This window comes from Brevibacillus sp. NSP2.1 (assembly GCF_000470975.2).
In the GTDB taxonomy this organism is placed as follows: Bacteria; Bacillota; Bacilli; order Brevibacillales; family Brevibacillaceae; genus Brevibacillus; species Brevibacillus agri.
Window position 1 is genome coordinate 5,570,001 of the sequence record NZ_CP048274.1, and the last position, 52,500, is coordinate 5,622,500.

59 protein-coding genes, 1 rRNA gene and 1 pseudogene (2 of these 61 running past the window's edge) are annotated in these 52,500 nt (G+C 48.7%); 4 read left to right on the forward strand and 57 right to left on the reverse strand.

Annotated elements, in window-relative coordinates; genetic code table 11:
- From lysS to M655_RS27550, 11 genes and pseudogenes are all read right to left on the reverse strand, one after another.
- Window positions 1-776 carry the 5' portion of a lysine--tRNA ligase gene (gene lysS, locus M655_RS27500; RefSeq protein ID WP_005836197.1) on the reverse strand. It extends 745 nt beyond the left edge of the window, so the window shows 776 of its 1,521 coding nt (coding positions 1-776); its start codon is at window positions 774-776; the stop codon falls past the left edge of the window.
- 103 nt (window positions 777-879) lie between these two features.
- On the reverse strand, window positions 880-1,356 hold the full coding sequence (gene greA, locus M655_RS27505) for a transcription elongation factor GreA (protein WP_005836199.1): 477 nt from the start codon (window positions 1,354-1,356) through the stop codon (window positions 880-882).
- 216 nt (window positions 1,357-1,572) lie between these two features.
- Entirely contained in the window at window positions 1,573-2,601 is a 1,029-nt protein-coding gene (gene dusB / locus M655_RS27510; RefSeq protein WP_005836201.1) for a tRNA dihydrouridine synthase DusB, read from the reverse strand.
- Window positions 2,602-2,667: 66 nt separating this feature from the next.
- Window positions 2,668-2,877 carry a helix-turn-helix domain-containing protein gene (locus tag M655_RS27515; RefSeq protein ID WP_005836203.1) on the reverse strand — a complete coding sequence of 70 codons (210 nt, stop codon included), beginning with the start codon at window positions 2,875-2,877 and terminating at the stop codon, window positions 2,668-2,670.
- Complete coding sequence (folK, locus tag M655_RS27520; protein ID WP_005836204.1) at window positions 2,829-3,359, reverse strand: 2-amino-4-hydroxy-6-hydroxymethyldihydropteridine diphosphokinase; 531 nt, start codon at window positions 3,357-3,359, stop codon at window positions 2,829-2,831. Before folK ends, M655_RS27515 begins: the two co-directional genes overlap by 49 nt.
- Window positions 3,356-3,727, reverse strand: coding sequence for a dihydroneopterin aldolase (gene folB / locus M655_RS27525; protein WP_005836206.1), 372 nt, complete (start codon window positions 3,725-3,727; stop codon window positions 3,356-3,358). The genes folK and folB overlap by 4 nt, the downstream gene beginning before the upstream one ends.
- Before the next feature lie 2 nt (window positions 3,728-3,729).
- A complete protein-coding gene (folP, locus tag M655_RS27530; protein ID WP_286085945.1) occupies window positions 3,730-4,917 on the reverse strand; it encodes a dihydropteroate synthase in 1,188 nt (395 codons plus the stop codon).
- A gap of 52 nt (window positions 4,918-4,969) precedes the next feature.
- A complete protein-coding gene (gene pabC, locus M655_RS27535) occupies window positions 4,970-5,815 on the reverse strand; it encodes an aminodeoxychorismate lyase (protein WP_007787239.1) in 846 nt (281 codons plus the stop codon).
- A 33-nt stretch (window positions 5,816-5,848) separates the two neighbouring features.
- Window positions 5,849-6,571, reverse strand: a complete 723-nt coding sequence (tatC, locus tag M655_RS27540; RefSeq protein ID WP_260507750.1) for a twin-arginine translocase subunit TatC — start codon at window positions 6,569-6,571, stop codon at window positions 5,849-5,851.
- 97 nt (window positions 6,572-6,668) lie between these two features.
- Entirely contained in the window at window positions 6,669-6,872 is a 204-nt protein-coding gene (locus M655_RS27545; RefSeq protein ID WP_005836215.1) for a twin-arginine translocase TatA/TatE family subunit, read from the reverse strand.
- Window positions 6,873-6,892: 20 nt separating this feature from the next.
- Window positions 6,893-7,219, reverse strand: a pseudogene (locus tag M655_RS27550) (alkaline phosphatase PhoX); the annotation flags it as partial.
- 388 nt (window positions 7,220-7,607) lie between these two features.
- Here M655_RS27550 and M655_RS27555 point away from each other — a divergent pair.
- Window positions 7,608-8,758 (forward strand): IS3 family transposase gene (locus tag M655_RS27555; RefSeq protein ID WP_152344152.1). Its coding sequence is split into 2 segments (ribosomal slippage): window positions 7,608-7,869 and window positions 7,869-8,758, totalling 1,152 coding nucleotides; the frame shifts between segments, so codons are not numbered across the junction.
- 86 nt (window positions 8,759-8,844) lie between these two features.
- On the opposite strand, the gene M655_RS27560 is transcribed toward M655_RS27555, so the two are convergent.
- The 4 genes from M655_RS27560 to M655_RS27570 all read right to left on the reverse strand — a co-directional run bounded on the left by M655_RS27560 (window position 8,845) and on the right by M655_RS27570 (window position 13,764).
- The gene (locus M655_RS27560) at window positions 8,845-10,629 is read right to left on the reverse strand and encodes an ABC transporter ATP-binding protein (RefSeq protein WP_026558530.1); all 1,785 of its coding nucleotides are present in this window, start codon (window positions 10,627-10,629) and stop codon (window positions 8,845-8,847) included.
- Window positions 10,630-10,911: 282 nt separating this feature from the next.
- Window positions 10,912-11,460, reverse strand: a complete 549-nt coding sequence (locus tag M655_RS27565) for a TlpA family protein disulfide reductase (RefSeq protein ID WP_207212833.1) — start codon at window positions 11,458-11,460, stop codon at window positions 10,912-10,914.
- Window positions 11,457-11,993, reverse strand: a complete 537-nt coding sequence (locus tag M655_RS28215; protein WP_005837194.1) for a MauE/DoxX family redox-associated membrane protein — start codon at window positions 11,991-11,993, stop codon at window positions 11,457-11,459. The genes M655_RS27565 and M655_RS28215 overlap by 4 nt, the downstream gene beginning before the upstream one ends.
- Before the next feature lie 337 nt (window positions 11,994-12,330).
- The gene (locus M655_RS27570; protein WP_129552152.1) at window positions 12,331-13,764 is read right to left on the reverse strand and encodes a M1 family metallopeptidase; all 1,434 of its coding nucleotides are present in this window, start codon (window positions 13,762-13,764) and stop codon (window positions 12,331-12,333) included.
- Window positions 13,765-14,275: 511 nt separating this feature from the next.
- Here M655_RS27570 and M655_RS27575 point away from each other — a divergent pair.
- Window positions 14,276-15,399 (forward strand): IS3 family transposase gene (locus M655_RS27575; RefSeq protein WP_129552153.1). Its coding sequence is split into 2 segments (ribosomal slippage): window positions 14,276-14,525 and window positions 14,525-15,399, totalling 1,125 coding nucleotides; the frame shifts between segments, so codons are not numbered across the junction.
- A gap of 63 nt (window positions 15,400-15,462) precedes the next feature.
- Here the strand turns inward: M655_RS27575 and M655_RS27580 are convergent.
- The 3 genes from M655_RS27580 to trpE all read right to left on the reverse strand — a co-directional run bounded on the left by M655_RS27580 (window position 15,463) and on the right by trpE (window position 18,676).
- The gene (locus M655_RS27580) at window positions 15,463-16,422 is read right to left on the reverse strand and encodes an IS30 family transposase (protein WP_286085946.1); all 960 of its coding nucleotides are present in this window, start codon (window positions 16,420-16,422) and stop codon (window positions 15,463-15,465) included.
- A 158-nt stretch (window positions 16,423-16,580) separates the two neighbouring features.
- Entirely contained in the window at window positions 16,581-17,165 is a 585-nt protein-coding gene (gene pabA, locus M655_RS27585; protein WP_005833684.1) for an aminodeoxychorismate/anthranilate synthase component II, read from the reverse strand.
- A 17-nt stretch (window positions 17,166-17,182) separates the two neighbouring features.
- Window positions 17,183-18,676: an anthranilate synthase component I gene (gene trpE / locus M655_RS27590; RefSeq protein WP_007787231.1), complete on the reverse strand. Its 1,494-nt coding sequence runs from the start codon at window positions 18,674-18,676 to the stop codon at window positions 17,183-17,185.
- A gap of 715 nt (window positions 18,677-19,391) precedes the next feature.
- Here trpE and M655_RS27595 point away from each other — a divergent pair.
- Entirely contained in the window at window positions 19,392-20,171 is a 780-nt protein-coding gene (locus M655_RS27595; protein ID WP_026558536.1) for a hypothetical protein, read from the forward strand.
- 275 nt (window positions 20,172-20,446) lie between these two features.
- On the opposite strand, the gene cysK is transcribed toward M655_RS27595, so the two are convergent.
- From cysK to M655_RS27655, 12 genes are all read right to left on the reverse strand, one after another.
- Entirely contained in the window at window positions 20,447-21,379 is a 933-nt protein-coding gene (gene cysK / locus M655_RS27600) for a cysteine synthase A (protein ID WP_005833690.1), read from the reverse strand.
- A gap of 82 nt (window positions 21,380-21,461) precedes the next feature.
- On the reverse strand, window positions 21,462-22,364 hold the full coding sequence (locus M655_RS27605; RefSeq protein ID WP_026558537.1) for a peptidyl-prolyl cis-trans isomerase: 903 nt from the start codon (window positions 22,362-22,364) through the stop codon (window positions 21,462-21,464).
- Window positions 22,365-22,402: 38 nt separating this feature from the next.
- Window positions 22,403-23,275, reverse strand: a complete 873-nt coding sequence (hslO, locus tag M655_RS27610; protein WP_005833694.1) for an Hsp33 family molecular chaperone HslO — start codon at window positions 23,273-23,275, stop codon at window positions 22,403-22,405.
- A gap of 153 nt (window positions 23,276-23,428) precedes the next feature.
- Entirely contained in the window at window positions 23,429-24,373 is a 945-nt protein-coding gene (locus M655_RS27615) for a sigma-70 family RNA polymerase sigma factor (RefSeq protein ID WP_007787227.1), read from the reverse strand.
- Between the two features lie 251 nt (window positions 24,374-24,624).
- Window positions 24,625-25,584 carry an ABC transporter ATP-binding protein gene (locus tag M655_RS27620; RefSeq protein WP_005833696.1) on the reverse strand — a complete coding sequence of 320 codons (960 nt, stop codon included), beginning with the start codon at window positions 25,582-25,584 and terminating at the stop codon, window positions 24,625-24,627.
- Between the two features lie 26 nt (window positions 25,585-25,610).
- Window positions 25,611-26,528, reverse strand: a complete 918-nt coding sequence (locus tag M655_RS27625; protein WP_005833698.1) for a C40 family peptidase — start codon at window positions 26,526-26,528, stop codon at window positions 25,611-25,613.
- Window positions 26,525-27,625, reverse strand: a complete 1,101-nt coding sequence (locus M655_RS27630; protein ID WP_007787221.1) for a dipeptide epimerase — start codon at window positions 27,623-27,625, stop codon at window positions 26,525-26,527. The genes M655_RS27625 and M655_RS27630 overlap by 4 nt, the downstream gene beginning before the upstream one ends.
- Window positions 27,626-27,775: 150 nt before the next feature.
- Window positions 27,776-29,434, reverse strand: a complete 1,659-nt coding sequence (locus tag M655_RS27635) for a peptide ABC transporter substrate-binding protein (RefSeq protein ID WP_005833703.1) — start codon at window positions 29,432-29,434, stop codon at window positions 27,776-27,778.
- A gap of 132 nt (window positions 29,435-29,566) precedes the next feature.
- On the reverse strand, window positions 29,567-30,592 hold the full coding sequence (locus M655_RS27640) for an ABC transporter ATP-binding protein (RefSeq protein WP_005833705.1): 1,026 nt from the start codon (window positions 30,590-30,592) through the stop codon (window positions 29,567-29,569).
- 5 nt (window positions 30,593-30,597) lie between these two features.
- A complete protein-coding gene (locus tag M655_RS27645) occupies window positions 30,598-31,485 on the reverse strand; it encodes an ABC transporter permease (protein WP_369750419.1) in 888 nt (295 codons plus the stop codon).
- Window positions 31,486-31,511: 26 nt separating this feature from the next.
- On the reverse strand, window positions 31,512-32,450 hold the full coding sequence (locus tag M655_RS27650) for an ABC transporter permease (RefSeq protein ID WP_005833709.1): 939 nt from the start codon (window positions 32,448-32,450) through the stop codon (window positions 31,512-31,514).
- Window positions 32,451-32,648: 198 nt separating this feature from the next.
- Window positions 32,649-32,990, reverse strand: a complete 342-nt coding sequence (locus M655_RS27655; RefSeq protein WP_005833711.1) for a DUF3870 domain-containing protein — start codon at window positions 32,988-32,990, stop codon at window positions 32,649-32,651.
- Window positions 32,991-33,325: 335 nt separating this feature from the next.
- Here M655_RS27655 and M655_RS27660 point away from each other — a divergent pair, with 335 nt between their 5' ends.
- On the forward strand, window positions 33,326-33,511 hold the full coding sequence (locus M655_RS27660) for a hypothetical protein (RefSeq protein ID WP_005833714.1): 186 nt from the start codon (window positions 33,326-33,328) through the stop codon (window positions 33,509-33,511).
- Window positions 33,512-33,793: 282 nt separating this feature from the next.
- Here the strand turns inward: M655_RS27660 and M655_RS27665 are convergent, their stop codons facing one another.
- The 27 genes from M655_RS27665 to M655_RS27795 form a co-directional block, all read right to left on the reverse strand.
- Window positions 33,794-34,291, reverse strand: coding sequence for a YpjP family protein (locus M655_RS27665; RefSeq protein WP_025843818.1), 498 nt, complete (start codon window positions 34,289-34,291; stop codon window positions 33,794-33,796).
- Between the two features lie 27 nt (window positions 34,292-34,318).
- Window positions 34,319-34,630, reverse strand: coding sequence for a DUF3986 family protein (locus tag M655_RS27670; RefSeq protein ID WP_007786408.1), 312 nt, complete (start codon window positions 34,628-34,630; stop codon window positions 34,319-34,321).
- A gap of 196 nt (window positions 34,631-34,826) precedes the next feature.
- On the reverse strand, window positions 34,827-35,390 hold the full coding sequence (locus tag M655_RS27675) for a hypothetical protein (RefSeq protein ID WP_025843817.1): 564 nt from the start codon (window positions 35,388-35,390) through the stop codon (window positions 34,827-34,829).
- 79 nt (window positions 35,391-35,469) lie between these two features.
- Window positions 35,470-35,886: a hypothetical protein gene (locus M655_RS27680; protein WP_005831458.1), complete on the reverse strand. Its 417-nt coding sequence runs from the start codon at window positions 35,884-35,886 to the stop codon at window positions 35,470-35,472.
- Window positions 35,886-36,038 (reverse strand): hypothetical protein, encoded by a 153-nt coding sequence (locus tag M655_RS27685; RefSeq protein ID WP_005831460.1) that lies wholly within the window; start codon window positions 36,036-36,038, stop codon window positions 35,886-35,888. Before M655_RS27685 ends, M655_RS27680 begins: the two co-directional genes overlap by 1 nt.
- Window positions 36,039-36,041: 3 nt before the next feature.
- Entirely contained in the window at window positions 36,042-36,449 is a 408-nt protein-coding gene (locus M655_RS27690) for a hypothetical protein (protein ID WP_005831463.1), read from the reverse strand.
- A 169-nt stretch (window positions 36,450-36,618) separates the two neighbouring features.
- Entirely contained in the window at window positions 36,619-36,819 is a 201-nt protein-coding gene (locus M655_RS27695; protein WP_005831465.1) for a hypothetical protein, read from the reverse strand.
- 40 nt (window positions 36,820-36,859) lie between these two features.
- A complete protein-coding gene (locus tag M655_RS27700) occupies window positions 36,860-37,006 on the reverse strand; it encodes a hypothetical protein (RefSeq protein WP_286085947.1) in 147 nt (48 codons plus the stop codon).
- A gap of 15 nt (window positions 37,007-37,021) precedes the next feature.
- Window positions 37,022-37,861: a hypothetical protein gene (locus M655_RS27705; protein WP_026558538.1), complete on the reverse strand. Its 840-nt coding sequence runs from the start codon at window positions 37,859-37,861 to the stop codon at window positions 37,022-37,024.
- Window positions 37,861-38,760, reverse strand: coding sequence for a hypothetical protein (locus tag M655_RS27710; protein WP_026558539.1), 900 nt, complete (start codon window positions 38,758-38,760; stop codon window positions 37,861-37,863). The genes M655_RS27705 and M655_RS27710 overlap by 1 nt, the downstream gene beginning before the upstream one ends.
- Complete coding sequence (locus M655_RS27715) at window positions 38,757-40,106, reverse strand: ATPase, T2SS/T4P/T4SS family (RefSeq protein ID WP_005831471.1); 1,350 nt, start codon at window positions 40,104-40,106, stop codon at window positions 38,757-38,759. Before M655_RS27715 ends, M655_RS27710 begins: the two co-directional genes overlap by 4 nt.
- Window positions 40,106-41,224, reverse strand: a complete 1,119-nt coding sequence (locus tag M655_RS27720) for a CpaE/TadZ family protein (RefSeq protein WP_005831473.1) — start codon at window positions 41,222-41,224, stop codon at window positions 40,106-40,108. The genes M655_RS27715 and M655_RS27720 overlap by 1 nt, the downstream gene beginning before the upstream one ends.
- Window positions 41,221-42,009, reverse strand: coding sequence for a CpaB family protein (locus M655_RS27725; protein ID WP_005831475.1), 789 nt, complete (start codon window positions 42,007-42,009; stop codon window positions 41,221-41,223). Before M655_RS27725 ends, M655_RS27720 begins: the two co-directional genes overlap by 4 nt.
- Window positions 42,006-42,878: a P-loop NTPase family protein gene (locus tag M655_RS27730; protein ID WP_005831476.1), complete on the reverse strand. Its 873-nt coding sequence runs from the start codon at window positions 42,876-42,878 to the stop codon at window positions 42,006-42,008. Before M655_RS27730 ends, M655_RS27725 begins: the two co-directional genes overlap by 4 nt.
- A 2-nt stretch (window positions 42,879-42,880) precedes the next feature.
- Window positions 42,881-43,645, reverse strand: a complete 765-nt coding sequence (locus M655_RS27735; protein WP_005831478.1) for a hypothetical protein — start codon at window positions 43,643-43,645, stop codon at window positions 42,881-42,883.
- A gap of 155 nt (window positions 43,646-43,800) precedes the next feature.
- Window positions 43,801-44,079 (reverse strand): hypothetical protein, encoded by a 279-nt coding sequence (locus tag M655_RS27740; RefSeq protein ID WP_005831480.1) that lies wholly within the window; start codon window positions 44,077-44,079, stop codon window positions 43,801-43,803.
- A gap of 108 nt (window positions 44,080-44,187) precedes the next feature.
- On the reverse strand, window positions 44,188-44,805 hold the full coding sequence (locus M655_RS27745) for a DUF4046 domain-containing protein (RefSeq protein ID WP_005831482.1): 618 nt from the start codon (window positions 44,803-44,805) through the stop codon (window positions 44,188-44,190).
- A 97-nt stretch (window positions 44,806-44,902) separates the two neighbouring features.
- The gene (locus M655_RS27750) at window positions 44,903-45,412 is read right to left on the reverse strand and encodes a hypothetical protein (RefSeq protein WP_005831484.1); all 510 of its coding nucleotides are present in this window, start codon (window positions 45,410-45,412) and stop codon (window positions 44,903-44,905) included.
- Window positions 45,409-45,828, reverse strand: coding sequence for a TadE/TadG family type IV pilus assembly protein (locus M655_RS27755; protein ID WP_005831486.1), 420 nt, complete (start codon window positions 45,826-45,828; stop codon window positions 45,409-45,411). The genes M655_RS27750 and M655_RS27755 overlap by 4 nt, the downstream gene beginning before the upstream one ends.
- Window positions 45,828-46,322: an A24 family peptidase gene (locus M655_RS27760; protein WP_005831488.1), complete on the reverse strand. Its 495-nt coding sequence runs from the start codon at window positions 46,320-46,322 to the stop codon at window positions 45,828-45,830. The genes M655_RS27755 and M655_RS27760 overlap by 1 nt, the downstream gene beginning before the upstream one ends.
- Window positions 46,319-46,495, reverse strand: a complete 177-nt coding sequence (locus M655_RS27765; protein ID WP_005831490.1) for a hypothetical protein — start codon at window positions 46,493-46,495, stop codon at window positions 46,319-46,321. The genes M655_RS27760 and M655_RS27765 overlap by 4 nt, the downstream gene beginning before the upstream one ends.
- Window positions 46,496-46,562: 67 nt before the next feature.
- The gene (locus tag M655_RS27770; RefSeq protein ID WP_005831493.1) at window positions 46,563-47,471 is read right to left on the reverse strand and encodes a type II secretion system F family protein; all 909 of its coding nucleotides are present in this window, start codon (window positions 47,469-47,471) and stop codon (window positions 46,563-46,565) included.
- Between the two features lie 4 nt (window positions 47,472-47,475).
- On the reverse strand, window positions 47,476-48,360 hold the full coding sequence (locus M655_RS27775; protein WP_035423442.1) for a type II secretion system F family protein: 885 nt from the start codon (window positions 48,358-48,360) through the stop codon (window positions 47,476-47,478).
- 28 nt (window positions 48,361-48,388) lie between these two features.
- Window positions 48,389-49,870: a TadA family conjugal transfer-associated ATPase gene (locus M655_RS27780; protein ID WP_005831496.1), complete on the reverse strand. Its 1,482-nt coding sequence runs from the start codon at window positions 49,868-49,870 to the stop codon at window positions 48,389-48,391.
- Between the two features lie 9 nt (window positions 49,871-49,879).
- Entirely contained in the window at window positions 49,880-51,283 is a 1,404-nt protein-coding gene (locus M655_RS27785; protein ID WP_005831497.1) for a CpaE/TadZ family protein, read from the reverse strand.
- A complete protein-coding gene (gene cpaB, locus M655_RS27790; protein ID WP_005831499.1) occupies window positions 51,280-52,008 on the reverse strand; it encodes a Flp pilus assembly protein CpaB in 729 nt (242 codons plus the stop codon). Before cpaB ends, M655_RS27785 begins: the two co-directional genes overlap by 4 nt.
- Before the next feature lie 154 nt (window positions 52,009-52,162).
- Window positions 52,163-52,500 (reverse strand): 23S ribosomal RNA (locus M655_RS27795) (it continues 2,634 nt past the right edge of the window).

Below are 52,500 nucleotides of genomic sequence, written 5' to 3' on the forward strand. Positions count from 1 at the left end.
TCATACACCTTTTCCAGTCCGCCGACAATCAGGCGTTTCAAGTGCAGCTCGATCGCAATACGCATGTACAACTGCATGTCCAACGCATTGTGGTGCGTAACGAACGGACGCGCAGAAGCACCGCCGGCAATTGCGTGGAGAGTCGGTGTCTCCACTTCCAGATAGCCAAGGTTGTCCAAATAACGGCGCATCGAGGTCAAAATGCGGCTGCGCGTAATAAACGTATCGCGCACCTCGGGATTCACGATCAAGTCCACGTAGCGCTTGCGGTAGCGCGTTTCGATGTCTTTCAAACCGTGGTATTTCTCAGGGAGTGGGCGCAGCGACTTGGAGAGGTAGGTAAACTCTTTTGCTTTGACACTGAGCTCGCCTGTTTTTGTTTTGAAAACAACACCGCGAATGCCGATCAGGTCGCCGATATCGCTGATCTCAAACACTTTGTGCGCCTCTTCGCCAATAGTGTCCTGGCGCACGTAGATTTGAATTTGGCCGGAACGGTCCAAAAGCTGGGCGAAGCTCGCTTTGCCCATCGCGCGTTTTGCCATCAGGCGGCCTGCGATCGTAACAACATGCTCTTCTGCTTCCAGCTCTTCTTTGGTCTTGTCGCCAAATGCTTTCACAATATCAGCAGCGTGGTGGGTTTGCTCGAACTTTTTCCCGAACGGATCAAAGCCCCACTCGCGAATTTGATTCATTTTGTCGTGACGCACTTGCAGAAGCTCGTGCAGTCCTTCCTGTTGCTGCTCTTCTTGCTGCAGGTCTTGCTCGTTTGCCATTTTTGCTCACTCCTCTAAAAAATACCTGATTTAACAATATTGTACAGCGCGGTCAAATAGTGATACGGCGTACCTCGTAAAAGGTACGCCATGGATGAACTGCTTACAGGTTAATATCGAGAATCTCGTACTGAATGACGCCTGCAGGTACGTTCACGTCGACGATCGCGCCCTTGCTCTTGCCCAAAAGCGCTTGGCCTACAGGAGACTCGTTGGAAATCTTGTTGTTCATCGGATCGGATTCGGCAGAGCCTACGATGGTGTAATCGACAATATCACCATACTCCAGGTCTTTCAGCTTCACTCTCGATCCTACGCTGACTACGCCTGTGTCCACATCTTCATTGGTGATGATGGTGGCTTTGCGCAACATTTTTTCCAGCGTCAGAATGCGGCCTTCGATGAACGCCTGCTCATTCTTTGCTTCTTCGTACTCAGAGTTCTCACTGATATCTCCAAAGCTGATCGCTTCTTTAATCCTTGCTGCAACTTCCTTGCGTTTAACCGTTTTCAAATCTTCAAGCTCTTGCTCCAGTTTTGTTAAACCTTCTGGTGTCAGGAAAACTTCTTTTTCAGACATGGTTCAATTCCCCCGTTTTAAAAAATGATTCCATTTGCACTGGGTAAAGTACAAAGGATTATATGTAGTTGTTCTATACAATATACAGCAGAACACAATAACTGTGAGGGTTCAAAGGTAAAGCTGCCAGAGTGGACTGGCAGCTTGGCTCCCAATATTACGGAGTATTATAGGATATGAAGGAACCCTTGTCAATGTCTGGAACAAACAACCATTTTAGTAGCTGACTGCCTCGTCGCGCGCTGATTCCTGCGGCTCTTCCAGGTCGCCTGCATAGTTCTCAACCCACTCGACATAGTCCGTCAAAACCCGACGCAGCTCTTCTTCTGTCTCCACGGCATTCACCAAGTTTTTCGTATGGGTAGAGCCTCGCAGCCCTTTCAAATACCATGCGGCGTGCTTGCGCATTTCCAGCACGCCTACGCGCGGACCTTTCAGCGCAATCAGACGCTCGGCGTGCAAGAGACAGATGTCGATTTTTTCGCGTACGGAAGGCTCGGGCACAAGCTCTCCTGTCGTCAAGTACTGGATGGTCCGATACAGCATCCACGGATTGCCGAGTGCGGCGCGTCCGATCATGACGCCATCGCAGCCGGTCGTGTCGAGCATGCGTCTTGCATCCTCAGGTGTCGCGACATCGCCGTTGCCGATGACCGGAATCGAAACGGCTTCCTTCACGCGCCCGATCCAGCTCCAGTCCGCATGGCCCTTGTACATTTGCACACGCGTGCGGCCATGGACGGCGATGGCCTTGCCGCCTGCGCGCTCAACAGCCTTGGCATTTTCCACCACGTACAGGTGCTCTTCGTCCCAGCCCAGACGCATTTTCACCGTAACCGGCTTCTCCACGGCATCGACTACAGCAGAGACGACCTCGTAAATTTTATTCGGATCAAGCAGCAGGCGGGCACCTGCGTCACAGCTCGTAATTTTCGGAACGGGACACCCCATATTGATGTCGATAATGTCTGCGTTCGTATGTTGGTCTACATACTTCGCCGCTTCCACCAATGTTTCCTTGTCGCCGCCAAAAATCTGCAGGCTGAGCGGTTTCTCGCGCTCGTCGACGTACAACATGTCGATGGTCTTTTTGTTGCCGTGGACGATTCCTTTGTCGCTGACCATCTCGGCGCATACCAGGCCAGTCCCGAACTCCTTGGCAATCAAACGAAAAGCAGGGTTGCACACACCTGCCATCGGGGCGAGAACGACGTTGTTTTTCAATTCGATGTTACCGATTTTCATCTATTTCGACCTCCTTATTCCCGATCCACGGGTTCTTGGAGAGGAGAGACTCATCCAAACGACCTATCATTTATTTATAGCACATAATTCTTCATAGTCGACCTGTAAAGTGCTGGCGATCTTGCGCAGTACCGGCTCTGTCGGCGTACGGGTTCCCCGCTCAAGCGATCCGACAAACGACAATGATACTCCCAGCTTTTCCGAAAGCGATTGTTGTGTATACCCTTTTAGCTTCCGGAAGGATCTGATCCGATTTCCCAGTTGATTGCTCCCCACTCTCGTACCCCCTTGTGATCTTCTACCAATAAGGAAAGATAATGGTCAATAGTCTGGTCGTGGCCGGGCAAAACCCCGCCCTCCCAAATATCGCGCAACGGAACAAGCACAAAAGCACGCTGGCTAAGACCCGGATGCGGGATGACAAGATGCTCCAGCGACACAGAGGATGTACCGTACAAGAGAAGATCAATGTCTATTGTACGCGGTCCCCAGCGGATGGTTCGAATGCGTCCCAGCTCCCGCTCCACCGACAAGGCGGTCTCCAGAAGCTGCTCCGGGGAAAGCTCTGTCTCTACCGCTACGGCCATATTCAAAAACGCCTCTTGCTCGACGTAGCCGAACGGCTCAGTCTCGTACACAGACGATGTACGCAGCACGCGAATCCCTCTGTGCGCAGCAAGCTTCCGGATCGCCTGGCGCAGCTTTTCTGCCCGGTCGCCCTGGTTCGAGCCAAGCCCCAGATACGCAATTACACTCATGAAGCAAAATCCTCTCTTTTGCGCGTCATCTCAATGGCGACAGATTCATAATGCCCGTTGATCGGCGGGTTCGGCTTGGTCACCTTGACTTTGACCTCTTGCAGAGGAAATTGCGTCAAAAGCCGCTCGGCAATGACGGCCGTCAGCTTTTCAACCAGGTTGAACCGTTCGCCCTCGACAATTTTTTGCACACAAATAAAAATATCGGCGTAATTGATCGTATGTTGAAGCTCATCGCTTGCGCCTGCCTGCGACAAATCGGCAGAAAGCTCCAGATCGACGTAAAAGCGTTGACCCAGCTCCGCCTCTGCTCCAAACACGCCATGGTAGCCGTAAAACGACATGCCGTTGAAGTAAATTTTATCCAACGTCAAATGCCCCCCTTCAGCATCGCGTCCATCATCTTCGTAACCCGCTTCATCTCTTTGACATCGTGCACCCGTACCATGTGGCAGCCTTTGGCGACGCCGAGCGCAACTGTCGCGGCTGTCCCTTCCACCCGATCGTCCACTGGAAGGTCGAGGACGTGGCCAATCATCCGTTTGCGCGAAGTCGCGAGCAAAACCGGGTACCCGAGGGCGACGAGATCGTCGAGTCTGCGCATCGTTTCGAGATTTTGCTCGACCGTTTTGACAAAGCCGATCCCCGGATCGAGAATAATCTGTTCCTCGCGCACACCCGCTTGCAGGGCAATTTGCACAGACTCGCGCAAATCTCTGACAAAATCGGAGTAAAAGTCCCGGTAGTCCGTGTCTGTACGGTTGTGCATCAAAATGATCGGCACCCCGCGCCGCGCAGCCACCTCCGCCATGCGCGGATCGCGCTTTGCTCCCCAAACGTCATTGATGATATGCGCCCCGGCATCAAGCGCCCGCTCCGCTACAGCGGCTTTGTACGTGTCGATGGACAAAGGGACAGAAAGCTCGGCGGACAAACGGCGAATCACTGGCAGCACCCTGTCCAGCTCCTCTGCCTCCCCGACCGGCTCCGCTCCCGGACGCGTAGACTCGCCCCCGATGTCAATGATGTCCGCTCCCGCTTCGACCATCGCGCGCGCCTGCGCCAAAGCGTGGTCAAGGTCCACGAAGCGCCCTCCGTCCGAAAAGGAATCGGGCGTCACATTGAGGATGCCCATTACCAGCGTCCGTTCGCCAAGCGGAAGGGTGTAACGGCCGCAATTCAGCTCCCGTCTGGCCCGCAGCCGCGCAGGCATCGCCAAAGCCTCCCGTACCTCTGCCGCCACGGCTGCAAGCTCCTCATCCCGTTTTTCCAGTTGCGACAGCGCCTGCTCCAACTGCTTTGGTCCCGCAACCAAAAGCAGCCGCTTTTTGTCAGTTGCGCCCGGCTGCCCGGACACAACGGCCTCGGCCCCGGCGGAAAGCATGTCCAGCCGCACCTTTTCCGCGACAGCTTCACTCATGTTTTCCACGTGGATCATCAGACCCGCTCTCCACTCGGCCAACCGCTCGGCCTGATCGCCAAAAATCCCTCGATGGGCAAGCTCCGCCAGCATCTCGTCAACGGTTGCCGCATGGATTCGAAATGGATTGTACTTCATGGACCTACTCCCTTTTTCCGTCTTCGCATATTGATTAGTAGCATACCATAATTTACATTCCGGTCGCTACAGACTGACGATAGGCCAAGTGCAGTTCGCGTGTGTATTTTCCGTAGGTCGATGCGACTAGCTGTCCGTCTACTTCTGCCACCGGGACGATTTCCTGCACGGAGTTGGTGGTGAAAACTTCATCGGCCGCAAGCAACTCTTCCAGCCGATACCGTCCTTCCGTTGTCGGGATCGCCAACTGCTCGGCCAATCGCAAAACATGGCGGCGGGTCACCCCGTCGAGAATGCCCGTATCCAACGAAGGCGTGAACAGATGCCCGTTCTTGACCCAGAACAGATTGCTGACGATGCCTTCCGCGAGAAAGCCGTCGTGCGTCAAAAACAGCCCTTCCGTATCCGTGCGCGCCCCCAGCTCCTGGCGAGCCAGCGCATTGTTGAGGTAGTTGTGCGATTTGAAACGCTGGTGCCCCTCCGCAGTCTGCCTCGCCAGCGCCAACGTCTGCAACCGCTTTGGTTGAGGCGGGACTGCAAGCGGGGCGACCGGCTTGGCAAATACGAACAACGACGGGCGCTCGTAGCCGCCTGTCACCAAGCCTACTCCTTCCGGCCCGGCGGTGACGCTGAGGCGCACATACGCATCCCGCAGCCCATTGGCGTCGATCGTTTGCAGGATCGCGTCCGCCAGCTCCGCTTTTGACCATATGGGCTGAATCTGCAACGCCAAAAGCCCGGAGCTGAGCCGGGCGAAATGGTCGTCCCATAAAAACAGTTTGCGGTCGTAAACACGCATCGTCTCAAACAGCCCGATGCCGTACAAAAAACCGTGATCCAAAACCGATACGCTCGCCTCATGTGCCGGACAGATCGTCCCGTTTACATAAACGTGCATCTTTGCCCTCTCCCGATAACATAGTCGAGAGCATCATACCATATTTTCCGGCGAAAGCGCAGTTTCCCGAGTGCGTTTTCCATGTATGACGCGCGAGATGGTAATGGAGATTTCGTACAGCACGATCAGCGGCACGATCACCATAATATCGGACAAAAAATCAGGCGGCGTAATCGTAATCGAAATGATCGCCAGCACCAGGTAGGCGGGCTTGCGCATTTTCGCCAGCCGCTGCGGATTCAGTATGCCCAGATGGCTGAGAAAAAGAACCACCACCGGCAATTCAAACAAAAGCCCGAACGGCAAACAAAGATTGAGCATGAAGGTGAAGTAGTCATTGGCCGTAATCACCAGTTCAAAATTCCCGTTGGACAACCCCAGCACAAATTGGTACATCAGCGGAAACAAGACGAAGTAAGCGAAAGACAAGCCGAACAAAAACAGCAGAAACAGGGCGGGGATATACATGAGCGCCACTTTTCGCTCCCGCTCCTCCAGCGCCGGGACTACAAAGCGCCACGCCTGGTAAGCAGCGACAGGAATCGTGATCGCCACCGCCCCGATTGCAGACAGCTTTACATAAATCGACAAAATGTCACTGGGACCGAGAATCGCCAGTTTTTCGCCCGAATGATTCGACAATGCCAAATATATGTGATCGACAAACAAAAAGCAGACGATCATGCTGACGACGAGCGTCGCTGCCACAATCAGTAGCCTGCGCCGCAAGTCAGTCACATGCTCAAGAACAGGCATCTCTTGGTTCACACGCACTCCCCCTTACGCGCTGTGCTGCAAAAAGGCAGTGCGCCTCTTGCACGCACCGCCTTTTCCACAAAGCCTCAAAGCCGGATTAGTTGATTCGTTTGGCCGTTTCTTCCACGGCTTTGTCTTTTGCCTCGTCGTCGTCCCTGGTCAAGTCTTTGGTAGCTGACTTGAACTCTGTCAGCGTCCGGCCAAAAGCACGGCCGATCTCCGGCAGCTTGCTCGGTCCGAAAATGACCAGCGCGATAATCAAAATCAAGATCAATCCGGGAATCCCGATGCTCGATAGCATGGTGCACTACACTCCTTGTCCTAGAAACCCGTAATGGCAATCACGCTCGGCAAAGCTACTGCATTTCCGCCCTTTGGCCAATGACTGGTTGGCTGGCTGTAGTCCTTGAGGTTTTCGCCCGGATGCTGTACCGACAAGAACAGCGTTTTTTCGTCAGGCGTAAACCACGGTCCTGTCATTTCCGCGCCTACGGGAGCAGAGGCGAACTGTGCGGCTTGTCCCTGGTTGTTGCCCGAGGTCGGAATGAAAAATACCCCGTTGTTGCCAAACGACTTGTAGATACCGCTGTTCATGGAGGAAGAAGAAATATCGGTCACGACCCACAGGTTGCCTGCGCTGTCAAACGCCTAGACTACTACTTAATGCACATATCGTGAAACTTCATACTTGTACATTAAAAACACTAAAAAGGCCTTATTTTTGTTGGTTATTAATGATATTTTCATTTTGATTTAAGAAGAGAAAATGCACAAAATGATATAGGGGAATGTATAGAATAATCGGACTATTTACAACAGGCTGATATCGGTTGATAATCAAATTGACAGCACAAATGCACAAAATATGTAGAAAAAGAAAGAGTTTTGGGGGAATAAAAACATGTCAACAAACTTGTTAATTCTTAATAAAAGCTCTATTCATAACCCACAGATGGTATTATCCCCTCAAGGTAGACAGTAAAAAAAGAGTACATGATATCATGGACTCATTACTGTTGACCGGAGGGGATTTTTCATGCCACCAAAGAAGGGACAGGTCTTTACTCGTTATAGCGAGGATACGAAGAAAGAGGCTGTTCGCTTGCGTTTGGAAGAGCAGTGGAGCTATCAGGAGATAAGAGAAAAGCTGGGAATTAAAAGTGATGCACAGATCATCAGTTGGGTACGTAAGCACCAGAACGGAGAATCGTTTGAGGATTATCGTGGGCGTTGGAATAAGAAACACTTCAGTAGCCTTGAAGAGGAAAACGCCTATTTGAAAGCGCAGGTCGAATACCTAAAAAAGCTCAATCCGAATCTGCATGGGGAGGGAAGTTGGATCAGCAAGCCCGGTTTAGGACCATCGAAAAAATGAATCACAAGTATCCCATCATCATGCTGTGCAAGATTGCCGAAGTATCGCGGTCGGGTTATTACAAGTGGAAAGCTGCCCGGGAATCTCGTAAAACCCGTATCGAGCAGGATACGAATGTAAAAGAGCACATCCTTGCTATTCATCGACTGCGACCTTATTTCGGCTACAAACGTATGCGTACGGCTTTACACAAAGAAGGGGTTTTGGTTAACCACAAAAAGGTGCGTAGGCTGATGCGTGAGCTGGGAATTCGTTCAGTTATCCGCAAGAAACGGCCATTTGCAGGTCGCAAACCATCCGTAGTCTTTCCGAATGTCCTCAACCGTGAATTTACAGCAGAAACCATTTTGAAGAAATTTGTGACTGACATTACCTATATTCGAATTGGTCATGATTTTGTCTATTTGTCGGTTATTTTAGACCTTTGTAACAAGGAAGTCGTAGCATGGGAGCTATCCGCGCGTAACGATCTCCAACTCGTATTGGACACCGTAAAGCAACTGAACGCCAAAAACGCTATTCTCCATTCCGACCAAGGATTTCAATACACAACCAAATCGTACAGGGATCTACTCGAGGAGAAAGAACTTATGGGAAGCCATTCAAGACGCGGGAATTGCTTTGACAACGCATGTATCGAGTCGTTCTTTTCCCATCTGAAAACGGAAAAGCTTTACCTGGCGAAGCCAGATAGTGAAGCTGCGGCACGTAAATGTGTTGCTGAATATATCGACTACTATAACAATGAACGCTTCCAGAAAAAACTCGGCGACCTCTCCCCGGTTGAATATCGAGAAGCGATCGCCGCTTAGGTGATTCCTCTTTTTTTACTGTCTACTTGACGGGGCTACGACCATCGGTTGTGAATTCATTGGTTCTTTTTTATATAGATAGTGTTTCACGAGTACCACTTTGCTTGTACACTATACATTTGGTAATATTCACTCTTTAAAAACATTAAATCATCATGGGTTCCGCACTCAGCAACCTTTCCATTTTTAAGGACAATTATCTTATCTGCCATTCTCGCAGCAGCCATTCTATGCGAAATGAATATTACAGTTTTTCCATTAGTCATAGAATTAAATTGTTCATAAACTTCGAGTTCTTTTAATGGATCCAAAGAGGATGTGGGCTCATCAAGAATAAGTATTTTAGAATCTCTGAATAATGATCGAGCAATAGCAATTTTCTGCCATTGGCCACCAGATAAATCTTCACCTTCACCTAATATCTTTCCAAGTAAAGTATCATAGTCTTTTGGCATTTTTTTCACAAAATCATCAACCCCAGTCTGAATACCAATACGCTTAACTAGTTCAAAATCATGAGTATTATGGATATCCCCAAAGGAAATATTATCCATAACCGTAAATGCATATTTCATGAAGTCTTGGAAAATTGCTGTCATATTCTTATGCAAATCACAGTTGTCAATATTAACTATATCAATATCATCGTAAAAAACACTTCCTTTTTCTACCTGATACAGTCCCATTAGACATTTTACTAATGTACTCTTTCCTGAACCGTTATCCCCCACAATTGCTACTTTTTCGCCTGGCCTGATATGAATTGTTATCCCATTTAATACAAGTTGATTACTTTTAGGATACTTAAATGATAAGTTTTTAATGAAAATACCTTTTTGTAAATAAGACGGAAACAAATTCCTCGTTTCTTTCGTAAACTTTTGCTCGTCATTGTACTCTAGATATTCAAATAAATCGATCAAATATAAGTTGATTTCATATATTTTCGCTAGATTAGTTGATATCCCATTGATGCTTGCTTGTGCACTATGAATCCCTTGAGCTGTAGATATAAATTCTCCAATAGTCATTTTCCCAACCTTTAACAATGAAACCACTATATATGCGCAGATCCCGAATAGAAGGGCTGTTATTGAATCTAACAATATTCTTGCTATATCTTGTTTCTTATTTAATTTCAACATGTTTCTACTATTTAATAGGAATCGTTTCTTCCATCTTTCTTTGAAAAATTCCCCTAGGTTAAAAATTCTTATTTCCTTGGCACTTTGTCTATTTGTGAGAAGGGCACTAGTATAATTAGCTTCTCTCGCTGCAGGAGTTTGAAAACGAATTAACTGAAACCTCTCACGACCAAACTTTGTTTGGATTATTAAAGTTGGAAAGGCGGATAAGATACTTAATATCCCTAAACTCCAATGAATCATCCACAAAAAGCTAAATAGTGAAATCATTGTTATTGAAGATTTTATAATTCCTAACATCGTTTTTATAGGTGATAACAATTTATTTCCGTAACCACCTTTAGTTATTCTATCTAAATGATGGTAGAACTCTGCATCTTCAAAGTATGCTAGAGGTAGACTGATTGACTTTTGTATTACAAGAAGGCCAACGTAATAATCTAATTTAGCCTCCATATTTGCTGAATTTATTGAATCTATGCTTCCTATCATTGAAGTAACTACTAATAAAATGAACTGAATTATCAACAAAACTAAAATTGAGTCAAAATCATAATTCGGATTTGAAAGAATGCTTGTTAATTCATTTACAATACTTTGCAAGAGAATAATGGAGGTTAATGGTAACAGACCGTCAATAATGTTAATACCGCAGGCAAGTAATACTCTTATTCCACATACTTTCCATACAAGTCTAACGGTTTTTCGAAAATATTTATGCCTCATACGACTCTCCTTATTAAAACAATCTTAAAAAAAGATCAGGGGTCCCTGATCTTTTTTAATGAAACTATTTTTCAACTGTGTTTCTAGCAATAATACCCTTCTGTGTCGCACCAAGACCCTTGCAATTTCCCCATGCCATAGCAATAAACAACACGGTAAATGCCACCAGAACCACATGTAGAGCCACATGTAGTGTAATCACAATCTGCTCCCATTGGATCTACAAATCCAGCTCTCTCCAAGAATTCGTCCAAATTATTAACCTCCATTCGTTGAACTTTTTTAAGCTGTTTTTTGATTTGCAATTAGTAGATCAAAATGTTCTTTAAAATTGGTTACACCTTTAGAAATTATTGTCCCATCCGATGTTAAAAGGTAAGAGTACGGAAAAGTCGAGATACCTATTGTATGTAGTTGCTCCATAGTAATTAAACTAATTTTAGAACTATCAAGTCCAAACTTGTCGCTGATTTCCCAAGCTTGCCCACTATTAGAAATCATAATATTTATAACTTTCAGTCTCGGATAACTAGAAACAATTGTATTTTGAATGGGATAGACCGACCTACAAGGTGAACAACTGTATGATGTAACAATTAGTAAAGTACCGTCCCCTTCTGGATTACTCACCGAAAACTCTTTATCTTCAATGGATCTTAATATTTCAACGGGAAACTTTGTTCCATATGCTAGTCCTAGTTCACTTCCAGAAAGGGACCTCTTCTTCTGTGTATTACCTATCATTTTAAAAAATCTGATAAGTATTAGAATTAGTAAGATCACTATGATCCATAATGTAGTTAGTGAAATTTGGAGTAATTGTTCCATCAAATCTTCTTCCCCCTCTCGAATCTCAAAAATGTTTCTGTGAACACTTTTAGCAATATATAACATCCAAATATACCAAGTGACAAAAACATTAGATTTATATTTTCCGATAAACTGAGCAGATTAATACCTAGTTGCCCTTCGTAAAGCAACACTGTCATATTCAATAAACTTAGAAAGAAAATTCTAAGTGTTAATCTGTAATCTAAGCGGTCCTGGGTTAAGCTGCCAAAACAATTACAACTTACCTTTTGTCCGATCCTGATCATTCTTATAGCTACCAAGGCGAAAGAACAGAGCAAGAATTGTAGTACAATTCCACCAATCATTCTTGTTGATTCAAATAAGATTAAGAAAGCACCTAAAAATTCGAGAAGTATTACAACCACTGAGACAAACCTTGTTAAATAAGCACTAATACCAATCTTCAAAACGGTCTGGCTAAACGATTCAAACGAAATGACTTTGACTGCTGCTGATATAACAAAGATTACGCTCACAAAGAATTGAATGATATAATAGAGCACCTTAATCACCTCACACCTAGTTTTAGAGATAAATAGGGCTTGCTGAACGAATGAGAAATATACAAGAAATCATGAATAATATGCAGATTTGGTTCCAAAACAGCAAAGTCAGAGTCTGAATGGCATATCAGTAGTATAAAATACTGTTTTTCCGATCCATTTTGAACGTTTCGTGTGCCTCTTGATTGAACGAAATTCTTACTGGTGCAAGGTTTTTCAAAGAATTCCTGCAAAAACCTTGCACTTGGTCAAATTATAAATCCAGATTTTCCGCAGTTTTCTTTGATTATTTCACGATTCCTCGCGTTTATGCATTGTTCAGCAAGCCCTAAATAATATGTTAAACTTATTCCTTATCATCTAATACCAACCAACCACTGAATAAACTATTATCAGTAATATTCAGGTAATATTTAAGAAATCTTATGAATTCTTTTGTGTCTACCTCCTTATATTGGTAAGTATTAAAATAAGTTTTCAGAAAATCCTCGACCGTGGTTTTTCCGCCATTTTGTTCAAATACCTTCCACAGCATCGCCGTTGACTTACCGTAAATATAGGAACTTTGATTTTTTGAGTATTTGTCTAGTGGAAGATTTACTGGAAGAGGGAGATGAACATATTGCTCTTCTTCAAACGCGATGTCTTCATCAAAATAATCAGAATAAAACATACCGGCGGCAAGCTCGGTTATTCCTTCATCTAACCAAGCATCAGTGAATGGATCATTGCTAATTATTCCATAAAACCATTGGTGAGCAATTTCGTGAACAACCATTCGTCTCAATGCATCGGTACCAATTGACGAACTTCCATTAATAGAATTGGCCGTTACAATCCCTGGATACTCCATACCTGATTCGTCTAATACAATATCCAATTGCTTATAAGGGTAAGGACCAATTGTCTTCTGAAAGTATTCTAATGATGCATAAGCAATTTCAATTATATCGTTTAGATTTTTATTTTTATCAACACTAAAAACTCTAATGTTAATATTGCCAAGTTTCTTTTCAACAACCTGATGATCACCTAATATAGCAATGAAAAACTCTTTAGCATTATTTGCTTCAATATGTCCTTGTGATTTAGATGGGTACAAATCTTCTTCACTTGTAGTTACTATAGTAAAATTCTTTGGAATATCGTATTTGATTTTAAAATTACTGAAAGCAGTGTGATAAGTTTCCCCTTTTAATCTAAAGTCCCTTTTATTCCATCCATCTCTATATGTAGCAATCATTGGATACCACTGAGCCAAATAGTAATTACCATTACTTTTAGTAAATCTTAATCCCCCCTCTGGAAGGGTGAATTGATACGACACCTCAGCTACCACCACTCGGTTAGGTACTAATTCTTTATTCAAAGGGACAGTTAACTTATCCTTATCAAGAGTGAATCTTGCCTCATTCCCATCTATACTTATCCTGTCAATACTGATCTTTGAAGGCTCATGTAATTTGGGATTGTTATTTTCAGTGAACATATTTGGAATAAAGTAAAGAACTAACTCATTCCAGGGATCTGCGGAAGTATTTTTAATCGATATTGATGAATGGACATTAAACATTCCATCTGGATCCATTTTTAGCGTAATATCATACTGTGATTCATTTCCAGGTGGGATAGACTTTGGAAGAAAATCGCTATACCTTTTATTCAGCGGTTCGGTGTATGCATATCTCCAGTTTGAATATTTATACAAAAAATACTCAGAACTGATTAAAGCAACAGCTAAACATATAACTACAATTCGCCCTCTGGTAATCTTACCCACCACCTTTTTTGCTCTTTGTCATTTAATCATCGTTTACAAGGTACTATATGTTAATTATTTGAATTATATGGTAACTATATCACGTATTTCCACTTTTTGTATACACATCAAACAAAAAATGGTTACTAATTACCAGTATTTTAATTCAGTCTTATTACAAATTACCCTGAACAATAGTTCAGTAGGCACTTTATAAATCAATAAGTCCTGCGCTGTTTTGCCCATTTAAAGTATTGCAATGAAGGTTTGCTCCTTTCTTTGTCTTTGTACAGATTAAATAGTTCAAAAAGTAGTATTGTAAATGGCAATCTTCCGACAAAAAAACCTATCTTGTTAGTAATAGTACTAATTTGTCCAGTTCTAAAATTCTCGCGAAAGTTCTTCGGGCATATCCATCTTAAGCAAGGCCGTTGGGATCGGGACTTGAAATTGGATCGGCTACACTGAATTGGACAATTCTCTTAAGGTCTAGTAGATTGAAATCAAATCGACAAGGAACGGAGAGAATGTCATGCAGAAACGTGAGCGTCGGTCATTTACAGACGAGTTCAAGCAGCAGATGGTTCAACTTTACGAGAATGGGAAACCGCGGGCAGATATTTTGAGAGAATATGATCTGAGTGCATCTGCGTTTGACCGTTGGGTCAAACAGAGTAGAACAACAGGTTCTTTCAAAGAAAAGGACAACCGGACAGAGGAACAGAATGAACTCCTTGCGCTACGTAAGGAAATTCAACGATTGAAAATGGAGAACGATATTTTAAAGCAAGCAGCGCTGATCTTCAGACGAAAATAACAGTGATCCGGCAAAATGCACATAAGTACTCTGTGTCTGCCATGTGTACCATCCTCCAGGTGAATCGGAGTACCTACTACTACGAAAGTAACCAGCAGTCATCTAGCGATGATGAGGTGGAACAGGCGATCATCCGTATTTTTAAAGAGAATCAGCGCGTTTATGGAGCAAGAAAGATCAAGGCAACCCTGCAAAAAGAAGGAAGGACTGTTTCCAAACGGCGCATTGGACGTTTGATGAAGAAAAACGGTCTTGTATCGGTGTATACGGTTGCTCAGTATAAACCGCATAAGTCATCCTGTAATGATTCACCTATACAGAATGAATTGAATCGGGAGTTTACGAAAAACGAACCGTTGGAGGCCGTTGTGAGTGACTTGACTTATGTTCGAGTGACAAACAAATGGCACTATATTTGCTTGCTCGTAGACTTGTTTAACCGGGAGATCATTGGCTATAGCTGTGGAAAATACAAAGATGCTGCTCTCGTTTACCAGGCTTTTGCAAGCGTAAAGGGAGACTTGCGTCAGATCCAGCTCTTTCATACGGATCGTGGTAGTGAATTTAAAAATCAGACGATTGATGAAGTCATCCACACGTTCGAAATCAAACGTTCCCTGAGCATGAAAGGCTGTCCCTATGACAATGCAGTTGCTGAAGCTACCTTTAAGCTAATCAAAGCAGAGTTCGTAAAGAATCGGCAGTTTGAGTCGTTGACACAGTTGAAGCTAGAATTAGAAAAATACGTCAAGTGGTTTAACGAAACAAGAATTCACTCGACATTGGGGTATCTGAGTCCACTCGTTTACAAACAGAAGGCACTTAAGAAATCCGTCTAGTTTGGTGTTGACAGTCCAACAATTGTATTTTCACTTAGTTCTCTTTTTATATAAGACGAATTGTCAAGACAAGTGCGACAGAGCTTCCATGAATGATTCGTAAGCGGTCTTCCAACCCAGACATTTTCTTGGCCGATTGTTAATGAGCTCCAAGGCCTGAATCAGTTCCTCCTCGGAGACTTCGGCAAAATCCTTGCCTTTGGGAAAAAATTCTCGCAGAAGGCCATTTGCGTTCTCGTTCGTGCCCCTTTGCCAGGAAGAGTAGGGATCGGCAAAGTAAATGTTTACGCCATGTGCTGACTCCAGCCGTTCGTAACAGGCAAACTCTTTGCCACGGTCAACGGTAGCTGTTTGAAACGATCCTTTCGGTAACGACTCAGCAACGAAACCAAAGGCCTTTTCCATGGAAGCCGAGGTACGATCAGGCATCTTTACGGCAAGGTAAAAGCGTGTCTTGCGCTCAGCGAACGTCGCGACACACGCCTTACTTTTTCCACGGCTGGAAACAACCGTATCCAGTTCCCAATGACCAAAGCTCTCACGCTTTCGTACTTCCTTGGGTCGCTGCCGAATGGACTTTCCTACGTTGAAACGACCACGTGTTTCGATTGGTCTCCGGCGTTTCCCTTTGTGGCGCAGAACGGTGGTATCTCCTTTAACCAAAAAGCCCTGATACAGCCAGCGATACATCGTTTTAAACGACACTTTCTGTTCGGGGCATTCCTGACTCATCCGTCCGGCAATCTGCTCGGGAGACCAGGTCTGCGCCAGCTTACTGGCAATGTAATGCTCACGTTCAGGAGTCCGCTTGCCTCTGGGAACAGACCGTTCGCGACGTTTCTCGTAAACCTCATGCGCGGCTTCTGCCTGATATTCCCCTGCCTTACAACCCCGTTTTAACTCACGGGCAATGGTAGCATGATGCCGTTTGAGTTCTCTGGCAATGGCGCGGGCAGACCAACCCAACCGATGAAGGAGTGCTAGCTCACTACGCTCTGTTATGCTAAGATGTGTATAACTCATGATTGATTCTCCTGTGTAAATGGTGTTGTGGTGACTTCATTTTACACGAATCAATCATGGGCCGTTTTTTTATCTAGGTGTCGCACTTGATATTACAATCTGTCTTATACAAATAAAAAACCGCCCGAAAAAAGGCGGTTTTTGTCCTCTATCTAACGTTATCCTGTCGTATGGCGCGCATAGGTGGTGAGGAAATTTTGCAAAAGCTGCTTGCCGTGCTCCGTAATGATTGATTCAGGGTGGAACTGCACACCTTCAATCGGATACTCGCGATGGCGAATCGCCATGATTTCCCCTTCGGCCGTCCGGGCCGTAATCTCCAGCTCACGCGGGATGGAGGCTTCCTCCACGATCAAGGAGTGATAGCGTGCCGCTGTAAAAGGGGAAGGAATATCCCGGAAAATCGTTTTGCCGTCGTGAAAGACCGGAGACGTTTTTCCGTGCATCAATCGCTCGGCGCGAATGACTTTTGCGCCAAACACTTGGCCGATCGACTGGTGTCCCAGGCACACGCCCAAAATCGGGATTTTTCCGGCAAAATGAGAAATGGCCTCCATGCTGATCCCCGCTTCGTTCGGCGTGCAAGGACCAGGCGACACCATCAAGTAATCAGGTGCCAGCCGCTCGATTTCTGCCAGCGTAATTTTGTCGTTGCGGTACACTTGCAGTTCCTCGCCCAGCTCACCGACATACTGCACCAGGTTGTACGTAAAGGAATCGTAGTTGTCAATCATCAAAATCATCTTACACTCATCTCCTCTCAACTCATCGTTCTCTGCTCGCTAATCTCTAGGGCCTTCCATAACGCCTCTGCCTTTTTCAGCGACTCGGCGTACTCTGCCTCCGGGACAGAGTCAATCACGATGCCTGCCCCTGCCTGCACGTGAGCCATCCCGTCCTTGACGACCATCGTCCGGATCGCGATGTTGACCTCGACATCTCCGTTAAAGCCAAACCAGCCGATTGATCCCGTGTACACGCCGCGCTTGACTGGCTCCAGCTCCTCGATGATTTCCATCGTCCGCACTTTTGGCGCTCCTGTAATCGTACCGCCAGGGAAAGTTGCGGCCACGGCGTCGAAAGCATCTTTGCCCTCTGCCAGTTCTCCTTTTACGTGCGAGACGATATGCATGACGTGGGAGTATTTCTCCACGACCATGAACTCGCTGACCTCCACGCTGCCAAAGCGGCAGACGCGCCCCAAATCGTTGCGCTCCAGGTCCACCAGCATGACGTGCTCTGCGCGTTCCTTTTCATTGTCGATCAGCTCGCGGGCCAATGCTTCGTCCTGTTCGTCGGTTTGCCCGCGCGGACGAGTGCCTGCGATGGGACGCGTGTGAACCTCGCCGCCTTTTACTTTGACCAGCAGCTCCGGGGAAGCGCTGACCAACTGAAATTCCGGAAAGCTGAGATAGCCCATATACGGGGACGGATTCAGCTTGCGCAGCACCTTGTACACATCGGGCGCAGTCACCTGGATCGGTTTGCTCTGCCGCACGGACAGATTCACCTGAAACACGTCACCCTGGCCAATATACTCCTGCACCCGGCGCACGGCGTCTTCGAACTGGTCTTTTGCGAACGACACAGACGCTGGCGTCATTTGTACCAACGGTCTTTTGCGCAGCGCATCCCAGTCCACCGTATCGGCTTCGGCGACGAGCTTTTCCAGTGACGCCAACCGTTTTTCCAGTCGCTTTGCGGCTTGTCGATAAGTCTCTTCGCTCAACTCTTTTGCAGACAAATGAGTCAGACATACGATCTCCCGCGTCTGATGATCGAAGACAACAAGGTCTTGCATTATCATAACATACAGGTCTGGCAACTGTAAGTCGTCCGTCGCGATCTGGGGAAGGGTCGGCTCAAAAAAGCGGTTCATATCATAGCTGAGATAGCCTACTGCTCCGCCGGAAAAATCAGGCATATCTGGAACGACAGGCGTACGGTAGCGGGCAAGCAGCTTGCGCAATGCATCAAGCGGTTGCTCCGCCTCCATATTTTCTACCTGCTGATCGGGATAGACCACGATCGTTTCGCCCCGCTGACTGCGCAACGTAGCTACAGGCTGGTACGCCAAAAAAGTGTACCTTCCCACTCGGCCGCTTTCCAGCAAGACGGCATCCTGCACGGAAGGCTGCAGTGTGGTCAGCACCTGCCACGGGTCGATTTCAGAAGACCATTTGCCGCGAAGAGCAAGCGGAACCAATGGATATGTCAAAGCGTACGTCTGGCATTCTGCAAAGGTAGGGAACATCAATTTCGCTTCACGCTCCGGTTTTTTCACTATTTATCCGTTCATTATATAGTCGCGCCAGGCAAAAAGAAAAGACCACGCCGCCAAAATGGCATGACGTGGCCTCAAATGTAAAGAGCATGGTTAAGAATCTCGTCCTTGAAAAGGAAAAATCCAGCACCCGTTTTAAGGTACTGGATTCTTTAGGTTTACCCCATCCCATAAGCATATGTCGTTACTTTTTTGCTCATACCTTTTAAAGAAGGACAACAACAAATCACAGACAGCCCCCATTTCCCAATTAGTTCCAATTAACCTGTGATATTTTCCATTTAAAAGCAGCAGATATGAAATACAAGATTGAGGTAATAAAAAATAAAGTAAACATATCTCCATTCATCAAAAAGTAAAGACTTAAAGGTAAGGAGATCACAAAAGAAATAATAATAAGAGGTTGTTTAAGGAACGAGGTAATTAAACCAAATATCGCTGGAAGTAACAAACAAAGTGCAGTAAATACGGAAACAGTTGGTTTGTTGTAAAGCAAAATGTACCAAAGAATAATTGTTCCTACAGAAGCAAGAAAACCACATATCAGCGATAAAATAAACATAGAACTAGATTTCACGTTGCTCACCTTCTTTGAAAATATTGGAAATGCCTCTTCGTTTTCCGGGATGCTTATGATAATATATTACTATAATGTAAAAAAAAGTTAATAGGGAGAGAGAATCAAATGTCAAAAAAGTGGATAGTAGTTCCAGTAGTCTTGTCACTTTCTTTTTTAAGCGCATTTACTGTTCTTGGTAAAGAGAACAAAGTCATGAAATTGAAAGCTGAACCAGGAAGTGAAGTCATTTTAAAAAAAGTAGAGTATCGTGAAACTGGAGATGGGGAAGGTCAAGTCACTATTGAAGGCAGAGCGACAGCAGACGGGATAATTGAGGCTTATCAAATTCAAATTGATACAGAAAATGGAACATACATTACCAAACCATTAGATTACGAGCTAAGTAAAGAAGAGAAAGAAGAATTTGAAGCGGAACTCTCTTATGAAAAAGGGGATTCTATTGAAAACAAACTTCTCGCTGCTAAAAGTTACTACAAAGGATGGCTGAGAGCCTCCACGGAAGATCCAGTTCGAATCAAAACCGCTGCATCAAAAATTTCGATGTCCTGGAGTGAAGATATTGACGGTCTGTTGGAATGCACAAGCAGTACCTTCAATACATGGGCAGCGAATCCATCCGAGTTTGATACACACTGGTATAAAAATGGCCAATCGTTCCCTAAATATACATACAACTCGGACAACTCAAAAATTACACAAACTGCTTGGGCCGCATATTATAATTACGATTTTGGTAATGACAACCTCCGAACAGATGTAAAACACAACATGACAATGATCCCGGTAAATAAGGAAATTGGTAGTGGTCAGTTTGATTATAAAGTAACAATGGATAAATCCGGAGAAGCTTCTGCTTTACTTCAACTTAATGTAACAACGAATTAAAAAGTTCCCCCAAAATGAGACAAGATTAGATCATTATGTAAAGAAGGGGCTGTCCCGAAAGTCCATCTCGGAGTAAAAAGAGCCGAAACGAAAAACCCAAGAATGCTGATTTTACGGCATTCTTGGGTTTTGCTTTTTTAAGTCATCGGGCTGAAAAGCCACTTTTCGGACGGCCCCTTTTTGCTGTTATGAGCAATTAGTGTGTATTGGGAGACCTCCATCTTATAGGTCACAGTTCAAATAGCATGACGTGGCCTCTCGTATTTTGCTGCCAATCAATCCTCGAATTGGTACAGAGGAGTGGACAGGTAGCGTTCACCGTTGGACGGGATGATGGCGATGACTTTTTTGCCTTTGCCGAGCTTCGCTGCCACCTGCAGCGCAGCATGGATCGCCGCCCCGGAGGAAATGCCGCCCAGAATGCCTTCCTGACGGGCAACGCGGCGCGCTGTTTCAAAAGCTTCCTCGTTCTCTACCTTGATGATTTCATCGTAAATTTGCGTATCGAGAATTTCCGGAACAAAGCCCGCTCCGATCCCCTGGATTTTATGCGGACCTGGCTTGCCGCCGGACAAAACCGGGGAAGCTGCCGGCTCGACTGCTACGATGTGCACGTTCGGATAGTGCTCGCGCAGCACCTGCCCGACACCTGTGATCGTTCCGCCTGTTCCGATTCCGGAAATAAAGGCGTCCACGCCGCCGATTTCTTTTGCTTGCTCCAGCAGTTCGCGCGCTGTCGTATCGCGGTGGATGGCAGGGTTGGCCTTGTTTTTGAATTGTTGCGGGATGAAGTAGGTGCTGTCTTCCTTCGCAAGCTCTTCGGCTTTGCGAATAGCCCCGCCCATGCCTTCCGCTCCTGGGGTGAGAACCAGTTCAGCCCCGTACGCGCGAAGCAGGTTGCGACGCTCGATACTCATCGTCTCCGGCATAACCAGGATAGCGCGGTAGCCTTTTGCCGCAGCCACCATCGCAAGTCCGATCCCTGTATTTCCGCTCGTCGGTTCAATAATGGTATATCCCGGCTTCAGGCTGCCGTCTGCTTCGGCCGCCTCGATCATCGCCAGCGCGATACGGTCCTTCACGCTGCTGCCCGGGTTGAAAAACTCAAGCTTCAAGTAAATGTCTGCAATATCTTCGGTGACAACACGATTCAGCTTCACAAGCGGAGTAAATCCAATCAAATCAGTAATGGAATTCGCCACGCGCATATGTCCTGCCCCCTTATTTTTTGATAACCGAGTAAATCGCTAGGATTTATTGTCATAATTATATCAACGGTTGCCCAATTGGTCAATGAGGCATTTGCCCAGAAATCTGAACCCCTACCGATTTGCGCAACCGTTCCAGGACAGTATCGAGAGATTCTACCTGCGCAAAAGCAATTTCCCGGCGCAATTCCTCTTTTACCTCTTCGAACGACCGCTGTGTAGCCTTCCTGCTTTGCTCCAGGTGATAGATCACGTAGTTGTCGTCGACCTTGACCGGCTCGCTGTTTTCTTTTGCCTTGAGCTTTTCTATCGCGTTCCACGCTTCGTCAGGCAACTGGTGGTCGCGCAACGATACCCAGCCCAAATCGCCGCCAATCGCCGCTGTTCTGCTGTCGATGGAGCGTTCCTTGGCGAGCGTCTGGAAGTTGGCGCCCTGCTTGAGTTCGGCCTGAACCTGCTCCGCCTCTTTTTGCGATGCGACCGCAATTTGCCACAGGCGTAGCTGCATCGGCCGCGTATAGCGCTCTGCCCTGCTTTCGTACACTTTCAACACTTCGTCGTCACTGACGGAGATATCTTTGGTGGCCAACGTTTGCAGCAAAATTTGATAGGTAATCTCCCGCTTCAAGGCATCGACAGTCGTTCCAGCCTGCTTTTGCAGCGCCTGTTGAAACTCGCTGTCTGTCCGGCTGCCGTAGCTGTCCCGAATCTGCGCCAGCTCCCGCTCGACCTGATTCGGATCCGCGCTGATTCCCAGCCGTTTTGCCTCCTGGAAAACTACCTCGCGATTCACCAGGTCGTCGAGCACCTGCTTCCCGAATTTTTGCTTGAGCGCTGACACGTACTCGGCTTCGCTAATGGTCACATCCCCCACGATGGCCGCAGGCTGCAGCTTGCCTGACGACTGGTACCAGGCCCAGGTCACGGCAAGCAGCAACAAAACAAGCGCCCCGATGAATGCCCACAACCCTTTTACATTGGTCATGCCATCCTCTCCCCTAGCAGACGCCGCGCGACTTTTGCCTACATGTCTTTCATGATGTCTTCCAGCGCGGTTCTGTCAAAATGATATCGTTCGTTGCAAAAATGACAGTGAACTTCCGCTTCGCCCTGTTCTTCAAGCAGACTCTCCATCTCTTCACGTCCCATGCTAATCAGAGCCTGGATGACTTTGTCCTCGTTGCATTTGCAGTTGAATTGAATGTCTGTGCGGCTCAGGTACTTCGGCTCGTCCAGGACGCGCGCCAAAATTTCCTCTGGCGTCAGCCCCTCGCCGATCATGCGGGATACTTGCGGAAGTTGCCCCAGCCGTTCTTCGATTTTCGCCACAACTTCTTCAGGCGTGTTCGGCAAAAGCTGGAGAATGAACCCGCCAGCCGCCAAAACGGAGCGATCTTCCGGATTGACCAGCACGCCCACCCCTACGGCAGACGGCGTTTGCTCCGACGTCACAAAGTAGTACGTGATGTCTTCGCCAATCTCTCCGGAGACGATCGGCGAGCTGCCTTGGTACGGCTCTTTCAGTCCAAGGTCTTTCGTCACGTACACGAAGCCATCTGTCCCGACTGCGCGCGCAACGTCCAGCTTGCCTTTTTCATTCAGCTCAAAATGAACCTGCGGGTTGGTAGCGTAGGCGATGCCGTCTCCATCGGCATTGGCCTCCGCGACGATCTGGCCGATCGGCCCTCCCCCTTTTATTTTGACAGAGAGGCTTTCGTTTCCTTTTAACATGGCGCCCATCATCAAAGTCGCCGTCAATGTGCGTCCTGTCGCGGCGGTTGCTGTGTTCCACATGTCGTGGCGACGGCGCATTTCTTCTACAATCCCTGTTGTGCGCGCGGCAAAAGCCCGCACATGTCCGTTGAATCCGGTTGCTCTTATCAAATAATCGCTCATCTGGCGATCCTCCTTCTTCCATGCAAAAATCAAACTGCCTCTATCAGTTTACCACAAGAAGACGAACGTACGCGCCTTCCGCTGTTTGAACTGACACTTGCACGTTTCCATGCAAAAAAACCCCCTCCAAAAAAGAGGGGGCTGGTGAAGACATCAGGTCAAATAGTCTTTCAACACTTTCGACGCTTTTTGCGTTCGCAGTCGGTCAATCGTCGTCGCTTCTATCTGGCGGATTCGCTCGCGGGTCAGGCCGAACATTTTGCCCACTTCCTCCAGCGTGTACACATGGTCGTCGTGAAGGCCGTAGCGCATGGAGATAATCTCCTGGGCGCGGGGACTGAGCCGTTCCAATGCCGCATGCATTTGCGAACGCAAGTCCACCTTTTCAATCCAGTCGTCCAGCGAGGACAATCCATCGTCCATGATCTCGGCATAGCTGAGACATTCTTCGTCATGCTCTGCCTGCCATTTTTCGCTGTCCAGCTCGGCATCAATCGACTCCATTTTCATCATCAGCGCCTGCTCGATCGCGTCGACTTTTTCCAACGGTATGTCGAGCAGTCCTGCAATCTCGTGTCGATCCGGGGTGCGGTTCAGAGCGTGAATCAGATGCAATACTTGCTTTTGATATTGGCGAATCTGTTCATGCATGTGGACAGGAATGCGGATCAAGGTGCCTTTGTCGTTGATCGCACGGGTGATCGCCTGGGAAATCCACCAATGCGAGTAATGATAGAGACGTACGCCACGTCCCACATCGAATTTGTCTATGGCGGTAAACAATCCAATCGTGCCTTCCTGAATCAGATCCAGGAAAGGCATGCCTCTTTTCAAATGGCGCAAGGCTGTACTGACAACATAGCGCAAATACGCGCGCACAATCGTTTCACGTGCCTCCATATCGCCGTGCTGCTGATAGCGAATCAGGCACGCCAACTCTTCTTCTTTGTCCAACATGGGTGTTGCAGCGACGCTTTCCAAAAACAGCAGGGCGGAAGTGTCAGATCGGAGCGACCTGGGCACGACGATTCCCAACTGTGTTTCTACTTCCCGCCAGCGACGGGGAGTGGAATGGAATGAGGAGGTACTCAAAGTCATATGCAACCCTCACTTCTCTGGAATGGGAGTTCACGATGAAGTTAGGCGAGTTACGAAGTTGTTTACTGTAACCGTATTTCGACAAAACTTGTTTGATTCCTGCCAGTTTACAGAATATTAACAGTTCTCCCCTTAAATCCTTGCTGGTAAACCTTCCTTAATATAGAAACGCGACCGCTCGACAAAAAGCCATCCCTTGCATGAGGGACGGCTGAAGAAAAATGTCGAATGCTGTAACAGCGATATGCTTTTTATTGATAAAGATGACAAGCAGCAAAATGATTGGTGTCCACTTCCTGCCAGACAGGCTTTTTCTGGGCGCACACCTCTTTTGCCACCGGACAGCGCGTGCGAAACACACAGCCGCTGGGCGGGTTGATCGGGCTTGGGACATCGCCTTCGATAATCTTCCGCTCACGGCTTTTTTCCAGATCGGGATCGGGGACGGGAATGGCCGACAGCAATGCTTGCGTGTACGGGTGTTTGGGGGATTCATAGAGCTTTTCGCTCGTGCTCATCTCGACCATGTTGCCCAAATACATCACGCCGATCCGGTCGCTGATATGCTTGACCATCGCGAGGTCGTGGGCGATGAACAAGTAGGTCAAGTTTTGCTCCCGCTGCAAATTTTTCATCAGATTGACCACCTGTGCCTGTACCGAAACATCCAATGCCGAAATCGGCTCATCCGCAATAACGAATTTCGGATTGACGGCAAGCGCCCGGGCGATCCCGATCCGTTGCCGCTGCCCTCCGCTGAACTCGTGCGGGAAACGGTTGGCATGCTCTTTTTGCAAACCGACCATTTCCAGCAGCTCGATGACCCGCTTCGCCCGCTCCTTGCCTTTGTACAGCCCGTTCAATTGCAGACCTTCTCCGATAATTTCGGCGATGTTCATTCGCGGATTCAGTGACGCGTACGGGTCCTGGAAAATCATCTGGATGTTTCTCGTAATCTTGCTCCGCTCGCCCGCAGAGGCTTTGTGCACGTTCAGCCCGTCGAACAGCACCTCCCCGGAGGTCGGTTGGTACAAACCGATGATAGTGCGGCCTGTCGTTGATTTTCCGCAGCCAGATTCGCCTACCAGTCCAAATGTCTCCCCTTCGTATATGTCAAAGGAGACGTCGTCAGCCGCCTTCAGCGAGAGTCCTTTGCCAAGCGTAAAGGTTTTTGTCAGGTTCTTTACCTGGACCAGCTTTTTTCTTTCCATCTGGCCAATCCTCCCCCGTTATCCTTTTACCAGTATCGTCTGGAGATTGCATGCTCCTTTTTCAGCTTGTAGCCATCCAGCTTGACGATTTCGATGGCGCTGCGCGAGTCAGGCGAATGAATCATTTCGCCATTGCCCATGTAAATGCCGACGTGATGCACTCTGCCGCGTCCTTCTTCATGGGCAAAAAACAGCAGGTCGCCCGGAAGCAAATCTGCTTTTTCCACCAGCAGGCCGTCTCTCGCCTGATCGGAGGCGTCGCGGGGAATCTGAATACCTACGGAGCGGTGCATGTTGTAGGCAAAGCCGGAGCAGTCATACCCGTAGGAGGACATGCCTCCCCACAAGTAATGCAGGTTGAGGAAACGCTTGCCGGCCTCCACGATGGCTTCGCCGCGGTTGCCAGCCAGCTCGATCGGCTCGTTTGCGCGTACGATCGCTACGTCTGCTTTTGGCAAAAGCGCTTCGCCGTCCGGTACCGCTACCTTCACCCACTCGGCGCCGTCCTCGACGAGCGGCAGCCTGGTCAGGAACGCAAGCTCGATGCCCGGCTTTCGCTCCAGCGTGTGCAAACGGCTAAAGGCCGCCGTCACCATCGCCAGCTTTTGCCCATCCTGTACGTCAAAAGCAGCAGACCATGGAGAAAGCTGGCGTGACGGAATCCAGCCCGGATAGCCGATCTCGTTTTTGCTGGTCGATTGGTCCGGGATCAGGACGTGTGCCCACTCGCCCTGCTCCTCGACGATTTCTACGCGAGTGCCGAACAGCGCTTGCGTCTGAATGGCGTTGTTGTCGTAAAAGCCAAGCTTTTCGTCGATAGACAGCGACTGCAGCCAGCCGCGCGCGTCAACCGGAACGGCGATAGCCGCCTGATCGATGTCACGTGGAGATTCCGGCTTTGTCCATACAGTCGCGACCGAAACGGATACGATTGCTGATTTCATTCCTGTTCTCCCCCTTCCCACAAGCTGACCGAACGGATGCCGAGTCCCGGCGCTTCCGGCATGGTCATCAGGCGGCCCTCGTAGGTCACGCCGCCATCAATGCCATCGTGCAACAGCATCAGCGGAGCATCGAAGTCAAAGCGGGTGATGTTTTTCTTGCTGGCTGCGAAGTGCGCTGCCGCCGATACGGCCAGACGCGATTCGATCATGCTGCCAACCATGCATGGAATGCCGTGTTCTTCAGCCAACTGGTTAATCAATTGCGCTTTGAAAATGCCTCCCGCCTTCATCAGCTTGATATTTATCATGTCGGCTGCGCGGTTTTGCAAAACCTGCAGCGCCTGCGCCGGCGAAAATACACTTTCGTCAGCCATGATCGGCGTATCGACCGAATCTGTAACCCGCTTCAAGCCTTCCAGATCATGCGCTTTTACAGGCTGTTCAATCAGTTCGATGCCCAGTCCCATGTCCTCCATTTTGCGAATCGACTGAATCGCTTCCTTCACGTTCCATCCCTGGTTGGCATCAAGACGAATCTTCACCTGATTGCCCACGGATTTGCGTATTTCCTGGATGCGCAAAATGTCATCCTCGATATTGTCCTTGCCCACCTTGATTTTCAGCACGTTAAAGCCTTGCTGCAAATAAGCTGCTGCATCCTCGCCCATTTCTTTTGGCGAATTGACGCTGACCGTATAGTCGGTCTCCAACTGGTCGCGGTACCCGCCGAGAAACTGGTACAGCGGCATGCCCGCCCGTTGGGAAATCAGATCGTACAGCGCGATGTCCACCGCCGCCTTGGCACTCGTGTTTCCCACCATGGATTGGTGCAATGTCTGGAAAACGCGCTCGTAGGCAACCAGGTTGAGGCCGATCAGTTGCGGCTTCATCGTGTTCAAAATAGCGGACTCGATGCTCTCGATACTGTCCCCGGTAATGACGACCGTAGCGGAAGCCTCTCCCCACCCAACCATGCCATTGTCGCACGTGATTTTGACCAGTACGGACTCCAGGCTGTTCACCGTGCGCAATGCCGTTTTAAACGGTTTTTTGAGCGGAACAGAAATTCTCTTCACTTCGATGGCTTGAATAATCATATTTTCCTCCATCTTTTCTAGCACGTGTGCTTTCTTTATCTGTATTTTTTCGCTAAGACAAACTAAATTATAGCACTATTGAAAAATTCAGCAAAAAAGGGGGGAGAGTCATTCCATCCGCCTGAAATGACTTCTCCCGGCCAACTTAGTTTACTTCACGACCGCTTTTCTCAAATCCGTGTAGCTGAGAGAAGAGCTTTGGATTCCGCTGACCTGGTCGCTGGTCAAAAGCGAAGTGTTGTAGAAGTAGAGTGGAGCTACTGGCGCCTCGTTCAGCAAGATTTTTTCAGCGTCATGCAGCATTTGCAGACGTTTGGCATCGTCTGGCTCTTTGTACGCGCCTTCGATCAGCTTGTCGTACTCCGCATTAGCCCAGCCAGTGCGGTTGCTGCCGTTTTTCGACTGGAAGATGTCCAGGAAGTTGATCGCATCCCCGAAGTCAGGCAACCAGGAAGAACGGGCGATCTGGTATTCCAGTTTCTTTTGCATATCGGTCAATACTTGCCCTTCTACTTTTTGCAGCTTCACATCTACACCCAGCGTTTGCTTCCACATTTCCTGAGCGGCCTGGGCTGTTTTTTCGTTGGCTGTGCCGCTGCGATAGGTGAGCGTTACTTCTGGCAAGGTGGTGTAGCCTTTTTCCTTCATCCCTTGCTCCAGCAGCCTTTTTGCTTCTGCTGCGTCGAACTTCACCAGGTCGCCGCCTACCTGACGGAAATCACCCGCGCCGTTGGCATCCGGCAAGCCAAAGGAAACGAATCCGGTGCCCGGCTTTTGCTGACGCATCAACACGTGGTCAACCAAAGTCTGGCGGTCAATCGCCAGGCTGAACGCTTTACGGATATTGGCGTTGTCAAACGGCTCCTTGGTCACATTGAAGCGGTAGAACTCGGTGCCTGCGCCGTCTCTTACGTACACTTTGCCTTCCTTGAACAGTTGGTCAGCCATGTCTGCCGGAACGGTTGTAGTTCTGTGCAGCTCTCCGTTCGTAAACATTTGGTACTCGGTATTCTCGTCGTCGATCATTTTCCAGACAGCGCCGGCCAACGTTACGTTTGCCGCATCCCAGTAGTTCTCGTTTTTCATGATTTTCAATTCGCTGTCATGCTTCCACTCCGTCAGCTTGAACGGCCCGTTGCCCACGAAGGTAGAAGCCTCAGCCGCCCACTTCGGGTCTTTTTCCACTGTCGCCTTGTGCACAGGGAAAAACGCCGGGTTGGACGCCAGAAGCAACGTCCAGGAAGCAGGCTGCGCCAGTACGACTTCCAATGTCTTGTCGTCCAGTGCTTTTACTTTTACATCGTCAATAGAGCCTTTGCCACTGTTGTATGCTTCTGCCCCTTCAATAATGAAAGCGAGGAAGGCAGCCGGAGAGGCAAGCGCCGGGTCAAGCATGCGCTTCCAGGCGTACTCGAAGTCTTGTGCCTTTACTGGCTCGCCGTTGCTCCATTTGTTGTCGCGCAAAGTAAACGTGTACGTCCTGCCGTCTTCGGAAATTTTCCACTCGGAAGCTGCTGCCGGCTGCGGCTTCTGGTTCTCGTCCAGGCGCGTCAACCCTTCCATCAGGTTGTTCAAAATGTTGTAGGACGGCTCGTCAAATCCGAGCGGCGGGTCCAAAGAGGTAGGCTCTTTGATGTTGTTCAGGAGCAAAAGCTTTGCCGCTTGGTCTTCTGGCGAAGGCGTCTGCTGATTGTTTTCCGTAGGCGGTGCCGATTCGTTGTTCGCTGGCGCTTGCCCCGAGCTACATCCGGCCATGAACACGGAAACAGCCAGTGAAGCGGAAAGCAGGATAGTCGATAGTTTTTTCACTTTTTTCTTCCCCCTTATAGTTTTTATATGTCGTAAAAGGATAGCGCCGATAGACGACACCCTCTTTTACACCAGATGGCGAGCCTCACTATCTCTGCCAGGTGCTGTCAGATGCTGCCCGGTGCCGCCGACTCAAGTTCCCGTCGGCGCCTGCATGGCGGCCAGTACTTTTTTCGCACGCGGATCTTGCAGCCAACAGGATACGGAGTGCTTGTTGTGCACGTTCGTTTCCGCCGGCTGATAGTTCCGGCACACCTCCAGCGCATAGTCGCAGCGCGCCGCAAACGCGCATCCAAGCGGAGGTGCGAACAAATCAGGCGGAGTGCCGGGAATCGGACTGAGCGGTATCGAGCGATCCGCATCCAGACGCGGCATCGACGCGAGCAAGCCTTTCGTGTACGGATGTTGCGGATTGTAAAAAATGTCGCGTACAGGCCCCGACTCTACCACTTTGCCCGCGTACATGACGTTGACCCGATCGGCAATCTTGGCGACGACGCCCAAGTCGTGCGTAATGATGATGATAGATACCCCTGTTTTTTGCTGGATACTTTTGAACAGGTCGATGATTTGCGCCTGAATCGTAACGTCGAGTGCGGTCGTAGGCTCATCCGCTATGAGAATGGACGGTCGACAAACAAGCGCAATCGCAATCATGATCCGCTGACGCATCCCGCCGCTGAACTGGTGCAAGTACTGCTTGAGACGGCTTTCCGGGTTGGCGATTCCGACCAGCGTCAGGATTTCGATAGCCTGCCGCCTCGCCTCGCTCTTGGCGACTTTTTGATGGCGAATGATCCCTTCCATGATCTGCTCTCCGATGGAAATGGTCGGGTTGAGCGAGGTCATGGCGTCCTGAAAGATCATGGAAATTTCCCGCCCGCGCAGCTCGCGCATTTCTTTTTCCGGCAACGCAACCAAGTCCTTGCCTTTGAACATCACACTGCCGCCAGCGATTTTTCCGATATGCTCCGGTACGAGGCGCATGATGCTTTTGGCCGTTACGCTTTTGCCACAGCCGGACTCGCCGACAATCGCCAACGTTTCCCCTTTGTTCAAGGAAAAACTCACGTCACGGACTGCATTCACTTCTCCTCCGTGCGTCTTGAACGTGACGCGCAAACCGCTTACTTCCAGCAATTTTTCCGTTTTCTCCACGTCGTCTACCTCCTTGCCTTCGGGTCGAACGCATCGCGCAAGCCATCACCGAGCACGTTGAACGCAAGCATCGTCAATGAAATGAAGAAGGCCGGGAAAAACAGCCTCCACCAGTGACCGGACAAAATGGTCGAAAGCCCGTCGTTGGCCATCACGCCCCAGCTCGCCATCGGAGCCTGCACGCCGAGGCCGAGGAAGCTGAGAAACGCCTCCGCAAAGATCGCGGATGGAACCGACAAAGTGACGTAGACGATAATGATGCCAATCGTATTGGGCAGCAAATGCTTGCGAATGATGTAAAACGGCTTCGCTCCCATCGTCTTTGCCGCCAGCACGTATTCGGAGCTTTTCATTTGCAGCACCTGTCCGCGAACGGTCCGAGCCATACCGATCCAGCCCGTAGCGCTCAACGCGACGATAATCGTTCCAAGCCCTGGCCCCATGACTACCATCAGCAAAATGACCACCAGCAAATAAGGCAATCCATAGAGGAGGTCGACGAAGCGCATCATGATGTTATCGACTCGCCCACCCAAATAACCAGCGATTCCGCCATACAAGACACCGATGAAAAAGTCGATGAGTGCAGCCATAAAACCGACAAACAAGGAAATGCGCGCCCCGTACCATACACGGGTAAATACATCGCGTCCGAAATCATCGGTACCAAACCAGTTCGTCGCGGACGGCGCTTTGTTTTTCATGAGAATGGATTGTTTGGCATACTCGTGTCCCGATATCAAAGGACCAATGGTAGCCATGACGCCGAGCACAATAATGATGACAAGTCCCATCAAAGCAAGCTTGTTTCCTCTCAGCCGCTGCCAGGCTTCCTGCCAGAATGTCAGTTGAGGTCGCACAATCGCTTCCGAATTGAGGTTGTCTTTGCGCATCGGGATAAACAAGTCGTCAGAAACGATCATCCTTCGCTCTCCTTTCGATGTAGCTTGATTCGCGGATCAATAATGCCGTACAAAACGTCGACGACAAACATCATGAAAATCAGCAGGGCGCTGTAAAACACGGTTGTACCCATGATGACGGAATAGTCGCGGTTGATAATCCCCGCTACGAAGTATTTGCCCATCCCCGGAATCGCAAAAATTTTCTCGATGACAAAGCTCCCTGTCAACACGTTGGCGATGAGCGCACCAAGCAGCGTGACGACGGGCAAAATCGCATTGCGCAAGGCGTGTTTGAACACAATCGTGGCAGGCTTCAGCCCTTTTGCTTTGGCCGTTTCGATATACTCCTGCGTCAATATCTCCAGCATGTTTGTCCTCGTCAGACGAGCGATAATCGCAATCGGCCCAAACGCCAACGCCAGCGCAGGCATCACCACATGCTGCCACGATCCCCATGTCGCTGTCGGAAGCAGCTTCCACTCGACAGCCAAATATTTAATCAGCAAAGGCGCGACGACAAAGCTGGGAATGGATATCCCGAGAACGGCAATCACCATCGCGGCGTAATCAATCAAACGGTTATGGCGCAACGCAGCAACTACGCCAAGCCCCACCCCCGAGAAAATGGCAAACACGACGGCAATCACCCCAAGCTGGAACGAAACCGGAAAACCGCGGGCAATCATTTTGTTGACGGTATCGGAAGCATTCGCCGTCGACGGCCCCAAATCAAACTGCACCAGCTTTTGCAAATACAAAACATATTGGACAACGAGCGGCTTATCCAGGTTGTAGTAGGCGTTGAGGTTTTGCTCCACTGTCGCGTTCAGCGCTTTTCCTTCTTTTTCAAAAGGCGACCCGGGCACCGCGTGCATCAGAAAAAAAGTAACGGTAACAATGAGCCACAGCGTAACGATCATGGAGATAAATCTGCGGAAGACAAAAGATAGCAAGGACTCTCCTCCTTTAACTCAGAAATCCGTGAACAAGCTGGTGGGCAAAAGCTGTTTTGTTCGCATCCCGGGCGGAAGCGACGGACTTTCCCTATAAGCAAAAAACCCAGCAAATGCACACTCCTCATGGCATTTGCTGGGTTTTACTTACGTGTATGCCGTGCATACGAATAAATAAAGCAGCAGTTGTTTTCTTATTCACTTGGTGACTTCTGCTTTACTTCTCGCGGAAACAGCCTGTTTGTACTTCTTTTGCGCATCCTTGAATGCAGCAATCAATGTTTTTTGCGAAGATCCAAAATACCGATAGCGAATCTCTTCCCCAATCTCCTCTGACGCAAAGATGGAGTGGCCGATAAAAATCGACCGGGCAAAGTCAGACGTCAGTTGCACCGTAGACGAACAAGCCGCATCTACGATTTTGTCGTTGGTAGTATCCACGACCAACCCGATAAAAAAAGCACTGAACTGCTGCGTTATCGGATTGTTGGATGAAGATTGCGCATCGCCCACGATATAAATGGTATCTTTATCAAACAAATCAAAAACCCCACTTTTATCATGCTTAACGGACCGGCCATGCGGGACGTTCGGAGTGCTACCTCCTTACAATCGCAAGCTGGCTAAGCACTTTCTTACATATTAACAGAATAATTCGCAATTTGTAAATAAGTCTGACTAATCTTTCGTGGGGGGTGGGGGATGGGGTGGGGCGGTGCTTTGGTTGTGGATAACGGTATAAATTTGATTCGCGCCAGCGCCTAGATGATGCAGGATTGTGCAGGGCCTTATATTCTTATGTAGAATAAATTACCAATATGTGTTGAGCTTTTTTGATGGCACGTACGCTTGTCTGTTCTAAGGGGGAGAGAAATATGGAAGACCTCCTGTCAATTGCTTCGGGCATCGCAGGGTTCATGATATGCAAGTACAGCTTCACCAAACAGGAAAAACCGTTAGTTTTCAAGGATTTGCTGTTTGAGTATGTCGTTACTGTCGGGTTTTGTTATTTGTGCAAATGGGCGATTTTTGCTGGCTCGACTGTTTTGGAGCTGTTTTAAAATTGTTTTGGGTGGATGAGAAATAGGTTAGGGGATTGCAACTCGCTCATCGAACATTTTTATTTACCCCTAACTTACAATTTATGTTAAGGGATTCTTCAAAGGACATTCCTATCCTGTATCACTCGACAGAACGAAAAAAATCCCCGCCGTAGCGAGGGAATTTTAAAATGAATTACTACTCTTGTCGGCATTTTTAACCTAACTAATTGTGCATAGGTCACTTAAAGAGTACACACCAGGAAATATTTGGTCAGATTACCTATCAAAAAAAGATATGCATTACCATCCGGCTGGCTTATTTTTGCCCATATAAATTTCAGCAATATCATGATGTTCAGACATATCAGGGGTAATATGGTAATGAACCCACAGGTAATAGCCATCCGGTTTTTTTAATAACTTAGCATCCAAACGGAAAATTTCTTTATTTTTATCGAATATTGCAAAGACCCTTTCTCCGCCACCAGGGCCTTTTATCGAGATATCCTCAGCTTTTTCTAACAAATCATCTAGCTTTTTTTTGACTACCGGCCAAACATCATCTGCTACCTTTTTTCCAAGTTTTTTGACGGCATATCCTGCGGCTGACACAATAATTCTAGCAACAATTGGTGCAACTCTTTTTTCTTTATTACTCTTTAATTCCACTTTATTCTTGGAGTCCACAACAGGACTTGATTGTGTTTTAAATTCTTTGGCAGAAGCCACTTCAGAAATCCCTACACAACCAGTTAATACAGCTATAGCTAATAGTAGCGCTGTTATCTTTTTGAACATATGAAACGTGCATCCTCCATTCTATTCTTACATCTCCTGATATTTATATTGCGACTTATCCTTAGCACGAGGTAACAAGACCTCATTTACCCAACTGGCAAACAGATTGTTAATCTCTTCTACATCCAGTTCATCTTTTTCATAATGAAAGATAACTATATCTTCTGATGTATCTGATGAACCTAGATCATGAAAGTTATCAGAAAATAATACATCCCATCCCTGACTATTTTTCTTTTTCCAAACGCTTCCTTCGATATCGTACCCATCCTCACAGTATGTAAGATGGAAGTGACGATCTGTTAAATACTCTTGTTCAACTTTCTCCCAGTCCAACACGCAACCCACACTCCTAATTGTAAATATACCGACATAATTATATGTTAATAAATTCACGATGTCGTTGTTTGTAAAAATTTGTCAAACACTCATAAAAAAGTTAATATTTTTTGGTTTAATCTAAAAATCAGTGCTTGACAGTCAGTCCAGCAGACGATGGCGGCATCGATGGACAGAGCACCAGAGCCGCCTCAAGCTAAAACTTCACTTCCTCCACCGAAACCACTGGAAAGGAATGCCCAGGCAGCATCGGCAGGAACGGCCTCTCGTCCACGTAAGCGACAACGATGTGGGACGGTCCCACCATCTTTTTCGGAGCGAGCTGCAGCTCTTCTCCCCGCTCGGTCACAACTGTAATTTGCAGTTGACCGCCCCCTTGGCGGACAGCTCCTGGCGTCGCGCTCACGGTGACGAAGCTGTCTCCGTTGTACTGCAGCCGCAACGTCAGATCCTGCCGCCAAGCGCGGAAATCCACGTAATGACGCACAAATGGAATCGGGTCGGTGGTCACGCTTTTCGCTCCTGGCACGTATGAATGGAGCTGGCGCTGATACCCGCCATTTTCGCTCATCCTGCGGTCAAAGCGCTGTAGCGCCTCGTCTTCCAGCAAATCGATGACGCCCTCTGTCTTCAAGACAGGATCAATTGCAAAGGTGGCATGATGATTGGCCAGCTCCAGCAGCATTTTTATTTCCGTTTTTTTCTGCATCGCCATATCAGCATCGACGACAAACGTACCGATCAGCAAAAAAAGCAACAGCGCCGATATAGATAAAATGTTAATCCCCGTATGAATATCCTCCTAATGCAGTCCTCTCGTCTATCGAGAGTGCACATGTTTACAGATCGTAGTCCATGACGTTAATCGTCCCCTGGCGAGTGACCTGCAACGTTTCAGCAGGTGCGAGAATCCATGAAGTAAAACCGGGATAGGGAATGGTCAAAACAAGGGAAAACTCGTCTGCATGACTCCATAAAACAGGATCGGCCGAATGCGTGCGCGTCACACTTACAGAGATCTCCCGCTCGGACAAGGAAAACCGCTTTTCCGCCAGTTCCTTTGCGATAAAAGCCCGCACTTCCTCCTGCAGCAAGCTTTCATTGGTCCCTCCGCGGTTGCTGATGTATTTTGTAGCAGCAGCGCTGACCTCCATCAGCTCATTTTCCGCCTGCACGACCGTGTGTACCTGCAATAGCCCCAGACTCACCATCAACAACAGCATGACATTGAGAATAACGGCAACAAGCTGTCCCATCAGGCTGTACCGAATCTCGTCACCTGGACGAGCAGATCACCGAAAAACTGCTTGCAAGCCGACAGGAGGTTGTCGGGACCTGTAAAAAGCACCCCCACCGTAAGAGGCAGTACGAGAACAAGCAAAACCAACATGCTAATCATTTTATTCATGGACTACCACCCTGGGTCAAAATATTCGGAGGGGCGGCTCCCTGTAAAAGAAAAGGCAGTATCGCCCTCCACAAATGCATTCAGCCATTTTGCCACGTTGGACGGCGTAACCGTAACAGTAAGCGTGACGGACTCTTTTTGCTCTTTACGTGCCCGCTCTCCCATCGTTCGCGGCCAGCTACCCGCAAATACATCTGCTGTTACGTCCCAGCCAAGCTCGGCCATTTTTTTGGTATAGTATTCTGCCAAAGCCGGGTCCAAATAGCCGATATCCTGCATGTCATCGAGAATATCCGCATAGATGCCACGAGCAATGGCTCTCTCCATGGCGTACAGATGGTAGGCTCCTACTCCGGAAATTACGAACAGCAGCACCATCAGGCAAACGAGAAATACTTTTGCTTTGACCATCGCTTACGAGACGACTGTTTTCTTTTTTAATGAAAGATAACCGTCGCAGCTCGATACACCCTTTCCTGTTGAGTCTCACGAAGCTGTTCTTCTGGCTGCAAGTTCCATAGGAACGCGCACAAGCTCCCTGCCATTACGACGATAATGAGAAAAACATGATGGTGCAGCATCAGTTTGACGTATAGGCTGTGCCGTTCTGCATTTTGAAGTTGATGTTTTCATTTCTTGTGTCGTAATTCAGTGATGTGATGGAACGGTTAATGCTTTCGGCAGAATCGTTTGCAGCGGGCGATAGTTCATTGCCGTAAGAGCTTACACCGATCCCCAGGACCATGACGCACGCAAGGAAAATAAAAAACATTTTCGACATTGTGGCACTCTCCTTTTAGTAGTTAACTAGAAAAGCCATGCTACGGTATCGCTTTATCAATCCAATCAGCTGCTCGATCTCGCAGTCCGCCATCCTGAACAACTGATGCGTTGATGTGCGAGAGGCTCGACACGATGATTCCCAAAGTGAATACGATGCACATGATAATGGACAACAGTTTGGTCAAGCGCTTAGCCTCCCTTTAGGTTAAATACTTGGCCAAAATTTCTGTCAGCAGCTTGTACCAGGGAAACATAGCAACCAACAACCCCATGTAAAAAGCCGGGTAAACGATGACACTGTAGCCGATACCTAGCGATTTTATTTTTTTGCGATGGCGAAACATCCTGCGCTGATCGACGGCCGATTCCATGCGCTGCATCGTTACACTGACTTGTCCCGCGCTTAGCTGCTCAATAGTGCGCATGCTGGAAACGAGAATAACGCCATCATCGACCCCCAGCTTGCGTTTGAAGCTTTCCAACGCTTCATCCGGATCTTTGTTCCACTCTGACAAAGTTGGGACATACTCTTTCAGCTTTCTCGTAGGTCTTGCCGCTTTTACCATGGCATTGTAGACAGGCACCTGATTTTCCAGCAAGGTTACATAACGGTTGATGAAGCGGGCTATGTCTGTGCTCAGCATATCCTCGCGATTGCCCGCCCACATCTTCAGAGCCAGGTACGGAAGGAAGTACCCCCCTCCCGAAGCAAGACACATCGACAAAAGCGGAAATGATTCAACACGGCACAAAATTGCCCAGAGAAGAACGAGAATGCAAACGGCACTTCCACACAGCAGTTGCAGAAACAGCCACTCGGCTTTTCCCCAACCAAATGGCCTCCCTGCCCGGGAAAGCAACTGTTCCCATTGTTCATCTTCGGCAGATTTGACCGTCCTCTCCCACTTTTTCCACCACTTCGCAGAGATGAACAGCGCAGGCCTTTGGCTTTGCACCAAATACTTTCCGACGAAGAAGACAGCGAGAAACATAAATAAAGAACCCAAACCCAACCACGTGTACATGACGAGCAACTGCATTACCGATACCTCCTCCCCCAAATGAACGCAAGCAGGATGGAGAATGACCAGACGGTTACCGCCAGCGCTAAAATAGCCTGTCCGTCAGGGGTGTAAAAATAAAGCCGATACGAAACTTTCAACAATCCCTGGTTGTAAGGAATCAAGCATATGCAGATGGCAATGACGATTAAAAGGCTGATCCAGATCGAGTATATTTCGCTGTCCCGCTCATGTTTTTCGTCCTGCTGCACAAACATTTCATTCGTCAATCGGTTCAGAGGTACCTGAATGTCTTCGGTCTCCCCCTCCAACCCACTGGCGATGTACATGGCAAAATCAAATGCCCATGGATGATCCAGCCTTTGCGCAAAGCGTTCTACCGCTACTGTAGGATTCCCGCCATCGGCAAGGGTGTTGTTCAGCAGGAGCAAATCTGGCAGAAGCTCCTTCGGACATTCTTCAATCATTTCCCGAAAAGTCAGCACAATATTTTTCCGGCTGTTATAATAGCGGGCAAAAAGCTCCACAAAGCGGCAAAATGAACTGATTTTTTTGTTGATCCGAACCGTATAACGGGCGTACAGCAAAAGAGTAGGCAGTAAAAGAAACAAGAGAAACAAAGACAGAGAGACAATCAGGTTGCCCAGCAAGACTCCCGAAGCAAATCCCGCGACACCACCAATCAAGGAAAGCAGCAGATGAGCCTCGGGTGTACCTCCCCCTATCTGACACCACCGATCGTATCGCTCATACAGCATCCGCCTGGTGGCATGCTGCAAAAATTTTTCTCTCCATGCTTCTACCGTGCGGGGAAAGAAAACTCGGGGAGCAGTCCAGTTATGGTACAAGTACACTCCGGTGAACATAAAACCGATAAACAGACAGACGACCATCGGAATGAGTAGCGAATAAATCATAGCTGCCTGCCCAGATCAGTAAGACGTAGTTCTTTCAATACATCAATGTTCGCTCTCCCGACGTAGCACATATACTCCACCAGATGAGGACTTAGCTGCTTTCCTGTCCATTCATATGCACCCGTTTGCACATTGCGACTGACTAGCGGGATCGATTCGACGCGATTGAAAGTGTCGTTCCATTCCGTAACATGAATGGCATCGACAAAGCGGTGACCGTTATTTCGATAGGTAAGCGAGTTTACAAAATTGACTGCCCTGCTGATCCTTTCTTGCGTCAACTCGACACTTCGTCCCCCATACTGATAAACGAGGTCTGTCAGGTCATGTAAAGCTTTATGGGGAAAACGTTCATGCATTGCCGCAATCGTAGCATCCGTCCCTCTGATTCCCGCATTGACAAAATGGTACGCTTCGATCGGCTCGCGGATTTCACCGATCAAAATCGTATTGGCTGTTGAACGGTACATATCTTTGAAGCAGTTGCTCAGCTCAATGCCGATTTCTTCCACATTTTGCAGTTCAATGACTTCGCCCGGCCATACATCGGCGAATCGCATCTCATGCTCGCTTTCGAAAATGGTAATGTACTCTGTCAGCGGGTCCTTGAGCTTCAACATGCACATCATCAAGGTTGTTTTCCCGGCAGCCATCGGTCCAATGACAAGAACGTTGCCACGTCCGTGCACTTGCTGTTCGAGCAGCCATTGCACAGGCTCGTCAAAAGTCGGCCGAGGCTGTGTCCGAAGCTGGTCAAGCGAGAAATCCGGAGTCGTGAACCGCCTGACAAGAATCGTGGGCACTCTTGAATATGGAAAAGTAAACATGGTTAACCGAGCTTTAAGAGCATGAAGATACCCGCTCAGACGAGGTTTTTTCTCGTTAAAAGACAGACCGGCAGCATTCGTCAGCTTTTGTTGAAGTATCTCGACTTCCTTCCAGGTAGGAGTGTAAGAGAGAAACTTTTTCACTCCTTGTTCCAGGTACGCTACTCGTCGATCAGCGCCTATCCGCACTTCTTCTACCCACGGAGACAAATGCAGAACGGCGTCAAGTATTCCCCAGCCATAGGTCGAAAACACAAGGCCTTCGTAGCCGTTGACATGCGGCAAAATTTCCTCTGATATCGGACGCTTGAGCACTTCTTCAAAGTAATGCTGCAAGCGCAAAATAATATGATTGTGGCTGTCGCGGTCTCCTTGCTCTGCCAAAGAGAGAATTTGCTGCATCTCCAGCTTTTCTTCGCGCGTTTTGCCAAAGTGATTCAAGTAATCTCGAGCCGCCTGCTTTATTTCCTCAATGTCGTGCAAATTGGCTGTGCCCCTGTTCAGCTCTGCTATTCTCATCAACTGTACACCACGCTTTTTTCAGCAAGGTCTGCTTTGGCAATTTCCTTGAGACTGCTGATGTACGATTTGGGCGGGAAAAACTCTTCGATCAACACACTGCTGCTTCGCTGGGATTGCATCAGCCTGCTTGGCGATATGCGAGGAACCACACCGTAGAGCGGGATATCTTCTCCAATCCGATAAGGCTGGCCTGGCTCCTGATGGCTTAGCAAAACCTCGCACTGTACACCTTTTTCTCGCCAATGCTTAAGCCACTCTTTCGCGCTTTCGATGCCAAAGGGATCAGCGCGAACAAACAACAGATTGCGATCAGCCGTGAAAAGCAAACGCTGCATGGTCTCTGACTCCGGGAAGCAGTACCCCCAGTCGACATACACATGGTCGAATTGCAGGCGAAAAGCCGCAAGCATATTGCTTAGCTCCGCACTCCGCCATTTGCTGGCTGCGTGCGCGTAATACAGATTGGGCATATGAGCGCTCTGTTTGCAGACGCTGCGCCAGTTTCGCCTAAGTGCTGTCTGGTAATCCAATAAATTTGGACGAAACAGAGATAACTGATGCTGCTGAAGCTTGAAAAAGCGGGTTAAATCGGGTTTTGCAACGTTCATGTCAAGAACGGCAATACTTTTGGTCGGGTACTGTCTGGCGAGCAAAATCGGGTAATTGATGCAAAACGTAGTAATTCCCGATGCGCCATAACTCATGAGGGCGTAGACCTGGCCGCCGCTTTCGCTGCTTTGGTGTTCCTTCCTTTCATGGACAAAGCCCAGGATCAGGCTGATTTTGCTGCGAATCTCTTCCTGTGAAAGCTGGGCAGACAGTACGTACACCATTTCAAGCTCCAGTTTCTCTGTGACTTGGGCAATGATTTGCTCATCCCGATACAATGGAACGATAATCAGCGGAGAGTGAGCAGGCAGTACGCTTCGGACGGAGGGAAGCCACTCCCACGCCGGTGCTGCATACATCTCGGAAAAAACGACGGTCGCATCCGGCTGGTACAGGTGAGCCAACCGGGGGAACTCCTCAGATGATTCAGCCACCAACACCTCGCTCGCAGTCGGCATATACGTCTTGGCTAACGACTTCATCGGATAACAAACTAAAATTTTCATGACGCTTGCTCCTTTGAAACCATGATATGGCCTACCTGCAGCATGCCGTATGACATTGCTTCGTTAAGGATTACGTACTCTCGATCCGTTAGATTGAATCCTAGAAAAGCAGGTAGTGCGGTGGGCTGCACCCGATAATCGTGATATTTTTTCTCGCTATTCGACTGAGGCTTTTCGCGAGAGCCGTTGAAGACCGCATCCATCTGATCTGGAGAAGGCAACAGGCTTGGTTTCAGAGTGTAGATCTCGGTGCCATTGCTGTCTCTTACGCTGGCCAGTTGGCTCTCAAACAGAAACTCCGCCGTGTCATTCGTCTTTTTGAATTGCACAGGCTCAGGGTAATCCTGCAATTCGGCCAGGCTCTTGTACTTGACCCAGATTTTCACGTGGTCGCCCTTGCGCAGCTCTGTCAAAGGCTGAATCGAGAGCAATGGAAACTCATACCGCGCCTCACCTTTTTCCGGCAGAAGCTGTGAATCTGTCAGCTTGGTTGTTAACAGTTGCTCACCTTGATAAATGGTTTGCGTACTCCTTTTGCCAATCACAGCGGTTATATCTCGTGCCGCTTCTGGGAGGATTTCATCAATTTCTTCCTGTACTAGCACCACATCGTCTTCTGTAATCGGCTCAAAAGGAGAAATTTCCTTTCCGGCAGCCACTTTTACGACTGGGGCAAACAGTTTTTCCGTTGCCAGCGCATCAATATACTGGGTGGCTGCATAGAAGGAGGAGCCTGCCAGGAGAAACGAGATCAGGCAGATAACGAGCATCGTTTGCTTTTTCATAACACCCTTCCTTTGTGAGCGTAAATCAGCGATTGAAACTCACTTTCTTGTTCTGGAAAAAGCTCCAGCAAAAAGTTGGCCTTTACGTGTGCCATCGCGGCTTTCTCTTCATCAACGAGTGGAATCTGGTAATCAATTTGCGGAAAGGTCTGGCCCCAGAGTGAGAGCGTCCCTTTTACTTTTTTCATGACAGTTGAACGCGCAAAATGTGCATTCCATTTGTTTGCGATAAATCTCAATTTGCTTTTCTCTGTCACCCACCAGCTCGGGGCTGTCTCTACCAGGAACAAGCGAGTAAGACGTGCGATATCTGTATCAAAAACAACCCACACTTCATCAGCTATTTCGAAAATTTGCCTTGCCTCGCTTTGATTCCAGTGAGAAGAGATATCTATGAAAACAATCGGACTGTCTTTGCTTACTCGAAGTATCCAGTTGGCTATATCCATGCGGGAAGATTCTTGCTGACCATGAAAAGGGGTGTCGATCTGGATGCGAAGTTGGTTATTTTGCATGAGGAGCAATGATGTTGGAGAAAAATTCTTGAGTGATCGAACTCTGCGTTCGTAATCAAGAGCGAAGTAGAAGTAAGAAGTTTGATTTGGCATCTCGCAGAGCGTCACGGGTATTCCTTGTCCCGCCCAGGCGTACGCAATATTGCCGGCCACAAAACTGGCGCCTGCCTGCGGGTACAAGCTGGTTACAGCGATGCATTTGCGAATGATCGCCTCTTGCTGTTCCACCGTATGAGGGGAAGCCAGCTTTTCCTTGAGCAGTCTCCATTGCCGTTCTTCTTCGGAAGTATGCGTAAACTCCTGCTGTTCCAAATCACGGAATTTGGAGACGAAACGGCTCATTTGGTGAAACATGACTACCCCACCTGGGAATCATTCGATTTATTTTTTCCCATGAGGTATTTCTCGAATTTCTCAACCATTTCCCTGACAGTGAGTGACTTGCGGTGGTAGTAGTAAATTTTCCGCAGACGCTCCCGCTCTTGTGGGGTCATTTCCGGCTTGACTTTGGTTGCCAGGTCAATGAGCAGCGCTAGCTCTACATTGTTCGGTCTCCCTCTGCGCGGTGGGTTGGCGAACAACTCCTGCTGCTTTTTATCAAAGGCGTTTGGGTATTCAAGCAGCCACATATCAACCAATGTTTCAATATCTGTCTGACTGCGAACCCCCAGCTTCATCAAGTATTTAAAGTAGTGAGGCAGTGAACGTTCTTTCAGCAAGCCGCTCTTCCACCTGGCGACAAATCCATCTGGCATGGTTAAAAGTTTGGTTACGTCTCGGATGAGTGCTGTCCGATTTTGCGATTGGTACTGCACCACTGCGTCTTTCACCAGCGTGAACAGAATGTCGTGATAGTTCGCATCGCTATAACCGTTTCCATACTCGACGATATACCATTCCTCTACTGCCTTATCAAAGTCTCTGCGGCAGTTGGACAGTTGGAGCTGATTCAGATGTTCATAAAACTCTTCCAGATCATACTGAACCATGAACTCCTCCTGGTAGTCGCCGAAAACGTAAGCGATAAATGCCTCTTTCAGTTCTTCCAATGACACCAATTTCAGACCATTTGTCTCCTGATAGCAGCGGTTGACCAGTTCGATTGCGCTCTTTGCCAACACGTTAAAGCACCCCCTAATTTTTTACAACTTTATATAATAATAGACATTTTGTAACATCTTTCGTCACTCGTCAAATCTTTTTTGTCAATTTTTGTAACGGGTTTGTGAATTTTGGATCGCCCCGCACGCATCCGTGCAAGGGCGATTTTTTCGCACTACTCAGCCCACAGGTAAAGCTCCTCTCCTGTAGCGAAAAGCAGTGCAATTCTTCCTCCCCGCTCGATGACGGTTGGAGCATTCTCCATCACAATCAGCCCGTCATTGAGTACAACCCTGTCCCCAAATCGATGAAAGCTTTCGATTTGGAAACTTCCCAGCGGCAGCCTTTCCAATGAAAGGTGCCTGCCGGGCTTGTGCTTCTGATAGCGTACATGCCGCCCAAGAAGCTGCTCCACGGATGCAGAGCGCTGGTGGTGAGCCTCTACTGTTGCCATGCGCAACGCCTCCTTCTCTCACCTGTAGAGTACGGCCGTTTCATGTGCTTATAAGCCAATGAAACTATGTATACCGTAAAAAAAGACAGAGGGCGTTGGCAAATATTTTTACTCAGCTTCCCAATAAACCGGATCGCTCAGTTCCGGGTACATCTCCGTCACCATGTCGAAAGGAGAAAAGTACAGCGTATCGACAAGAATTTTCAGTTTGAATTTTTTCAGGAGCGAATAAGCCCGCTCCGTCTTGCTGAACAGTCTGGGCAGCTCGCGCATATCAGACAGCTTCAGCAAGTGCTGGCACATGTAATCGACGCACACTTTGGCGCGCTCCTCGCCCTTGACGCTCTGGAAATAGGCAGGAGGAAAATGGCGGCGAATGCCTGACAATACCTCCTGATAAACCCACAGCACCCGTTGCTTCTCCGGCAGGCGAGGCAGATGCGGGTAGGCATACTCCACAATGTAGTACACATCTTCCGCCTTTGCCTCGATCGGCGGCTCGATGTACTCGCGGATCAAATGCAGCTTCAATTGCTTTATATCCTCCAGACTCAACTCGCGTCTCGCCTGCTCAGGCGTCCACTTTTTGACGTTTTCTATCGCATAGCGGACGATTAACTGGACCTTCTGCTTGCGGTACTGCGCATCTTCAAATTCATACGGGGAAAAGCGTTTCTGCTCTCCGTTAAGAATGCGTTTGTACCGATCGACAATTTTGGACGGCACTGCCCCTCACTCCTATCCCCATTTTTGGAATATACTCCTAAATTACCACGAGTGATTGGGACAAAAATAACAGTGCTCGGCTTCGTTATCCAGCCCTTTAGTCATACACTCCCGATTGCGAGACACGAGCTATTTTTACATCCAGCTCTCCCCAAAACACAGGAATGCGCTGCTCTACCTCTACTTGCAAATGATAAATGCCTTGCCGATACAAATAGGCACGCTCCCCTCTTTGATGCACGGCGGAAACCCCGGCAGCCCTGCTCTCCAGTGAGGACTTGTTCAGCCGCCATAAAATAGCTGCTTCCTCACGAGCGCCCCTGATTACTTCAGCATCTGCCTGCTCGGCTTCCTGACTGGTTGCATAAAGTCTGCTCTGCGTCTCCCCATCAGTATCCGTGTACTCCCACAAACCTGCAGCCCGCGCTCCTTTGGTCACCAGATCGGCAGTATGCTGAACGTTCATTTCCAAAAAATCGGCCTGCTCCGAAAACAACAGCAAAGACAACAAGCTGCCCAAACAGAAGAGAAAAAAGAGCATCGTAATCATCGTGGCCCCGCTCTCTTCTTTTGCGCGTATCTCCGCAAGCTGCCACAGCCCGGTCATTTTTTGTCCTCCGCATTTTCGACCATCATGTAATAGCTTTCGGACAGCTCATAAACCGCGCCCGTGGCAAGCAAGCGAAAACTCACCTTCGCCTCAGCTTTAAAGTGGTTTCCTTTTTTCCAGCCGCCTCCGTCCAGCTCCAGCACAATATCGCGCTCGGCAACCTCCATGCCTTGGTCAAGCTCGGCCATGCCCCGCTCTCTCGCGTGGTATTTTGCCAGTCCAAAATTGGGCTGCACAGCAGCGATTCGGCCAGCCTCGTATGCCGCTGCCAAAGCCTTTTGGCGGTTGTACAAAATCGTGAACTGATCGAACGAAAACACGATCAGCAGCCAAACCAATGGAAAAATCAAGACAAACTCAATCAATTGACTGCCCTGCTCGTCCCGCAACCATCGCCTCAGCATTGTTTTCATCAGGCTGCCCCCACCTTATGCAGCATCTGGCGGAGCAAAAAAGCACCCAGCAAAAATACGGCGTAAGGAAAAGCGAACGCCGTTTTCTCTACGCCGGGAAGCCAAAGCTGCCGATGCGCCGTCCATCCCACTGCCATCACAAACAAATTTTTTCCCAATCGGGACCATCTGCGCGGATAAAGCAAGACAAATAAAATGCACAAAACTATCGAGTGAAGAAATAGCGGATACACCTCTGCCCAGCCGCTCCATGCCCCAATCGCCATGAGCAGCTTCAAGTCACCCATTCCCATGCCCTTGCTGGCTACAGGGATGGCCGCCAGCAGAAATGCCCCCATCACACCTGATAACGACGTCCACAACGATCCAGTGTGCCACTGATAGCAAAATCCAAGCACAATCGCGGAAAACGTGAGCGTATTAGGAATTTTGCGATGCCTCCAGTCAAACCATGCGGCGATTGTCAGCAGACCGCCTACAAGCACATTTGTCATTTGCTGATCTTTTCTTGCAGTTCCTTCAGCTTGGCGTCTTCAGCTTCCCCCAATGATGCCAGCGTCGGAATAATCAAGATAAGGATCACCGCCACAATGATGACCATTTCCACAATCGTTACGCCGTCTTCCTCGCTCCAAAAGCGTTGGAAATAGCTTGCGATAAATGACATCTCTTTCACTCCTTTATCAGATCGTACTTTCACTTTGCCAAAAGACAGCGCAGCCTTGCAAAAATATTTACAACCGCTCTCCGATGCCCATCAATGCCGGGCCCATCACGAGAAATAACAAAGGAACCCCCATAAACAAAATCACAAAAGGGAGCAGGCGAATGTTCAAACGGTTCATATGAGCTGCTGCTTCATCCTCTTGCTGCCTCACCTGTTCCTCGATTTGCACGGACAGCATTTGCGAAATGCTGACGCCCTTGGTGACTGCCTCATTCATCTCCAAAGCGATCGTGGTCAGCGTATCGACCTCCCAGCGGAATGCCAGTTCCTCCAATGCTTTTCTCCACGATCCATGCCGTTTTTCCGCGACCTCCAGTTTGGCAAGCTCTTGGCCCAGCCTGGCATTGAAGCGACGAGCCGTCTGCTTTACCGCCCCTTGCAGCGGCATACCTGCCTCGACCAACGATTGGACGATCCCAAAAAAGACGGGCACTTGTTCGCGTATTTCCGCTTTTGCCCGCTTATCCATCCAGTCGAGATAAAACGTCGGCAACAAATACAGCCCCAAGCTGAGCATCAACGGATACCCTGTTTTTATCCCGAGCATTTCCCCTTGGGCCAGCTTCAGCAAAAGAGCTAACAGAGAGGAGGCGACCAGACACATGCAAATCAGCCTCGCCAAAACCACTTCGACCAAACGAATCGGCAGGTGGAGCCGCGAGATGATTTCTTCCGTTTTGGAAGCATGGATGCCCGTCCATCTGCATAACCGCTGCAGAAGCGGCGGGTGTCTTTCCAGCAGACGAACCAGTGTCCAGCGAGCTTGTCGGCGCTCGAATGCTTGATCGAGCTCTGCCTGCTGCTCGATTTCAATTCGACTAAACAAGCTGGAGAAAAAAGAAGCTCCCTTGCCCAGACAAGCAGGGAGTCCATAAAGAAAGATGGCAAACCCAATCAGAGCGCAAATCACAAGCATACGCTCACCCTCCCCGGTGCACACTTTTGTGCGCCATGTAGCGAATCGCTTCTCCCCCTAGCAAAATACTCGCCAGGCACGCTAAAATGAGCAGCCGCCCCCCTACGGTTGCTGTCAGCGAATCAAAATGATGCGGATTGTTTGCATACAGCGCCAAAATGAAGATGAAGGGCATCACGCTCAAAAGATTCACTTGCGCGACAATTTGGGCCATAGCGGCTTTTTGCCTGCGCAGCGACTGTCTGCGGCGCAAAATGGAGGAAGCCGCCAAATCCAACGTTTTCGCCATGTCTCCACCCATTTCTCGCTGGATTTGCACAATCGTAGCCAAATATTTGACATCGGCTGATCCCGTTCGCTCGTAAAAGTCATTCATAACGTGCTCCAATGGCACCTGTGCCCGGAGCAGCTCGACAATGCGCCTATACTCTGCCGTTACAATCCCGTCTAAAAATGAGCTTGCCGCAACCTGCTCAAAAGCATGCAAATAAGAGGGCGACGTACGCAGCGAGCTTGCCATCAGGCGGATCGCTTTTATATTGCCAGCCTCAAATTTGTCTTTGCGTTTGGCTCCCCACACGCTGACCAAACGCTCTGTAAACAAGACGCCAGCAAGCAAGGCGGGAAGCGCCAGCCACCACGATTGCAGTAGTTGGCTGCTTATCCCAAACGACAGAACCCCCAAGAAAAAAGACAGCGTGACATACTGGTTGATTCCCCAGCCCGAGCGTGACTTCGCCAGCCTTTCCTCCAACCGATTCCAGACCGTTTTTCTGTCCCGCTGAAGCAATCCCACAATCTCGTGCTTGCCCGCTTGCTCACGGACATACATGTTTTGCGGAATGACGAGCAAAAATGTGGCAAAACCAATTCCTATGGCGACAGGCATGCTGATGTCAGCCAAAGTCCCTTCCCTCCTAGACTTGTATCGGCGTTGTAAAAAATACTTCCTCAATTGCTTCCCGCGACAATCCTTTTTCCTGCCAGCGCTTGATGATTCGTTCAGGCCTATAGCCTGTCCACTTGAAATGCCCTTTTACTTTTCCGTCCTGGATCCCCGTCGCTTCATACACAAAGATATCTTGCAAATACACCCGGTCCGGCACAACCTGCTTGACGTTGCACGCTCGTTTTATCCATTCCTCGTGCGATTGGCCTGTGCCGACAACTTCCGTGATGGCAACCACTTTGCGGCTGCCGTCCTCCTCAAACCGCTTTACCTGGACAATCAAATCCAACGCCGAGCCAATCATCAGATTGCGTTCCTCAGCACTGTACACTTCATCTGCCTTGCCAAACAAAATCGGCAACGTAGAGTCGACCAAGGCTCGCGGCGAGTTTGCATGCGCTGTACTCCAGCTACCGGGGTGGTCCGTATTCATCGCCCACAGCATATCGACAATTTCCCCGCCCCGTGTCTCGCCCACCATAATGACGTCAGGACGCTTGCGCAGCGATAAACGTACGCAATCCTTAATGGAGAAGCCGCCTTTTCCTTCGTAGTTGGCCGGCTTTGCCAAAAGCCTGCGGACAAAAGGATGCTGCAGCTTCAGCTCGAGCACGTCTTCAATCGTGATGATGCTCAAATGTTCAGGAACGTATTGGGAAATGAGGTTCAGCATATGGGTTTTGCCTGAGCCTGTTCCTCCGCTGACGATCCCGGACGCTCTGGATAAACCGACGGCTCTTTGCAAAAACAAGAGCATCGGTGCGCAAATCGACCCGTAACGCAAATAGTCGCTTTCACTCAGCAGCTCGCGGTGTTTGCGAATGGTGAGCGTGTGCCCGTCCGGCGAAATGGAACGATGCGTGGCTGCCACCCTTGAGCCGTCAGGAAGCTGTGTATGCAGCTCCGCCTTTGTCTCATTAAACTCCCGGCCCATCGTCGCAGCAATTTGTTCCAGCAACTGCAGCATTTCTTCTTCGTCGCGAAATACGACAGCCTCGTGCTTTTCCAGCCTTCCGGTACTTTTGCGTTCCACTACCAGATAATTATGGCGATGAAACAAAATTTCCGTAATATCCCGGTCCTCCAATAGCTCATCAAGCGCTCCCCAGCCAGTCAAGGAATGCAGCAGTCGTTTTACTTCCGCCTCCAAATGCATGGACGAAAGCGGCACCTGCGACTCCAACAGCATTCTGATGTCGGCTGTCAGCTCTTTCTTGAAGGCGGGAGAATGCTTATCCTCCCACAAACGCCTGCCGTACTTCTCCACAATTTGGGTACGAACAAACGTTTCTGCCTCGCTGCCAATCGACCGCTCCTGACTGGGGGCAGGCTCTTGCTTTTTTTCAAACAACGTAGCAGGCGGCCCGGACGTTTCCCGCCCGATCGTTCGCTGCTCCTGGCCTCTTGGCAACTGATTGGATATCCCCAGCAATTGTCGTTTGTCGAACATAGCGCCTCCCTAGCCCCACAACCAGCGCAAAAGGGATGGCTTCTCGCTCTGCTTCCCTTTTACAGCGGGCTTTTTTGTTTCTTCGTCAACCGGAAACAATGCCTTTCCTAACGTTTCAATGGCCTCCCTGGCGGCACTTCGCCCGGCTTGCATCATGACTGGAACCCCTGTGTTAATCGACTTTTTCACTTCTCCATCGTCAGGAATGGAAAAAATCCTCTTGCTTGGATGGAGCTGAAAATAAGCCCGGATTTCTTCCAGCGTAAACATTTCTTTTCGCTGCAAGCGGTTCATGCACACCTGGATTCGCTCTTCCGGATACTCTGCTTCTCTCAGCAGCTTCAGCAAGCGTTGAATGTTTTCGATCGAATCCACTACAGGAGTGCCTACCATCACAACATGCTCGGCAAAAAAGAGGGCTTGGATCGTCGCATCAGTCGTATCGGGCGCAGTATCAATCAAAATGACATCGTAGCTACTCTGTTTGAGCGTCTCCAGGATGAGATACAAATGATAATCGCGAATTTCAAAGCTTTGCCGAATATCTCTCGGGGAAGTAAGCACGCCCAAACCCGATTCCGTATGCTCAACGACGTACTTTTCGATCTGCTGTGGAGACAGCGGCAACACGGAAGCAAGCTCCTGCCATTCCTTTTGCCGGACAGCATACGGGTCTAGGCCGCGCTTTTGAGCAAATGCGTGGAGCTGGCTATCGAGATCTTGTACCCACGTAAACAAATTGGGCGTTCTGGGCAGATTCAATGTGGTGGCGAACGTCCCCAAGTCGAGATTGAAATCGACTGCCAGCACTTTCAAAGGGCGCCCTTCCTTTTTTTGCGTGGAAAAAAAGATCGCCAGTTCGCGCGAAATAAACGTTTTTCCGACGCCGCCTTTTGGGCCGTACACCGTAATGAGGTGCTTGATCCCTGCCTTGGTTTGACCGTTGAACGCCGGTGAAGGTTCTGCAAACTGGTCTTGCGGGTCAATCATGCCTCCTTGTTGCTCTTTGGGAAAATGTTGCGGAGGCTGTGCTGGAATCCTGGCGTCCAAGCCCGGGCTCTGAGCCATCATGGCTAGCGCTTCCACTTGTCCGGATTGTACCGGTTTGGCGATTACCCAAATACCCAGGTTTCGAAAAAACGGCTCCCACACCAGCTCATTGGCCGAGCATGCTGCTATAAAAGACAGATGAGGAAAAGCAAGGCGGAATTGCTGGCACAAAACGCCTCTTTCCGTTTCTTTTACACCTCCCAAAAGAACGAGATCCGGCCTGGATTGCTGCAGCTTTGCCCATGCTTCGTCTACGGTGGCAGCCTCCCCGCATATTTCGATCAACTGACTGCCCGCAAGCTGGTTGGCTAGCAGACGCGTTGCCTCTCGATCATCGTCTACAATGAGTAATCGCCTTTTCACCCTTGTTCCTCCTTTTCCAAGCCCCTTCGTTTTTTGGTTTTCATCAACTCAGCGGCGAAGCTGGCATCGCCTATTCCCGCCTTGTGGTCGTCCATTACCGCAGCCAGCCCCAATCTGATCTTGCCGTAATGAAGAGCATGCGTTAGCAAAACGGCCTCTTCTCTCGTCAAAGAAAGGGTAACAGCCTGCAATTTCGGTTGATCTCCTTCCATCTCCCGTTGAACGGCCAAAATAGGCATATTTTGCAGGAGTAAACCGGAGTGCGCCCCTGCCTCATCTTCAAACGAGGCGTAGACATGCACTCTTTCTCCTGCGGAAATGTGCGGTGAGACGCCTGCCACATTATCCACCGGAATGCTCATCCCGGTTCTTTTGTCTCCCAACGAGGCTTCGTTTCCCTTCTGATTGCCTAGCTCCAAATCACTTGGCAACAAAGGTCTTCCTCCCTTCACTTGACGCGAAAAGGGCAGCCCGATCAGGTCCTGTGCCTCTGTCCATGGAATCAGTCCTGGAATGGGATCAGAAGTTGTTTGAAAAAGACCTTCCAATGCCAAGGTCAGCGGCTCCATATCTTTTGCCTCCAACAATTGTCCGCTTTCTTTTTCCACCGTTGGCCGCAACTGAATATAAGTCACATCATGCGGTTTTAAAATGGTGTAGGCACCGATTCCGATACATGTCGCCAATAGTAACAGGGCCAATAACCGCAGCGGATGAACTGACATTCTCTCCCTCCTCTCAATTGCTACTAGCGTAAAGGAAGGGGTTGGGACAAAAAAAGAAACAACAAAAAAACCGTGCAGATATTTCTGCACGGTTCTTCACTAACTATATTCGTTCATTCCCTGAAAACTGGATCTGCATGTTTGCTAAGAGTGTGTGGATAAGTCCTCGACCGATTAGTATTCGTCAGCTCCACGCGTTGCCGCGCTTCCACACCGAACCTATCAACCTCATCGTCTATGAGGGGTCTTACCAGCTTAACGCTGTGGGAAGTCTCATCTTGGAGGGGGCTTCACGCTTAGATGCTTTCAGCGCTTATCCCGTCCGCACATAGCTACCCAGCTATGCCACTGGCGTGACAACTGGTGCACCAGAGGTGCGTCCATCCCGGTCCTCTCGTACTAAGGACAGCTCTCCTCAAACTTCCTGCGCCCGCGACAGATAGGGACCGAACTGTCTCACGACGTTCTGAACCCAGCTCGCGTACCGCTTTA

Coding starts and splice junctions, on each gene's coding strand:
- greA (WP_005836199.1), bottom strand. CDS start 1,356: ATGTCTGAAAAAGAAGTTTTCCTGACACCAGAAGGTTTAACAAAACTG.
- dusB (WP_005836201.1), bottom strand. CDS start 2,601: ATGAAAATCGGTAACATCGAATTGAAAAACAACGTCGTTCTCGCCCCG.
- folK (WP_005836204.1), bottom strand. CDS start 3,359: ATGAGTGTAATTGCGTATCTGGGGCTTGGCTCGAACCAGGGCGACCGG.
- folP (WP_286085945.1), bottom strand. CDS start 4,917: ATGAAGTACAATCCATTTCGAATCCATGCGGCAACCGTTGACGAGATG.
- pabC (WP_007787239.1), bottom strand. CDS start 5,815: ATGCACGTTTATGTAAACGGGACGATCTGTCCGGCACATGAGGCGAGC.
- tatC (WP_260507750.1), bottom strand. CDS start 6,571: ATGCCTGTTCTTGAGCATGTGACTGACTTGCGGCGCAGGCTACTGATT.
- M655_RS27545 (WP_005836215.1), bottom strand. CDS start 6,872: ATGCTATCGAGCATCGGGATTCCCGGATTGATCTTGATTTTGATTATC.
- M655_RS27560 (WP_026558530.1), bottom strand. CDS start 10,629: ATGAGGCATAAATATTTTCGAAAAACCGTTAGACTTGTATGGAAAGTA.
- M655_RS27580 (WP_286085946.1), bottom strand. CDS start 16,422: ATGAGTTATACACATCTTAGCATAACAGAGCGTAGTGAGCTAGCACTC.
- pabA (WP_005833684.1), bottom strand. CDS start 17,165: ATGATTTTGATGATTGACAACTACGATTCCTTTACGTACAACCTGGTG.
- trpE (WP_007787231.1), bottom strand. CDS start 18,676: ATGTTCCCTACCTTTGCAGAATGCCAGACGTACGCTTTGACATATCCA.
- M655_RS27595 (WP_026558536.1), top strand. CDS start 19,392: ATGTCAAAAAAGTGGATAGTAGTTCCAGTAGTCTTGTCACTTTCTTTT.
- cysK (WP_005833690.1), bottom strand. CDS start 21,379: ATGCGCGTGGCGAATTCCATTACTGATTTGATTGGATTTACTCCGCTT.
- M655_RS27605 (WP_026558537.1), bottom strand. CDS start 22,364: ATGACCAATGTAAAAGGGTTGTGGGCATTCATCGGGGCGCTTGTTTTG.
- hslO (WP_005833694.1), bottom strand. CDS start 23,275: ATGAGCGATTATTTGATAAGAGCAACCGGATTCAACGGACATGTGCGG.
- M655_RS27615 (WP_007787227.1), bottom strand. CDS start 24,373: ATGACTTTGAGTACCTCCTCATTCCATTCCACTCCCCGTCGCTGGCGG.
- M655_RS27620 (WP_005833696.1), bottom strand. CDS start 25,584: ATGGAAAGAAAAAAGCTGGTCCAGGTAAAGAACCTGACAAAAACCTTT.
- M655_RS27625 (WP_005833698.1), bottom strand. CDS start 26,528: ATGAAATCAGCAATCGTATCCGTTTCGGTCGCGACTGTATGGACAAAG.
- M655_RS27630 (WP_007787221.1), bottom strand. CDS start 27,625: ATGATTATTCAAGCCATCGAAGTGAAGAGAATTTCTGTTCCGCTCAAA.
- M655_RS27645 (WP_369750419.1), bottom strand. CDS start 31,485: ATGCGCAAAGACAACCTCAATTCGGAAGCGATTGTGCGACCTCAACTG.
- M655_RS27660 (WP_005833714.1), top strand. CDS start 33,326: ATGGAAGACCTCCTGTCAATTGCTTCGGGCATCGCAGGGTTCATGATA.
- M655_RS27665 (WP_025843818.1), bottom strand. CDS start 34,291: ATGTTCAAAAAGATAACAGCGCTACTATTAGCTATAGCTGTATTAACT.
- M655_RS27680 (WP_005831458.1), bottom strand. CDS start 35,886: ATGGGACAGCTTGTTGCCGTTATTCTCAATGTCATGCTGTTGTTGATG.
- M655_RS27685 (WP_005831460.1), bottom strand. CDS start 36,038: ATGAATAAAATGATTAGCATGTTGGTTTTGCTTGTTCTCGTACTGCCT.
- M655_RS27690 (WP_005831463.1), bottom strand. CDS start 36,449: ATGGTCAAAGCAAAAGTATTTCTCGTTTGCCTGATGGTGCTGCTGTTC.
- M655_RS27695 (WP_005831465.1), bottom strand. CDS start 36,819: ATGTCGAAAATGTTTTTTATTTTCCTTGCGTGCGTCATGGTCCTGGGG.
- M655_RS27705 (WP_026558538.1), bottom strand. CDS start 37,861: ATGCAGTTGCTCGTCATGTACACGTGGTTGGGTTTGGGTTCTTTATTT.
- M655_RS27710 (WP_026558539.1), bottom strand. CDS start 38,760: ATGATTTATTCGCTACTCATTCCGATGGTCGTCTGTCTGTTTATCGGT.
- M655_RS27715 (WP_005831471.1), bottom strand. CDS start 40,106: ATGAGAATAGCAGAGCTGAACAGGGGCACAGCCAATTTGCACGACATT.
- M655_RS27720 (WP_005831473.1), bottom strand. CDS start 41,224: ATGAAAATTTTAGTTTGTTATCCGATGAAGTCGTTAGCCAAGACGTAT.
- M655_RS27725 (WP_005831475.1), bottom strand. CDS start 42,009: ATGAAAAAGCAAACGATGCTCGTTATCTGCCTGATCTCGTTTCTCCTG.
- M655_RS27730 (WP_005831476.1), bottom strand. CDS start 42,878: ATGTTTCACCAAATGAGCCGTTTCGTCTCCAAATTCCGTGATTTGGAA.
- M655_RS27740 (WP_005831480.1), bottom strand. CDS start 44,079: ATGGCAACAGTAGAGGCTCACCACCAGCGCTCTGCATCCGTGGAGCAG.
- M655_RS27750 (WP_005831484.1), bottom strand. CDS start 45,412: ATGACCGGGCTGTGGCAGCTTGCGGAGATACGCGCAAAAGAAGAGAGC.
- M655_RS27755 (WP_005831486.1), bottom strand. CDS start 45,828: ATGAAAACAATGCTGAGGCGATGGTTGCGGGACGAGCAGGGCAGTCAA.
- M655_RS27760 (WP_005831488.1), bottom strand. CDS start 46,322: ATGACAAATGTGCTTGTAGGCGGTCTGCTGACAATCGCCGCATGGTTT.
- M655_RS27765 (WP_005831490.1), bottom strand. CDS start 46,495: ATGTCATTTATCGCAAGCTATTTCCAACGCTTTTGGAGCGAGGAAGAC.
- M655_RS27770 (WP_005831493.1), bottom strand. CDS start 47,471: ATGCTTGTGATTTGCGCTCTGATTGGGTTTGCCATCTTTCTTTATGGA.
- M655_RS27775 (WP_035423442.1), bottom strand. CDS start 48,360: ATGCCTGTCGCCATAGGAATTGGTTTTGCCACATTTTTGCTCGTCATT.
- M655_RS27780 (WP_005831496.1), bottom strand. CDS start 49,870: ATGTTCGACAAACGACAATTGCTGGGGATATCCAATCAGTTGCCAAGA.
- cpaB (WP_005831499.1), bottom strand. CDS start 52,008: ATGTCAGTTCATCCGCTGCGGTTATTGGCCCTGTTACTATTGGCGACA.